Genomic DNA, 42,685 nt, shown 5'->3' with positions numbered 1-42,685 from the left:
TGGAACCGCTCTTGCGTGAAGTCGGCTTTCAGGTAGCCGTTGTCGTAGGCCGGAGTCTGCTGTGCGGCTTTCCAGCGTGCGAAAACCTCGTCGGTCAGGTCGTTTCGCCCGGGCCCCGTTCCGCCCGTCCCCGGTTCGTTCTGCAACACCCAGGTGTCGAGGGCGGGATGCCCCCTGAAGTGGCTCACGACGGCTTCGATGTAATCGGCGATTTCCAGCAGGTGGGCTTTCGAGCGGGGGAATTTGAATCCGCCCACGTCGCCCAGCTCGTCGGTCGGCGGGAAGAGCGTGGCGAAGAGTTTTACGCCGTGTTTCCCGGCGGCATCGAATGCTTTGTCGTAAAGCGTGAAATCCCACGATCCGTCCGGGCGCAGCATGTGCGCCCCGAACATCCGGATGCGTGCCGTTTCGAATCCGTGCTGCGCGAGTATCCTGAAGAACCCGTCGATCTGCTTGTCGGTCTGCCCCGGTTCGATGAACACCTGCGCCCCGATCTGCGGGTATTCGGTGCGTTGCGGGTAAAGGGGTTGGCACAGGAATCCCAACGCCAGTAACAGGATTATCTTTTTCATGGTCTATCGTTTGTTGCAAAGCCTCCGGCCGTTGCGGATTGCTTCGGATTCGTTGTTGCAGGGAAGTAGCGTGAATTTATAGGCATAGCGTTTTGCCAGCAGGCGGTACTGCTCTGAGGGGCGCGCATTCAGGCTCCAGGTATCGGTTCCCCCGACCCCGGCCTGTACGCAGTCTATGTTGACCGTCAGGGCATCCGGAAGCCGCTCCACTTCGGTGACGTGGCGTGCCCTGTCGAGCGCCTCCTGCGTGCAGTCCCATACCGACATGCTCAGGGGGCTGTCTCCCGCGATCTGGATGCCGTGCCCGTTGCCCTCCGTCAGCGTGAGCCAACGCACTGCGCAGCGGTTGCCGTTCTCCTGCGGGGTGATGTAGTCGTGCATGAAGTCCCCGGGCGTACCCCGGTAGAGGCCGAGCAAAGCACCGCACGAGCGGTCGGAGTAATTTTCCTGGGGCCCTTTGCCGAAGTAGGCCATCCTCCCCAGTGTATTGGGAACCCGGGTTCGGAGCCCCGCGCGCAGCGGTTCCGGCAACTGCCCGGCGATCTGCAGGTCGTACGACACGGCCAGCGCCCCCGTGCCGTCGAGCGTATAAACCAGCGTCAGCCGCACGCTGTCGGGAACCCCCTTTTCGACGTGCACCGTCCCTGCGGCTTCGTCGATGCGGATGCCTTCCGTCCGGATCCTTCCGGGCATCTCTTTCCAGCATCCGGCGATCTGCCCGACGCGCCATCCGCGCCAGTCGTTGTCGGTCGACGCCCGCCAGAAGTTCGGCCGCAGGGTGTCGCATACCAATGCCTTCCCGCGTACCGTATAGGAGACCAGGTAACCGCTTCTGCGGTCGATTTCCGCCCGGACACCCGCGGCGCTCAGCACGATGCGCTCCCCGTCCTGCGAGACGGCCGCCCTGCCTGCGGCGGGTTTATGCGCGGGAGCCTTGTAGAAAGGCAGTCCGAACTGCTCTTGCGCAGCGATGTGCCCGGCCCCGGCGTAAGGGGTCGCCCGTTTTTCCCGGGCCTGTACGCGGAGCAGATATTCGGCGCCGGGTTCGGGCTCGAAGGGGCGGAACCCGACGGTGGCCGGGGCGCTCTTGCCCGCGGGTGTCGTCGGCACGTCGAAACTGCCGCGCTGCAATACGCCCTTGTCGGTCGATATTTCCCAAGTGAAGTCGTAGCGGTCGGTCGGGGAGAAGAAATTACGGTTGTGTACGACAACCCTTCCGGCAGCAAGGTCGTCCGCCGTGAACCCGATGGGCTGGAATACATATTTGCACTCCAGTGCCGCGGGCTTCAGCGTACGGTCGGGGTTGACGATGCCGTTGCAGCAGAACGCCGCGTCGTGATGCTCCCCTGCCGGTTCGAAATCCCCGCCGTAGGCCCAATAAGTGCGTTGGCAGGTGTCTTTTTTGACCAGCCCCTGCTCTGCCCAGTCCCAGATATGGCCGCCCAGCAGTCCCTCATGGCTGCGGATGACCGTCCAGTAGTCGTTCAGCCCGCCGGTCGAATTTCCCATCGAGTGGGCGTATTCGCACATCAGCACGGGGCGGTCGATCCGCGGGTTGAGGGCCATGCGCTCCAGCTCCCCGACCGTGGGATACATGCGGCTCACGATATCCACGTAGGCGGGATCGGTCGGATTGCCGCCGTCCTGCGGCTGTTGCGGGGTGCCAGGCTTCCCGTCTGCGGGGGCGGCACTGGTGAATACGGCCGCCGAAGTGCGCCTGAGGGGTACGTAAAGCGGGCTCGCAGGTTGTCCCTGCGCCCCTTCGTAGTGGATCAGGCGCGTGGGGTCGTAATCCTTGGCCCAGCCGGCTGCCGCCGCGTGCGCCGGGCCGCATCCCGATTCGTTGCCCTGCGACCACATGACGATGGAGGGGTGGTTGCGGTCGCGGACGACCATCCGGCTCACACGCTCCAGGAACGGAACGGCCCACTCCGGGTCGTTCGAGAGCTTCCCGCCCGAACCGTGGCTCTCGATGTTGGCTTCGTCGATGACGTAAAGGCCGTAGCGGTCGCACAGCTCGTAGAAATAGGGGTCGTTGGGGTAGTGGGACGTACGCACGGAGTTGAAATTCAGCAGTTTCATTAGCCTTACGTCCTGTTCCACCCCTTCGCGCGTGACGGTCTTTCCCGTATATTGGTCGTGGTCGTGGCGGTTTACGCCGTAGAGTTTCACGGGGACGCCGTTGACCAGCATCTCGCGTCCGCGGAGCCGGACGTCGCGGAACCCGACCTTGCAGCTGCGCGATTCGGCGACCTGCCCGTCATCGTTGCGCAGGGTCAGCACGAGGGTGTAGAGCGCAGGGTTCTCGGCGCTCCATTTTTCGGGTGCCGCGATGCGCTGCTCCATCAGTGCGAAGTAGACGTTGTCGCGTTGCGGGTAAGCCTCCGACAGGATTTCTTCGACCGGTAGTCCCATTTCACGGCCTTCGGGCGTCCCGTCGGGGGCATAGAGTTGCGCCCGCAGATGCCATCCTGCCGCCGGGGTGCCCTCGCGCAGGTCGATCGTGGGGCGTATCTGCAACAGCGCGTCGCGCATGTCGCCGTCGAGCAGCGTCCGCACCCCGAAGTCGCCGATGGCCACGTCGGGTTTTGCGGCAAGGTATACTTCGCGGTGTATGCCCGCCATGCGCCAGTGGTCGGCATCTTCGAGGTAACTGCCGTCCGTCCATTTGAAAACCTTCACGGCGAGCGTGTTCTCGCCCGGTCGCAGCAGGCCGGTGACGTCGAATTCCGAGGGCAGGCAGCTGTCCTCGGCATATCCTGCCAGGGTGCCGTTGACCCAGACGTAATAACCCGAGTATACACCCCCGAAGTGCAGCACTACCCGGTCGCCTTCCCAGCTTCGGGGTACGGTGAACTTTCGGACGTAGCATCCCGTCGGGTTGTCGCGTGTGATCGACGGCGGCCTGAACTCGAACGGATAGGGGATGTTGGTGTATATCGGATACCCGTAGCCCTGCATCTCCCAGCACGAGGGAACCTCTATCTCGTCCCAGTTTCCGAGGTCGGCGTCCGGTTGCCAGAACCCTTCGGGGCTTTGGGCGGCGTCTTCCGCAAAACGGAATTTCCAGACGCCGTCGAGCGGCATCATCCGTGATTGGGCGCGGTCTCCCGCCAGTGCATCCTGCGGGGTCTTGTAGGAGTAGGAGGTGGCCCGGGCGGGCAGGCGGCGCAGAGCGTTGACGTGCTGGTCGGCGTCCCATCCGTCGGCGGCTGTTGCGGCGCCGTATGCAAGCGTGCACAGGAAGATTGCCGTAAGTCGTTTCATAGTTCGGATAAGGTAGAGTTTTCGATGGAACAAATATAGGAATACTCCACCCGCCGGATTTGCACGGATTTATCAAAAATTAACAGAAAACCGGCCTTTCGCCCCTCCTGCGCTGTCCCGACGAAAATGTGTTAGCATCTGCTGAACCGGTTACATTCCGTGCGCGGGGAATTCCCTACTTTTATCCTGTCGCTCAAACCTAAGACTACGACCTATGAAACGACTCATCCTTTTGACCTGCCTCCTTGCCTTCGTGTCGGTAGCGGAGGCGTGGGCCAAGCGCCCCGGGCGCTCCTTCAGGCGCTCTTTCGTCCAGGTAAGCGCCCGGGATTCCCGTTATTTCTGCCTTTCGGACGGGCAGCCGTATATCCCCGTGGGATGCAACATCGCCGCGATGGGGTCGGTTGCCGACATGGAACATTACCTCGGGGAGATGCACCGCCACGGCGCCAATTTCGGCCGCGTGTGGCTCAACACGGGCCTCTTCGAGATCGAAACCCGCTACGGCGAGGTGGACAGCGCCAAGCTCGTGCGTATCGACCGCCTGCTGGAGCTCGCCGACCGGTACGGCATCAAGATCAAATTCTGTATCGAGAGTTTCCGCCATATCCGACCGGGCGTGAACAAGTGGGACACCAAAGCCTCGTACCATACTTCCAACGGCGGCCCGTTTGCCGATGCCGACGATTATATCACTTCGCAGCGTGGTGAGGAGGAGTTCCTGCGCCGCGTGCGCATCTTCCGCGAGCGTTACGGCGACCATCCCGCCGTTTTCGGCTGGGAGCTGTGGAACGAAATGAACGCCGTGGAGACGCCCGAGGAGCACCTGCGCGCGTGGAATGTCCGTATGCTGCCGCGTGTGAAGGAGATCTTCCCGAAAAACCTGGTGATGCAGAGCCTCGGCTCGCTCGACCGGGAGTCGAGCTTCCCGATTTATGAATTCATCAACCGCCTGCCTTCGAACGAGGTGGCGCAGGTGCACCGCTATATCGACGAGGGTGCCGAACTGGCCGTGTGCGGCGCTCCGGTCGACAGCATGGCCTCCGATGCCATCGCCGTGCTGCGCGGATACGGCCTCCGCAAACCGATGCTGCTGGCCGAGTCGGGCGCCGTGAAACCCGTGCATACCGGCCCCCATCCTATATATAAGGTAGATACGATGGGTTCCGTGCTCCACGACGTGCTCTTCGCCCCCTTTTTCAGCGGAGCCGCCGGGCCGGGGCACCTCTGGCATTGGGATCACCATATCGACAAGCAGCATACCTGGTTCCAGATGGGGCGCTTCGCGCGTGCCGTCGAAGGTGTCGACCCCCTCCGCGAAGGGTTCGAACCCGTGCGCCGCGATACGGCAGGGCTGCGGGTCTATGTGCTGCGGGGCGAACACACGCTGCTTGCCTGGTGCCGCGATACGGTGAGCACGTGGCGGCACGAGCTCTCCGAACGCATTCCGGCACAGCGACTGTCCGGCCTGCAGGTCGACTTCACACCGCTGCTCGGCGGGCGCAGGGTGAAGAAAGTGCGGATCTACGACCCCTGGCGGGACGAGTGGGTGCGCGCGTCCCGCCGTGCCGACGTATCGCTTCCGGACTTCACGCGCTCGGTGGTCGTCCGGATCGAATATTGAAGCGCAGGAGGGTGGATGATGAAAACGGACAAATAAATGATAAATCCGTTCTTTATATCCCTGTTCCGTCTTCCTAAATTTGTTGTAACGAAAATCCTGAAGCATAACCAAACCTATCAGCCTATGAAAGAAAAAGACGCTCCGACCTTTTCGATTTTGTGATCCGGCCCTCTCGGTGAACCTCAGTGCGGGCCTGTCCCGCGGCGGCGATTCTCCCCGCGGGACGCAATCAACCAACTACAACCTAAATACCTATGAAAATGAACCATTATTTGAATGTGCCGGGGCTCCTGCGCAGATTCGCGAAGATCGGGCTGGCTCTGCTGCTCGTCCTGCCGGTCGCTTTCGGCGCCGGTGCGCAGGACGTCTCCCCTGCCAGGGTCTCCGGGACGGTCGTCGACCAGCAGGGCATGCCGGTCGTCGGGGCCGGAGTGGTCGTCAGGGGAACCCAGACTGGCTCCGTGACCGACCTCGACGGGCGTTTCACGGTCATGGCGGCCAAGGATGCGACGTTGACAGTTTCATTTATCGGCTATACCACCCGGGAGGTGCCCGTAGGAACCCAGACCGATATCCGCATCGTGCTCGAGGAGAATGTCCAGAGCATCGACGATGTGGTGGTGGTCGGCTTCGGCACCCAGAAGAAGGAGACCGTCACCGGCGCCATCGGGCAGCTGTCGGGCAAGGAGCTGATGCGCTCCCCCGTGACCAATATTTCCAATGCCCTCGTAGGGCGTATCGCCGGTATGGCCGCCGTCCAGAAGACCGGAGAGGCCGGCTTCGAGGAGTCCACGATCCGCGTGCGCGGCGTGGGGACGTATGCCGGCGACCAGAATCCGCTGATCGTCATCGACGGCATCGTGCGCGACATGACGGCCTTCAACATGCTCGACCCGAACGATGTGGAGAACGTCAACGTGCTCAAGGACGCTTCGGCGACCGCCGTGTACGGCGTGCGCGGTGCCAACGGCGTCATCATTGTGACGACCAAGCGCGGCCGCGAAGGCAACCTGAAAATCTCGTTCACGGCCAATGTCGGCTTCACCTCCCCGACGACCCTGCCCAGCCTGGTCAATTCCTACGACTATGCCGTGCTGCGCAACGAGGCGTTCGCCAACGACGGCAAGCCCGACGACATCAAGGTCTTTTCGCAGGACGAACTGTGGAAATTCCGGCATAACCGCGACTATACGCCCTCCGAGGTCGAGGCGATGGGACACCTTTCGCCCGAACAGAAACAGGCGCTGCTCGACAGCCCCGCCATCTACTACGGCAGTACGGACTACATGAAGCGGATTTTCGACGCCGGGGTGTCGCCCCAGCAGCAGTACAGCGTCAATATCTCCGGCGGTACCGAAAAGGTGGCCTTCTTCACCTCGGTGGGGTATTCCAACCAGAAGAGCCTCACCAACGACTTCGGGTTCAGCGATGCGGCCTCTAACTCGGGCAGCCACAAATATAATTTCCGCACCAACTTCGATTTCAACATCATCCCGCTCACCGAGATCAATGTTTCGCTCTCGGGGCAGGTGCGCGAGACGAAGATCATCACCGACCGCAACAGCAGCGTGGACATGTGGGGCCGTTACCGCGACCTGATGCTCAATATCTACGAAGCCCCGCCCTTCTCGGCGCCGGGCGTCTCCGACGGCCGCATCATCACCGATTATGCCGGCGGTACGATCATGGACAGCAACAAGGGCGCATGGGGCAAATCCCCGATCGCCTACATGCTCGAAAAGGCACAGGCGCGCATCAACCAGAGCAGCCTGAATACCTCGATCCGCATCCGCCACCGGATGGATTACCTCGTCGAAGGGCTTTCCGTACGCGGGGCGTTGTCGTATGACCATTATTTTACCAAGACGCTGCGCGTCACCCCCAACCTGCCCGTCTATTCGATCACGCGCAACCCCGCCGATCCGGCCGAGCTGCTCTATTACGGCGGCGAACACAATGCCAAATCCTACGAGGAGAGCGGCTGGGGCAAAAACCGCAAGGTCTATGTCGAGGCCGGCATCGACTTCAGCCGCGATTTCGGCAAGCACGCCGTCACGGCCATGGCGCTCGTCACCGGCGAACGCTACACCTCGCCTGGGCTGAAGTACAACGTCCCCCGCGGCTATTACGGTGTGGTGGGGCGTGTCACCTACGGTTACGACCAGCGTTACCTGGCCGAATTCAACATGGGATACAACGGTTCCGAGAACTTCGCGCCCGGCAAGCGGTTCGGGTTTTTCCCGGCCGTTTCGGTAGGCTGGGTCGTGTCGAACGAACCCTACTTCCCGAAGAACGACATCCTCACGTGGCTCAAGTTTCGCGCCTCGTACGGGCAGACCGGCAACAGCGAGATCGGCGGCGACCGCTTCCTTTTCCTGCCCGGCACCTGGGGCAGCCACAGCTACGGCCCCTGGAACGGCACTCCGCTCGACGGGTATTTCTTCGGCTCGTCGAACGGTTCGGTCAATAACCCGGCCTTCCCCGGCAAATACGAACAGTCGACAGGCAACCCCGACGTCACGTGGGAGAAGAAGGAGTCGTACAACATCGCCGCCGAGGTGCGCATGTTCCGCGATCGGCTCTCCGTCACGGTCGACCTGTTCGAGGAGAAGCGCAACAACATCCTCACCAAGCTGGGGGTCACGCCGGGCATCATCGGCCTGAGCGGCGACGCCCTGCCGCCCGTGAATGTGGGGCGCATGAGCAACCGGGGTTACGAGATACAGGTCTCGTGGCGCGACAACGTCGGCACGGATTTCTGGTATGAAGTGGGCGGACAGGTCTCCTATGCCGTCAACAAGATCGACTACAAGGCCGAACCCTCCTACATGTACGCCTGGATGAACGAAACGGGCTTCGCCTACGGACAGTACAAGGCCTATTACAACGAAGGCTTTTACAATACGCCCGAGGAGGTCGCCAACCATCCCTACAATGCCATCGACGGCAACCGTGTCCAGGGCGGCGACCTGCGTATCGTCGACGTCAACGGCGACGGCATCATCGACGACAAGGATATCACCCCGACGGGCTTCTCGAACGTCCCGCGCTTCGCGTTCAGCAGCAACCTGAGCTTCGGCTACAAGGGGTTCGAAATATCCGCGCTCCTTACCGGTTCGGCGCAGGGGACGTTCAACATGAACGGCTACCTCATCACGCCCTTCGCCCAGGGAAACGGTACGCCGCTGAGCTATATGAACGGCCGCTGGACGCCCGAACGCCATGCCGCCGGCAAGCATATCACCTTCCCGCGCATGTCCGTGAATATGGCCAACAGCCAGAACAACCAGAACAATGCCTTCTGGTTCCGTTCGACCGACCATATCAAGCTCAAGAACGTCGAGGTGGCCTATACGTTCCGGAACGCCCGCTGGATGCGCAAAGCGCATATCGGCTCGATCCGCGTATTCGTCAATGCCAACAACCTCTGTACCTGGGGCGGCAAAGACCTGATCGACGGCATCGACCCCGAGCTGGTGCAGGACGGCAGTACGTCCGAAGGCATCATCTACCCGCTCACGCGCGTGTATAACTTCGGTTTCAACATCCAATTTTAAGTCGCAGCCTTATGAAAAAGACCATTTATACGCTTCTCGGCCTGTTGCTGGCGGCCGGCCTTACGTCCTGCCAGGACTGGTTCATCGAGAAGCCCGAAGTGACGGGCATGGATCAGGACGAGGTCTTCAGCACGGCCAAGAACGCCGAGGGGGCGATCGCCGAGGCCTACGCCACGATCCTCTCCTCGGGATTGCCCGTACTGGTGTGGAACAACTCCCCGATCATGCCCTACGAGACGACCGAAGCCATCATGGGCGGCGAAGACCTTTGCCGCCTGACATGGGGATACATGGACAAGCAGGTCGTGGCGGGTATGCTGGCCAACAACGAGAATAACGGCGCCGGTTATACCGACGACTATTTCCCCAACAACTACGCCTACATCCGCAAGGCGTGGCTCGTGTACGAGAACATCGACAAGGTCGCCGACATGTCCGACCGCGACAAAGCCATCGTCAAGGCCGAAATGCAGGTGCTGGTGGCTTTCCGCTACGTAGAGATGCTCAAGCGCTACGGTGGCGTGCCGCTGGTCGAATCGACGCTCACCACGGTCGACGTGCGCCCCCGCTCTACCGTGCAGCAAACCCTCGACTTCATCGTCGGGCTGTGCGACGCGGCCGCCGCGACACTCGAAGGCGTGCGCTGGCCGGCCGACTGGCTGGGGCGCGTGAACAAGGGCGTGGCGCTGGCCGTCAAGGCCGAAGCGCTGATGTACGCCGCCCGTCCCCTCTTCAATGCCGACGCCCCCTACATGCAGATGGCCGACCCCGCGAACAATGAGATGATCTGGCTCGGGGGCTACGATGCCAAGCGCTGGGAAACGGCGCGCCTGGCCAATCAGGAGGTGATCGACTGGGGCAAGGCCAACGGCTTCGAGCTGATCGACACGGGCGACCCCATCAAGGATTACGGCACGGCCGTCGGCACGCCGTCGAACCGCGAGGTGCTGCTGGCCTACAAGCAGCAGCGCGAGGCCGACGATAACGGCATCTACAAGAACTACACCTTCATGCCGACCCACACCGGCCACGACCTGGGGCAGTACCGCGGCACCGGCTACGGTCAGCTCTGCCAGTACCGCAAGGCCGACGGTACGGATCAGACGTGGGCGGGCGTGGACGACTGGCGCCCGGCCGGCGAATACCGCGACAAGGCCGAAGAGTTGGAACCCCGCGCGCAGGCGTCGCTCTATTTCTACGGCGTCAACCCCAAGAACAATACCGGCAACAGCCGTTGGGATCTGTACCAGAACTGGCAGCTCGAATACAAGTGGCAGGACGGCTGTGCCAAGAACATCAAATTCTGGTATGAAGCCGGTTCGCGCGAATGGTTCGAATTCCCGATCTACCGCATGGCGGAGTTTTACCTCAATATCGCCGAGGCCTACAACGAGGAGGGCAACCCGACCATGGCGCTGCGCTACCTGAACGACATCCGCAGGCGCGGGGGCATTCCCGATGAAACGCAGACCGACCGGGTGCGGCTGCGGCAGAGCATCCACCGCGAATGGGCCGTGGAATTCTACGAGGAGAACCAGTGGTATCCCCACGCCCGCCACTGGAAGCAGGGGGCGTCGATGGTCGGCGGGGCCAAGTACAAGTTCGAGTTCTCGCAGGCCGCCGGCGTGTCGTGGAACCCCCGCAAACCCGAGGAGTTCGCCAATTACACGCGCAAGCCCTCCTATGTCCCCGAATACACGTGGCACGAGCGCATGTCCCTTTCGCCCTTTACGCTCAGCGAGGTGAATAAGGGCTATCTGGTGCAGAACCCCGGATATTGATCCGCCCATACACAATCGTTTACCGAAAAAATCAGAATTACATGAATCCCAACCATATGAAAAGTGTGTTTCTCGGAGGCGCGGCACTCGCGGTTCTGGCCGTCGGTGGTGCCGGCCCGGTTTCCGCCCGGGATACCGCGGCTGCGGAACAGCCCGACAGTGCGGCCCTGGTATATGTGATCCCCGGGACATCGGCTCGCACGAAGGCAATGCTGGTCACTTCGTCCGTCTCTTCCATGACGGGAGACGAGGTATCCATCCCCTCGGCCAATATCAACAACATGCTTTACGGACGTATCCCGGGGCTCGTCGTGTCGCAGACCAACGGGGAACCCGGCTACGATGCCGCTACGCTCAGTATCCGCGGCGTGGCGACCTACAACAACTCGTCGCTGCCGGTCTATGTTGACGGCTTCCAGACCAATATGGCTTATTTCCAGTTTCTCTCGCCTGCCGAGATCGACCGGATCGAGGTGCTGAAGGATGCCGCGGCGCTGGCTCCCTTCGGCATGAGGGGCGCCAACGGCGTGATTTGGGTCACGACCAAGCGCGGTCGTATCGGCCGCCCGCGCGTCACGGTCAATGTCCGGGGCGGCGTGCAGCAGCCCATGAACCTCCAGAAACCGTTGCGTACGGGCGACTATACCCGGCTTTACAACGAGGCGCTGAGCAACGACAACGGCAACGTCTGGACACCCTATTACACGGCCGACCAGGTCGCCCGACTGCCCGACGTGGACTGGTACCGCGAGGTCACCAAGAAGGCCACGCCCTATACCGATGCCGACGTGTCGGTCTCGGGCGGCGACAAGACCGTCCGCTATTTCGTGCTGTTCGGCTACATGGGGCAGCGGGGAATCTACGACACGCCTACCAACGACACGCTGGCCAACGCAGGCATCGACCGCTACAATATCCGCACGAACCTCGATATGAACCTCTTCGGTTTCCTGGAGGCCAAGGTCGATGTCGGGGGCCGGATCGAAGACCGCCGTTACCCCAACCGCGCCGCGGGCGACCTGTGGAACGACCTTGCCAAATACCCCAGCTCGGTTTATCCCGTGCGCAACCCCGACGGGACGTGGACGGGTACCCCGATCTACAATTTCAACCCCCTGGCCTCGATCAAGGCACTGGGGCGCAACTCCACGCACGACCGTACCCTGCAGGCCAATTTCCAGCTCAGGGAGCGGCTCGATTTCCTCGTGGAGGGGCTCTACCTTTCGGAGGCGATGTCGCTGAGCAGCTGGACGCGCGACGGTGCGAGCAACACGCGCAACTATTCGCGCTGGCTCGACGGGGTGCAGCAGACCACCGATAACGACACCCCCTATACCCGTGGCGAGGACAGCGGCCAGAACCAGTGGACGTGGCAGCACTACAATGCCACGGTCGGCTACGACGGCACGTTCGGGCGGCATGTGGTCTCCGCCTCGGCCGGGATACTCTACAATATCTACAAGACCGACTTTTCGCAGAACGGCGCTGCCGGCAAGATGGTCGAATACCGTCACATGACCGTCAACGGGGCGGTCAACTATGCCTATGACGACCGCTATGTGGCGACCTTCTCCTTCGCCGCCGACGGTTCGGACAATTACAGGCCCGGCAACCGCTGGGGGTTCTATCCCTCGCTCGGCCTTGGCTGGATCGTCTCCCGCGAGCGTTTCCTGCGGGACAGCCGCACGGTCGATCTGCTCAAGCTCAGGGCTTCGGTCGGTAAGAACGGCTGGGATCCGATGGGCGAGATGCGTTACCTCTGGGAGGGCTACTATACCGGCCGCGGCGGCCTCAATACGGGAAACTCCGAGCACACGTGGCACGGGGGAACGGCGCTGTCCTACCTCCCGAACCCCGGTATTTTTGCCGAAAAGAGCCTGAAGTACGACGCCGGCATCGACCTGCGCCTGTGGAACAGGTTGTCCCTGAACGTCGACCTGTTCCTCGAAAAACGATCGGGCATCGTGACCCAGGACTGGATGATCCCCGGTGCCTCGGGCGTGGACAATCCGCCTTACCGCAACATCGGCAGGATGACCAACAAGGGCTTCGAAGTCCAGCTTTCCTGGGCCGACCGCATAGGCGATTTCAATTACGCGCTCACGGGCATGGCCTCCTACAACAGCAACAAGGTCGACTATATGGCCGAGGTCGTGACCGTGCCGACCGCGGCACGCACGGGACGGCGGCTCGACGCCCTGTTCGGATATGTGGCCGACGGGTTCTACGACTGGGACGATTTCGACGTCGGCGGCGAACTCAGGGAGGGGCTTCCCAAGCCTACGTTCGGTGCCGTGCAGCCCGGCGACATCAAGTATAAGAACCTGAACGGCGATACGGTCATCGACGAGAACGACCAGACGGCCATCGGCGACTCGTACCTGCCCAAGTTGCAGTACTCGTTCTCGCTGGCGGCGTCCTACAAGGGGTTCGACCTCTTCGCCCTCTTCCAGGGGGCGGCCGGCCGTGACGTGAACCTGCTCGATGCGCCCTTGCAGAACGTGGCGTTCCGCGACAACGGCAACGTATACGGGATTGCCGAAGGCCGCTGGGCCTACTATCCCGAACAGGGCATCGACACGCGGGCTACGGCCACCTATCCGCGCCTTTCGTTGCAGGACAACAGCAACAACTACCGCAATTCGACACTCTGGAAGCGCAGCGGCGACTTTCTGAAGCTGCGCAACGTGGAACTGGGATACACCTTCGCGCAGCCGTCGCTGAGCAAGGCCGGCATCTCGAAGATCCGCATCTACCTGAGCGGTGTCAACCTGCTGACCGTCAGCAAGCTGATGCGCGACTACGACATTGACCCCGAAATCCTTTCCGGCCACCCGGCGCTGAAATCCTACAATCTGGGACTGACCGTAACCTTCTAAACATGACTGCCATGATACGAAAAAATATGAAAATCCTTTTCGCGGGCGTCCTCCTCTGTTCGCTGTCCCTGGCGGGGTGCGATGCGCTCGACACCAAGGAAGACCTGAACCTGACGGACGAGATGATGGCCACGCGCCGTTACCAGATGTTCGACTGGGGCTACCGCGTTTACGAACACATCCCCTACGGGTTCACGGCGATCGACGGCAACCTCTTCGCAGCCGTTTCCGACGAGGCGCAATACGTGACCACGTTCAGTTCCACGCAGCGGTTCAACGAAGGCAGCTGGAGCGCCTATTACAACCCCGACGATTGCTATACGAGCTATTACAACGGCATCTATGCGGCGCACGACTACCTCGATAAGTCGGTGGATTACAGGTATATCCTCGGTATGCACCGCGACACGCTCACTTCGAACGGCCTGGACAGCTACCGCCGCGACATCGTCGACGTGCAGCGGCTGCGCGCCGAGGCGCATGTGCTGAAAGCCTATTATTATTTCGAGCTTGCCAAGCGTTACGGCGGGGTGCCCCTCATCGACCGCGTATATGCCGACCAGAAGGAGGCTAACCTTCCGCGCGGCACGTTCGACGAGGTGGTCGGACTCATCCTGCGCGAGATCGAGGGGGTGCGCAACGAACTGGTCGTCGACTGGCGGGCCGAGAACCTCGAGGAGAAGTCGGGCCGGATCACCCGCGGCGCGGCGCTGGCCCTCAAGTCGAGGGTGTTGCTCTATGCCGCCAGCCCGCAGTTCAATCCCTCGGGCGAAAAGTCCAAGTGGGCTGCCGCTGCCGCTGCGGCCTTCGAAGTGATCAACATGGGCATTTATTCCCTGCATCCCGATTACGGCGGGCTGTTCGTCGCCGAAACCTCCACGACCAGCCCCGAGACCATCTGGGCGGTGCGTATAGGGGCGACCAACGAGTTCGAACGCAAGAATTACCCCATCGGCACGCAGGGCGGCGGTACGGGTATCTGCCCTTCGCAGAACCTCGTGGAAGCCTATGAATCCACGGGGGAGGATACGGACGATGCCTATGCCGGCCTCGACCCGCGCTTCTACGCCACCGTCCTGCGCAACGGCGATACGTGGAACGGGCGCACGCTCGAAATCTATGCGGGCGGCGCCGACGACCCCGCCCGGCAGAACGCTTCGCCCACGGGGTATTACCTGCGCAAGTTCCTGAACGAGAACCTGAACCTCACCAATGACGACAAACGGCTTCGCAGCTGGATCGTTTTCCGCTATGCCGAAATATTGCTTAATTTTGCCGAGGCGATGAACGAAGCCTACGGCCCCGACGACGCCCACGGCTACGGGATGAGTGCGCGCGACGCCGTGGATGCCGTGCGTGCCCGTTCCGGGGTGGGGATGCCCCCGGTCGATGTCGACCCGGGCGATGCGGCCGCCATGCGCACGGCCATCAAACACGAACGCCGCATCGAGTTGGCCTTCGAAGACCATCGCTACTGGGATCTCCGGCGCTGGGACGATGCCGGGACGGTGCTCAACCGGCCCCTGCGCGGCGTGAAGGTGACCCGCAGCGGCGACGGCTTTGCCTACACGCCGTTCGAAGTGGCCAAACGCACCTTCGAGGCCCCGAAAATGAACCTTTATCCGATCCCGCAGGCCGAAATCGTAAAATCGGGCGGGGTACTCGACCAGAATCCGGGTTGGTAGACCGAAAAATATCGAACTATGAGAACGATCGTTACATTCTTTTCTGTGCTGCTCCTCGCATGCGGGGCAGCCTCATGCCAGAAGGCCGACAGCGAGAGGCCTTGGGGCAGTGCGGTGATCTATATGCCGCAGGCCGGTTACACTCCTTATGCCGTGCCCAACGGCGGGACGGCGCAGCAGTCCAACAAGAATTACCGCATCGACACGCAGGCGGGGAAGGTACACATTTTCCTGGGCATCTACCGCGCCGGGCTGGCCGAGTTGCAGGCCTACACGGTCAGCGTCTCCGTGGGCAGCACTCCCTTGGACGGGACTGTGTTGCTGCCGGGCCGGGCATACACGCTGCCTTCCTCGGTGAGCTGCCCCGACGGGAAACGCGATGCGACTTTTTTCCTCACGGTCGACATCGCCTATCTGAAGGCGAATGCCGACAAGGATTTTTCCCTGCCGGTCACCATATCCGACCCGACGCGTTATGCGCTCAACGACAAGCTCACAACGACGCAGGTGCGTATCGACACGTCGGAGCTGCTCTCGAAGGAGGGGCTGTAACCCGGCTTTGCCGCCACACCGGCACGGGGTCGCCTCCGGCGGCCCCGACTGCCGTTTTGTTCCCGGCTGTCGCCTGAAATCGTTTTTTATGAGGAAATTATTTGCGTTCCTGTTTTTTGCGCTCTTTCTTGCGCCTGCGCCCCTTGGCGCCCGGCCTTTCTCCCGAGGGCGCATCGTCGTGCATCCCGGCGGGCGTTACCTGCAATATGCCGACGGCAGGCCGTTCTTCTATCTGGGCGACACGGCGTGGGAGTTGTTCCACCGTACGACGCGCGAAGAGGCGCGCCTCTATCTCGAAGACCGCGCCCGGAAAGGGTTCACGGTCATACAGGCCGTCTGCCTCGCGGAACGTGACGGGCTGCGTGTCCCCAATGCCTACGGCGACCTGCCGTTTGCCGATGCGGGGTTCACCCGGCCCAACGAGCGTTATTTCGCGTATGTGGACGAAGTGGTCGCCATGGCCGACTCGCTGGGGCTGGTCATCGGCCTGCTGCCCGCATGGGGCGACAAGTTCTGCCTCAAATGGGGCCCCGGGCCCGAGATCTTCACGACGGAGGGGCGTGCCGAGGCTTTCGGGCGCTATCTGGGGGAGCGTTACCGCATCCGGCGGAATATCATCTGGATACTGGGCGGCGACCGTCCTCCCGAAGGGCGTGAACCCATACTGCGGGCCTTCGCCCGCGGCATTGCCTGCGGTGTCGCCGGCCGCGAGGATTATTCGGCCTGCCTGATTACCTACCATCCGTGGGGGAAATCCTCTTCGGGCGACTGGCTGCACGACGAGCCGTGGCTCGCGTTCAACATGCAGCAGAACGGCCATGCCTACGATTTCGACCTTTGGGAGCGCATCGCCCGCGATTATGCCCGGCAGCCCGTCAAACCCGTGCTGGACGGGGAGCCGATCTACGAGGAACATCCGATCGACTTCGACCGGGAAAAATACGGCACTTCCGAAGCCCTGCATGTGCGGCGGGCGTTCTACCACGAGGTCTTTTCCGGGGCCTGCGGACATACCTACGGCTGTCATGCCGTATGGCAGATGTGGGAACCCGGCCGGTATGCGCCTGTCACGGGGCCCGTGCGGAGCTGGCGGGAATCTCTCTCGCTGCCCGGGGCTTACCAGGTGTGCTATGGGCGGGAACTTATCGAGAGCCGTCCGTTTTTCCGCCGTATTCCCGATCAGGGCGTTATCGCCGGGGATGCTGGCTGGGGGCACGGGCGTTGTACGGCTACCCGCGACAGCCTCGGCACCTATGCCATGGTCTATTCCGAGAGCGGACGGCCGTTTGCCGTCGACCTGGGACGGGTTTCCGGGAAGCGGATCGTGGCCTGGTGGTACGATGTCCGCAGCGGGCGCCCGCTGCGGATCGGGGAATTCCGCCGCCGGGATGCCGGTGCGACGGTGACCTTCACGCCCCCGACCTGCGGCAAGGGGAACGACTGGGTGTTGGTGCTCGACGATGCGCGCATGAAATATCCGCCGCCCGGGAGATGCCCGGAAGCCCGCTCCGGGGCTGCCGGGTAAGTTCGCCTCCCGGGCGTTTTTATCCGGCGGTGTACAAGGTTTCCTGCCGGTGCGGATCGTGTCCCCGCTCCGGGCGCTCTTTGCCTATTATGACGACACACCCCGCACGAAGCCGTGCGGGGTGTGTCGGTGCGGGGTACCCCCCCCCTACCTGGTCAGGTATTTACCCTGCTTCTTGAGGGCGTTGTATACCGAGCCGGCCCAATAGTTGCGCAGGCCGAACCCGCCGGGCTTGCCGGCCATGTCCATCTGGAGGATGACCTCCTGCGTGGCGGGATCGAACAGCACGGCCGTGTAGTACCCGATGCCGTTGCCCTTGTCGAGCGTCGTGGCTATCAACACCAGTCCCTTGTTCCCCGAGCCGTTGTCGTAGCGGGCGAGGATTCCGGGGAGCTGCGCTGCGATGTCGGCCTTCGTGCTGCGGGGCGTGAACTGCTCGGCGGCCAGGCCGCCCAACGCCTCGTTGGCCTGTTCGACACTGGTCGAGAGGATGTCGATGCCGGTGAACCCGGCCACGTCGTATTTCTTGGGTTCGCTGAGGAAGAGGCGGTTGATGGCCTCGAACGCCTTGATGAACTCGGCCGGCTGCTCGTTGGCCCCGATGACGCTCACGCAGCTGTAATCCACGCCGTAGAAGTCGGCCGCCATCTTCGTCTTTCCCTTCTGTGCGAAACCGCCGACGGCGATCAGGCACAGGGCTATGCTCAGTAATTTTTTCATGGTTGGGTTTTATTTGGTTTGTTCGCGTAAATCTACGAATTTTATTTGTTTCCGGCTCATTTGGGGCATCTGTTTTTTCGCAATGTACTCCACCGGTTCGAAGACCACCTCGGGTGCTACGCGCACTTTCGAGCGGAACGTGTCCTTGATCTCCTTCTCGAACGCCTCGTCGCGGCGCGTGCTGCCGATTCGCAGCACGATCTGGTCGGTGCCGAGGCTTCCGGTGAATACCTCGATGATGTAGTTGTTCACGCCGGGGATGTTCTCCAGCACGTCGTACAGCGCGGGCGGGTAGAGCGTCGTGCCCTTGAATTTGATCATCTGCCCCCGGCGTCCGATCACCGACGAGAGGCGCATCGTCGTGCGGCCGCAGGCGCAGCGTCCCGTGCGGGCGATGCAGATGTCGCCCGTCTTGAAGCGCAGCAGCGGCATGCCCCGCACGCCGAGCGTCGTGATTACTACCTCGCCCTCCTGTCCCTCGGGCACGGGGTTGTTCTGCTCGTCGAGCAGCTCCACCAGGAGCATGTCGGCCGGGACATGCCCGCCGCAGTGGTGCCCGCATTCGGTGACCGAGGTCTGCATCTCGGTCGAGGCGTATGTCGAGAAGAGCTCCAGTTCGGGCCACAGTTCGGTGATTTTCGCCCCCAGCGTGTTGTTGCTGAAGTCGGTGTCGCGCAGCGCCTCGCCGATGCAGATCGCACGGCGCAGCGACGAGCGGCGGTAGTCGATGCCGTGCTCCTGCGCATAGCCGACGAGTTTTATCAGGAACGACGGCACGACGATGCAGCCCGTGGGGCCGATGCGCCGGATGGTGTCCCATTGCAGTTCGGGGATGCCGTTCCCCACGCGGATCACGCCGCATCCCAGCTCTCGGGCTCCCATGAAGTAAGCCAGCCCGGCCATGAAGCGGCGGTCGATGGTTGTCATCAGCTGCAGGATGTCCTCCCCGGTGCATCCCGCCGTGGTGAACGACACGGCCTCGTTGTAGGCCAGCCGGCCCAGGTCTTCTTCCGTCAGGGCGAACGTCACCGGGTCGCCGAGGGTTCCCGACGTGGTCACGTAGTCGATGATGCGGTGGCGGGGCACGCAGACGAACTCCCCGGGGTGGAGTTGCAGATCCGTTTTGGTGGTTACGGGCAGGTGCCGCAGGTCGTCCGCCGTGCGGATGTCGCCGGGCTGCATGCCGCAGCCGTCGAACATGCGCCGGTAGTAAGGCGAATTTTCATAGAGGTAGGCGACCTCATCGCGCAGGCGTTCCTCCTGGAACGCCGCGATCGCATCGGCCGATGCGAATTGTATTTCCGGGTTTCGTATCATGGCTTGCATTCCGATTTGAGTCTTTCTATCGCCAGGAGTTCGTCCCTGCGGGGAACCCCTGCCTCCAGCGCCTTGCCGAAGCTCTGTGCCGCGCGCCCGTCGTCGCCCTGCGAGAGGTAGTATTCCCCCAACAGTTTCCAGGTGTGGAAATTCTGCGGATTGGTTTGGGCGAAGGTTTCTATCAATTCCCCGTCGGCCTTCCTCCCTGCTTTCATCGCCCGGCGGATCCGGGCGCCGAGTTGGCGGGATGCGACCACGCGCGGGTAGTCTCGGGCCAGGTAGGCCGTGTCGGAAGGTATCTCCTGCGCCGAGTCGTAGAGCTCAGCGGCGGGGTCGGGGTTGCGCAGGATCGCCCCGAGGTCGTAGCAGACAAAGGCGCCGCCCTGCCACGGCGAGGTCGAGACCCACATTTGCAGGGTTGCCGGCTTGAATATGACCGAGTGGTGGGCGATCGACTGGTTCACCGAACAGTCGTTCCCCACGCCGATGTCCTTGCCGCCCGTGCCGCGCTGGTCGCGCAGCATGGCGGCCGCTGCCGGGACGCCGAGGGGTGCATTCGCCGCCATGAGCTCTTCGAGCCGGGCGAAGCGATGGGGGCTGTCGGTCATGGCGATATTCTCGCGGTTGTCCCCGTCGTCGGCGAACGCCTCCGACTGGTAGTGGTTCGTGCATATGAGGTACTCCCCGTCGCCCTCGTAGAGCACGGTTCGGCGGGGCGTTTTCTCGATGATCGCCGCCCTCCCGTCGCGTGCCGAGGCCACGAGCAGCGATTCGCTGACGAAGGTGTCGCGGCGGCGGGCGATCTCCAGCGCCTCTGCGATGGTCGCCGCATGTTGCAGGATCTCGCGTGCGAGGATCGAGATGGGTGTCGCCGATGCGAGCGGCACGGGCCCTTTCGCGGCATTGATCGTCACGGTTAGCCCTTCGGAGTTCATGCCCGACAGCACGCCGATCATCCCCGCCCAGCCGATGCTGGCGAAGGGATAGCCCGCCTGCGGCCGGCAGAAGGTCACGATCTTGTTGCGGGCGAAGTCGTCGCCCATATAGAAATCGAAGTTGCGCCCGACGACCGGTTTCCCGTCGTCGCTCGCACCGCCCCATGCCGCGAACGAACTGCATCCCACGAGCATGTACTGGCTCATAGCGTGCCCGATGTCGTGCGCCGCGTGGTAGTTGAGCTGGCGTTCGTAGGGGGTGCCGATGGCGTCGAAGTCGTGCGAGCAGTAAAGCGACCGGGCGTATATCTCGCGCCGGTACTCCTCGGGGACGTGCCGCCCCAGGTTGCGGTTGAATATCCGGATCATGCCGCCCAGGAATTTCAGGTAGCCCTCCGAGGGGACGAATTCGCGGATTTGGTCTACGAAAACCTGTTCCTGGTAGTGCATCAGCCCTGCGGTGAGGGCGCCTGCCGCCGCCCCCGACTCTTCGGGCGGCCCGGCGGTATAGAGCTCCCAGAGTCCGTGGGGGTTGCAGCGCAGGAAACTGCCGTGGCAGGTGGTGTAGCCACCGTGGTTTGTGACGCGGTAGGCCGCGGTGTCGATCGTCACCGCTGGTTGCTCCATGTCGGCCGTCAAATAGAGGCCGCAGAGGAATGCCGCCGGCAGGACGAGGATCGCCGCCAGTGCGATGAGTGTGTATTTGAAGAGGCGTTTCATGCGTTTGCGATTTTTTTTGCGAGGTATTCCGTGCCCACTATTTCCGAGCAGGTCGCCGCGGCCGACAGCGTGACGCCGATGGCGCCGTGAACCGTGAGGTTCTGCCCCGTGAGCAGCAGGTTTTCGAATTTGGTGCGGGCCGGGATGTGCGACGCCATGATGCTGCGGCAGTCTTTCAGCAGCCCGTATGCCGCGCCGTGCGGTGCGCCGGTGTAGTGGCGGTAGGTGAGCGGCGTGGCGGCATACGTATGGGCGATGGCATCCCTCAGTTCCGGAAGGCGGGCGCAGGCGAAATCGACCGTCGCCTGCGTCATGGCGGCCTTCAGCGCCGTGTAGGCTTCGGGGCGGCGTCCCGGGGCGGAGCCTTCCCACGCCTCCCAGGGGCGGGTGGCGACGGGCGTCATCAGCGTTACGACGTCGCACCATGCCGGGTCGCCGTCCGGAGCCTGTGCGCTGAGCAGCACCATCCCCGGCCGCATGGCCTCCGGGTCGAAAAGCGTCTTCCAGACATCTTTCCCGGCGAAGTAATAGAGGTTCCGGTTGATGTAGGGGAACTGCCCCGGCTTCAGCAGCAGGTATATCGAGAAGAGTCCGTACGAGTCGGGCAGGCTGCCGATCCGTTCCCTGAATGCCTTGCGGACGACGGGCGTCGGGCCTATCAGCCGGAGGGTTTCCGCGGGATGGATGGCCGAGATGACGGTTTTTGCCCGCAGCATTCGCCCGTCGGCCAGCTCCACGCCCGTGACGCGCCGCCCTTCGGTGTGCAGGGCGACGACGCGGCTCCGCACCAGCGTCGTCCCTCCGTGCTCGCGGATCTTGGCCGCCAGTGCGTCGGCGATCTGCTGCGTCCCGCCCGTAAAGCGGCAGGCGCCTTCGATGTTCGAGTGGTTTATCATCGCGTGGTGGTAGAGCGTCGAGCTTTCGCGCACGCCTCCGTAGAGGGGGTTCGTCCCCGCGAGGACATTGCGCAGCAGCGGGTCTGCGACGCATTCGCCGATGAATCCGGCCGCCGGTGCCCCGAGGTATTTCGTTCCCCCGGCCGACAGCCGCCCCGTGCGGTGCACCCTGATGCCGATGCTGCCGCCGATTTCGCGCAGCTTCGCGCAGTAGCGGCCGAGCCCCGCCTTTTCGTGCGGGAACAATTCCCCGATGTGCTTTTCGAAGGCTTCGTAACCGTGCATGTAGGCGTAGTCGCCCGCTCCGGGCAGCGACACGACGTCGAATGCCTCGTCGAGCGGCCGCAGGCGCAGCGAGCCGAGGATGCCGAAATATTCGAAGTAACGGCGCATGATGCCGCCGGCCTGCATGCTGCCGATGTAGTGCATGCCCGTGTCGATCGCATGTCCCCGCCGGGAGAACGATTGCAGGCAGCCCCCGGGGACGTCGGCCTGTTCCGTGACGCAGACCCCCATCCCTTCGCGGGCGAGCATGGCGCCGCACTCCAGGCCTCCGAGGCCGCTGCCGATGACGATTATGTCGAACTGCCCCTCCATGTCACTCCTCCTTTCGGCCCTCCGCTTCCCGCCGGGTCAGTATGTATACCGTATTCGACGTGCGCGTGTCCTTGTGCGCGGCGTGTATCTCCATGCCCAGTTCGCGGGCGATCCGGGCCAGCTCGGGCGTCGAGGTGAAATGCAGCCCGCCGTCGGTCTTGTTGAACCCCACGATCTTCGTCGACCACACCTCGGTCATCGCCGTGGCCTTGTGCCGCTCGGCCTTGCCGCTGTCGCCGTCGCGGATGATGATCCGTCCGCCTGCGTTGAGCCGTGCCGCGCAGCGCCCGATGAGCGCCCGTTGTTCTTCGGGGCGCATGTAGTGCAGCACGTCGACCAGCAGGAAGGCGTCTGCCCCGGGCAGCTCCGCCGTGCGCAGGTCGGCGTGGATGAACTCGATGCCCGGCCGCCGCAGGAAGCTCTGTCCGGCCGTCTCGACCTTTTCCGCATCGTAGTCCATGCCGATGACCCGCCGCCGCTCGCAGAGCATGGCGAGCATGTAGCTCAGGGGGCCGTATCCGCACCCGAGGTCTACGACCGCCGCATCGCGCGGCACGATGCGGTCGAACAGCTCGTAGCTCCGCTCCAGCCGCACCTTGACGCGCATGTACCACTCCAGCACGGGGCCCTTGTAGGTGTAACTCTTGATGAGCATGTCGCGGAAATAGGGGTTGCACGGCCTGTTGTAGGTTTCGTACAGCCCGAGGTACTCCCGGCGCATCAGGCGGCAGGCGGCCTTGGCCTGCGCCGAGCAGTTCGCGGGGTCGGCGGCAGCCATGCGCGGCAGCACGCGGCTTACCACCAGCCCGTGTTTGATATAGATGGGCTGCCTTTTCGACGAGATCATGCCGTTGCCGTAGAGGCAGATCGGCAAGATGTCCAGCCCCAGTTCCCCGGCCAGGTAGAAAGCCCCCTTGTGGAAGCGTCCGATCTTCCCGTCCGCCGAGCGCGTCCCCTCGGGGAAGACGATCACGCTGTACCCTTCGGCCACTTTCTGCGCCAGTGCCGGGGCGAGGCGTTCGTATCCGTCCGCCGCGTGGTAGAACCCCAGGTAGCGGACGATACGCCCGAATACCGGCGAACGCCATACCCAGCCGTTGGTCACCATCACGGCCTTGGGGCAGATGCTCAGCAGCACCAGGATGTCGATGAACGACTGGTGGTTGGCGATCACGACCGCCGGTTTTTCGAACTTTTCGCCCGGCTCGTTCAGGCGTATGGTCTTCGTCGTGACCATCGCCCGCAGGAATCCCCGCGTCATGTGGTGGATCGACCACTGCACGATGCGCTGTTTGCGGCGGCGTGCCATCGGCAACGGCCAGAGCGTGAAGATCAGCGCCTGCAACAACTGGCAGCCCGTCACGAACAACCCGAATGCGTAGGCCGTGTTCACGAGGCTCCCCAGCGTGTAGGGCGCCCCGCCCTTTTCGGTCTGCGAGGTGATCAGCATCCGGAACAGCACGGGTTGTATCGTGTAGGAGACCAGCACCACGGCGACGATGCCGAATAGGGAGATCGTCGCCAGCGAGTGCAGTGCCGGGTGGCGTGCGAAGATCAGCGCCCCGAGCCCCACCACGACGGTGAAGGCCGAAAAGAAGATCGCCGTCTTGTGCGTGTCGAGCATCCTGCGCCCGGTCTTGTATTCGCTCAGCAGCCCGTCCATGATGAAGATGCTGAAGTCGTCGCCGATGCCGAAGATGAAGGTCGAGAGGATGATCGTCACGATGTTGAATTCCACGCCGAACATCGCCATCAGTCCCAGGATGATGACCCAGCTGATGCCCATCGGCAGCAGCGACATCAGCGTCAGCTCGATACGCCCGTAGCAGAGAAATAGCGCCACGGTGACCAGTATCGACGAGATCGAGAGTATCAGGTAGAAGTTGTGGTTCACGCTCCGCGCCATTTTCCCGGCGTAGAACGCCCGGTCGGCGACCACGATGTCGTCCGCCGCCGAGAACACGGCGTAAACTTCGTGCTTGCAGCTGTCGGGCAATGTCACATGGCTCAGGAATATGGGTGTCGCCCCTTGTCCGTCGATCCATTCGCGGAATACCTCCCGTGCCGCCGGGGACGAGTAGTCGAGCCTGGTGTACTCCCTTCCGGCCAGTTCCAGTGCGCCGTCGAAGGCCCCTTCGGCGAATCCGTAGCGCCTTTCGCCCTCCCGGATCCCTGCGCGCAGCACTTCGCGGCGCTGCGGCGTCCAGAACTTTCGCCAGCGCTCCAGCCTCAGCATCTGCTCGGCGCTGTCCACCACGAACGAGGTCACCCCGGCATGGGAGTCGATCTTCCCGGCCTGTTTCAGCGAGTCGAGCTGCCGTCCCAGGCGCAGGTAGCTGTCCACGGCTTCGGCCGGGGTGTCGGCCGCCGTGAGGAAGAGCACCTTCGAACGTTCCCGGTCGTCGTCCATCAGACGGCTCAGACGCTCCTCGGCCTGCGCCAGATGGGGTGCGTTGTAGTTCAGGTGCATCATGTCGCTGTCGAAGCCGATGCGGTTGAAGAAGAAGAGGCATACCGCCGTGAGCCCGAGTATCGCCGCCACCAGCATGCGGTTGCGGTCGGGGCGCATACTGGTGAGCCGCTCCACGCCCTTGAGCACGGCCGACCCCCCCCCGCGATCCTCCTTACGGATCAGGTGTGGCAGCAGGACGAGGCTGAACAGCGTCGTTCCGACCAGTGTCAGCGAAGCGAAGAGCCCGAAGTCGCGCAGCAGCTGCGAGTCGGTGAAAAGCAGCCCGGCGAAGGCGCCGATGGTCGTGATGCTGCCGATCGTCAGCGGGTAGGCCAGGTCGCGGATGATCTGCCGCGGGTCGTGGCAGTGGTTGGCATGGCAGAGGATGTGTATCGAGTAGCTCAGTGCGATGCCCATGACGACGGTTCCGGCCCCGACGGCTATGGCCGAGATCGTGTGGCACACGAGCGACATGACCGCCAGCGCCAGCAATCCTCCCAGTGCCACGGGGATCAGGGCCAGCAGCACCGACAGCTTGTTGCGGAACGAGAGGGTGATGAACACCACGATGACGAGGATGGCGATGTTCAGCGTCAGCATCATGTCGTGCTTGATCTGCCGCGCGTTGTATGCGGCCACTGCCGGGGCGCCGAAGTAGTCGGCCGAGATGCCCTGGGCGGCGTACTCGGCGTTCAGGCCGGCCAGCACCGCTTCGATCCGCTCCACCAGCCGGTCGCCGATGCCCGTGTCGCTGCTCTCGTACCGGGGCGAGATGAAGACCATCAGCGTCGTCATGTCCTTCGAGAAGAGGTAGTCGTCGAAGAGCGTGTAATTGCCCCCGATATTCAGCTCCTGTAATTTTCCCAGTGCCCCGAACGACAGCCCCAGCGGGTCGTCGTAGATGTATTCGTCGATGAACCCGCCGACGGGCGACAGCAGCCTGCGGTAGTTGCTTTCCATCGCGCGCGCGATGCCCTGCCGCGTGAGGAGCGTGTCCATGCGGGCATAGTCCGCCTCGGTGAGCAGCAGCGGCAGGTGCCCTTGCAGGAACGCCCGCATGTCGTCCGCCAGCTCGCAGCCGAACGAAGCCTCGGCCTGTGCCCAGCGGTGGAAAAGCGTATCGGCTTCGAGCAGTTCCACCAGCCGGTCGGCGCAGGCCATCATCCCCTCCGCCGTGGCTCCCGTGCCTTCTGCACCTTCCCGGGCATTTATCATCACGGCGATCTTGTCCTTGATCTTCAGGTTCGAGAATGCCGCCGCGGCCTTCCGCTCCCCGTCGGGGAAGAAGCCGGTGATGTTCTCGCTGAAACGCAGTTGCAGGGCCGCCGCACCCATCGCCGCGACCAGCACTGCCAGCACCGTGCAGAGCAGTGCGCGGCGCCGTTCGAAGAAGTCGTAGAGGGTGATGAAAAGTTTATTCATGGCCGGGCGTGCGTTTACAGAGTACGAGCAGGGCATAGCCGACCAGAGCACGGACAGGCCATAGCCGCCCGCCGTCGCGGCCGCACCGCATACGGCGGCCATCGTGAAGCTGCCCACGATGTATTGTACGAGGTCTGCGGCCACCCGTTCCAGGGTGATGTCCGAGAGCGAGAGCGGCATGTCGCGCTGCAAGACCTGCGCCCCCGTCCAGTAACTTCCGTAAAGGATGAACGGGATCATCGGCGGGATGCTGATGTTCGAGCTGATAACCGCCACGGCTTTGTTCAGGCGTGTGAAATGCGCCGTAACGGCGGCCGCGATCATCTGGTAGCCCCACAGCGGGGCGATGCCGAAGAAGACGCCCAGCCCGATCGAGGCGGCCAGCCGCGGGTTCGAGTCCTTCGACCGGGTGATGTTGTCGGCCACGAAGCGCCGGATGTTTTCCCGGGTGAGCGACCGCAGGAACCGCCAGGGATAATAGAACAGCAGCGCTCCGAGCACGAGCAACGTGTTGAGGATGCTAATGCGCGTGAAATCCTTGCCCGGGCGGAAATGCGACACGCGCTCGGCCTTTTCGGGGTAGAAAACCCCCACCGGGATGTTGCGCACCTCGATCCCGCGCCATGCGGCGCGTACCAGCACTTCGACCTCGAACTCGTAGCGGCGCGTCGCGAAACGCATCCCCTTCATCCGCCGCACGGGGTAGAGCCGGAACCCCGACTGCGTGTCGTCGAGGCGGATACCCGTCTCCACGCGGAACCAGAAGTTCGAGAACTTGTTGGCGAAGGTGTTTTTGCCCGGCATGTTGTCCGACCTCAGGTTGCGGGCCCCCACGAGCAGTGCGTCGGGGGTCTTTGCGATCTCTTCGACGAATTTCGGGATGTCCGAGGCGTAGTGCTGTCCGTCCGAGTCGATCGTCAGCATGTAACGGTAGCCGTGCTCCGCGGCGTAGCGCAGCGCCCGGCGCAGGGCGTAGCCCTTGCCCCGGTTCGGAGCGTAGGAGACCGCCTCGACGCCCGCCGTGCCGAGTATGTCCGCCGTCGAGTCGGTCGACCCGTCGTTCACCACCAGCACGTCCGTGCAGTAGCGGCGCACGTCTCCGATGACTCGGGCGAGGGTCTTTTCGTTGTTGTAGGTCGGGATCACCGCCAGTATGTCGTTTTTTTCGCTGGTCATAGCTCTTCGCTGACGGTTCCTTTGAGTTTGAGTGCCGTTTTGCCGTTGTTGGCGACGGTGCAAACGAGCTTCTTCGCCGCGGGGCCGTCGTCCGCGAGCCTGATGTCGATCTCCAGCAGTTCGTCCGCCTGCGGCACGACCATCTCGAGGAACTTGCATTCGCGGATGGCCGCATAGCGGAACCTGCGTCCCGTGCCGCGGTTCAGGCATTCCCGTACGAGTTGCAGCGTGCAGACTCCCGGCAGCATCGGGTGCCCGGGGAAATGCCCCCGGAAGACCGGGTGCGACGCATCGAGCCGCACGCGGAAAGCGTAATGCCCCTCCTGGGCCAAGTAGTTGTCTATGCTGGTGAACAGGTCTTGCATCGGGCGTGGTCTCTGGGTTACGGGTTGAACCTTGCGGGGTCGACCGGGAGGTTGAAACGCTTGTTGCGGAATTCGTAGACCGAACGCCCGCCTTGGGTCTCGCAGAGTTCCATGCGGTCTAAGGTCATGTCCTTCAGGTCGAAGCAGAGCGTGATCGAGTCGATGTACTTGCGGGCGCGCTTCGACTCGGGAACCATTTTCACCTCCCCGACACCCTCCTTTTCGGTGTAGCCGATCTGCCACCCCTGGCCGAACTGCGAGAGGTCGCCGGTCATGCTGGCGCGGATCATCAGCGCCACCTGTTGCAGCATGGGGTTGGCCGACGTCGCGGTCTGGGTCACCTGCCCGGCCGTTTTGAGGATGATGCGGTCGTTGCGGATAATCACCTTGTCGCCTTCGGGCACGGTGTAGTCGAGCGCCATGGCGAGGCTGTTGTCGTAATAGAAGCGGCCTTTGAGCTCGATCTCGTTCTTCATGCGGCGCACCTGTTTGTGCTGCGTGAAGTCGCACTGGATAGTCCTGTTCTCGCGGCTGGCTTCGGCGAGCCGCTCTTTGAACGACGCGGGCAGCCCGGCCCGGGCCGTCAGCCCCGACAGGAGCAGGGCGGGGATGAAAAGAAGTGACGCTATCTTCATGGTTTCTCGGTTTTAAACAGTTCGCATACGGTCGCCGTGCGGTAGCCCCCGCGTTGCAGGTCGTTCAGCACCATCGCCAGTAGCCGTTCGGCACCGGGGCGGTCGTCGTGCAGCAGGATCACCTTGCCGTCGCCCAGCCGTCGGCGGATGCGGCGTGCCACGGCCTCACGGCTGCGCTGCCGGAGCGTGTCGAGCGAGCGGATGCTCCAGCCCACGCAGCGGCTTCCCGTCCGTTTCACGGCGCGTGCCACCATCGGGTTCGTGACCCCGTAGGGGGGCCGGAAAAGGTCGGTTTCCACGCCGGTTATCTCGCGCAGCGACTCCCGGCACCGCAGGATGTCGGCCGCCATCGCCCCGCTTCGCAGCATCGGGAAGCCGGGCGTGTGGCTCCACGTGTGAATGCCGATTGCATGCCCCTCGGCGGCCATACGGCGTACGATCTCCGGGTGCAGTTCGGCCTTGCTGCCGATCAGGAAGAAGGTCGCCCGTACGCCGTGCGCCCGCAGCGTGTCCAATACGCGCGGCGTCTGCTCGGGGTCGGGCCCGTCGTCGAACGTCAGCGCCACGACGCGCCCCGCCGCCCGGTTGCGGCACAGGCTGCGGACATACGCCCCCAGCCTGATCTGGTAGGAGCAGTAGAAAAGGGCGAACCCCGCGGCGATTATGGCGATAATTACATACATGTCAATTCGATGGCGGATACGGTGCTGCCCGGGAAATCGTTGTAAAGCACGATCCTCTGCCCGGCGTTCCCGGTGTCCTCTATGCTCCCGGCGTTCCCGATATTTCCGGCCTTACCCGTATTCCCGGCCTCCCCGGCGACCACACGGCGGAACACCTCGGCGATGGCCGTGAAATGGGGCGTCACGCCGCTCATCGACGCACGTACCGTCCGGCACTCGCCGCTATGCATCGCATTCCCTGGTTCCTCCCCGTTCCCGGCGGCCGTCCCCGTGCCGGGACTTCCCCCGGCCGGGATTTCACGGCCGGCGTTTCCCCCGGCCGATGTCCTTGTGCCGGCATCTTCCCGGGACTGGATTCTTCCCGTGCCGGCGCTTTCCCCGTCCGGGAATTCACTGCCGGCGCTTTCCCCGATGGCTGTGCCGTCCGTGAACCGGATCCCCGTGATCGCCGCGACCGAGGTGTCGAACGCTTCGGCGGTCAGCACGAAGAATACCGACGATTCGCCCCAGCCGCCCTGCTGTGCCATCCCGAGGCGTTGCAGTACCTTTTCGACCGACGGCGTCGTCTCGTCGAACGCCCCGACCAGTACCGCCCGCGACAACCCCGCGCCGATGCGCAGTGCGGCATCCGTCAGGGCGTTCTCGAAGCTCGTCCAGCGGTTGGCGTAGGTCGTGTTGTAGCAGTGCAGCCCGCGCAGCAGGGCGATCTGAGCCCCGACCGTGTTGAACGTCGACTGGATGAACGGCGTCGGGTTGAGCATCCGCTCTTCGTTGGCGATCAGCGAGTCGAGGAATTTCTCGCTGTCGGCGATGCACCCCAGCCCCGTGGCCGTGACGACGGCCTCGACCGCCGCCCGGTCGCCGAATTCCAGCAGCGATTCGATGCCCGCCGCGACGCCCGACTTCACCACGCGGCTCATCCTCCGTCGGAGGTTCATTTCGGGGATCAGCTCCTTGATGTCGCGGCGCAGCCCGGCGTCCGATGTGATGCAGTTGACGTAGAGTTTCATTTGGCAAAGATTAATGAACAGCAGTTGCCGCCGAACCCGAACGAATTGGAGAGCACCGAACGTACGTCGGCCTCTTGCGTCCGTGCTACGGGGTGCAGCCCGAGCTCCGGGATCGGCTCCGCGAATCCGGGGTTGCCGTAGCGCAGCCCGTGTGTGATAGCCAGCACCGCCAATACGGCCTCGATGCCTCCCGCCGCGGCGAGCGCATGCCCCGTATAGCCTTTCGTCGAACTGAACGGCGGCACCTGTCCGCCGAACAGCCGCCGCAGGGCGGTGCCTTCCGTGAGGTCGTTGTTCGGGGTCGCCGTGCCGTGAACGTTGATGTAGTCCACGCAGCGCAGCCCGCTTTGTGCCAGCGCCCCGGCCATGGCGCGGTATGCCCCCTCGCCCGTTTGCGACGAGGCCGTTTGGTGATAGGCGTCGTTGGCATTGGCATATCCCGTCAGGCGGCAGTAGGTGCGCATGCCGGGCCTTTCGTGCGTGAGGACGAGGTAACCCGCCCCTTCGCCCAGGTTCAGCCCGGCGCGCGTGGCGTCGAACGGGCGGCAGGGTTCCCGGTCGAGCACCGAGAGCGAGTTGAAGCCGTTGAGCGTGAAACGGCAGAGGGCATCCGTGCCCCCGGCCACCACATAGTCGGCCATGCCGCTCCCGAGCAGCAGGGCGCCGGTGACGATGGCGTTTGCGGCCGACGAGCAGGCCGTGCTGACCGTCGCCGTGTAACCTCCAATGCCGCAGTAGCGGGCGATCCGTTGCGTGCTGTCGGCACAGTCGTGCCCCGCCACGTCGCGCAGCCGCCCTTTCGCCTTGTCCGTGCGGAAGTCGCGGTAGAAATTCTCCGTCAAATCCATGCCGCCTACCGAGGTGCCCGAGACGAGTGCTACGCGCGCCCCGGCGGGGATCGCCGCATCCGCTACGGCCTGTGCGGCCGCCGCCATGCCCAGCAGGGCGGTGCGGGAGGGATGTTCGCGCTCCGGGATGCCGAGCAGCTCCCCGAGTGCCGCGTTGTCCCGTTTCACTTCGCCCACGGGCACGCCGACAGCCGAACCGGGAAGCGTCGGCTTCCCGATTCCGCTGCGTCCGGTGCGCAGGCTCCCGAGCGTCTCCCCGGCTCCGATGCCGATGGCCGAGACGATCCCTATGCCGCAGACGGCTATGCTCATTGCGGGCGGTTCTTGCGGATATAGTCGGCCAGCGTGGCTACCGAATAGAATATCGGTTTGGCCTGGGCCGGGTTTGCCAGCCGTATGCCGTAGTGTTTTTCGAGCAGGAGGGTGATTTCCAGTGCGTCGATCGAGTCGAGTCCCAGCCCGTCGCCGAACAGCGGCGCGTCGGTCGCTATCTCGTCGGCGGTGATCTCCTCGAGGTTCAGCGCTTCGATAATTTGTTGTTTGAGTTGCAGTTCCAGATCTTCCATCGTATTTTGTCCCGTTTTTTCGGTTAATGTCAGTTCGCAGTCGTAGCTGCCGCCGTCGAATTCGCACCAGCCCCACAGGACGGCGTCCATGCGCCCTTCGGCGATCAGCGAAGCGGCGTATTCCCGGATAAAGTTACTGCTTTTGTCCGGGAACGCAAAAAAAGTGCTCTCTCCCTTCAGCCCGTGCTTGATCGCCACCTGCCCCAGCATGATGTTGGGCAGCGTGTAGACGAACACCGCCGGTGAAGCCCCGCACCCGTCCCCGGCGTCGATAATCGCCTGGTGGCGCCGGTCGCTGTCGAGCGAGGCGCTGCGGTTGGCCATCACCACGCCGATGCGCTCCGCCGGGCAATCGGGCCTGTGTCCGGAGAGCAGTTCGCACGAGGCGACGTAGGCCAGCTTGCACAGGTCGTCCATCTTCGAGAATTTCATGTTCGGGTCTGCGAGCGCCCGGTATCTTTCGCGGATGAAGGCGTCGAACGGCAGCGAAGGGTGTTGCGCAATGACGACGTGTGCCGTATCGTGACAGCGGATTCCGCTGCCGTGTCGTCCTGTGCCGGTTTCCGCATGGCCGCCGGCCTTTTCTCCGGTGTCCGGGTTCCCGTGCCCGACCGCATTTTTGCCACGCGCCCGGTCATTCGCGCTCATAGCCGTTCCGCTTCGGGCACGGGCAGCCTCCAGGCAGTCGTTCCCGCCTTGCACACCTGTGTTTGGCCCACACCCTTGTCCCGTTGCCGTTTCATTTCCGGGCGCGGCGTCGGGGCCCGCTGCGCGGCGGAATACGACCGCGGCGTTGCAGCCCCCGAATCCCGAGGCGGTTTTCAGCGCCGCGTCCGTTCGTATCTTGCGGTGCGCGGCGCTCACGTCGGGCGGGTAGGGTACCCCGCACTCCGCGTAGCCCTTCACCCCGAAGCAGGTGCCCTCGCACAGCTCCCGTACCGTAACGATGCTTTCGATCACGCCCGAAGCCCCCAGCGTATGTCCGAAATAGGGCTTCAGCGAGTTGCAGGGCACGCCGCACAATCCTGCGAGGTGCAGCGCCCTGCTCTCCATCTCGTCGTTGTAGACGGTCGCCGTGCCGTGGGTGTTTACCAGCCCGATCTCCCCGGCCCCGATTCCCGCCTCGGCGAGTGCCGCGCGGATAGCGTACCAGAGCCCGTCGCCTGTGCGCGAAGGCGCCGATATATGGTTGGCGTCGTTCGAGATTCCGCCTCCCGCCACGCTCACGCCCGTGGCCGAGAGTCGTCGGTCGCGTGTCAGCAGGACGGCGCCGCACGCTTCGCCCAGTGTCAGCCCGTCGCGTGCCGCATCGTAGGGACGGCAAAGCGTCGGGCTCACCGACTTGAAGGCGTTGAATCCGCTGACGATGAAGTCGCTCAGCAGGTCGAATCCCGCCACGAAGACATGGTCGTACCGGCCGCTGCGGATCAGCCGTGCCGCGATGACGATGGCCGAAACCCCCGAGATGCAGGCGTTCGAGATCAGCAGCGGCCGGTGCGCGGCGCCGAAATGACGCCCCACGACTTCCGCCGTCCTGTTCAGGTCGCATCGCTCCGGGGCGCTCCCCAGCGACCCGATCTCCCCTTTGGTCGTCGCCAGGACGATCAGCACCCGCTTGTCGGCGGGCGTGACCCCCGAGCGGGCGACCACCCCGCCCAGCGTCGCCAGCACGAGCCGTTCCAGGGGCGTATATCCCGCGAGTCCCTGCTCCGCCGCCAGCGCTCCGAGCCGCTTCCGGTCGATCAGGCATACGGGTGTGGCGTCGTGCCACGACGCCAGCGAGCTTTTCATGGCACGTACGGCGGCCATGTTCTCCTCCGTGCCGAAGCCCAGCGCCGATACCATGTCGTCGGGGCCCCACCAGACCGTTATTTCACCTCCCATCGCTCTTTCCATTTGCGGTAGAATTCCGGCGCGAGCAGTTGCAGTTCGCCCCGGCTGTCGAGAAACACCTGTGTCGAGCTGCCTTCGGCCACCACTTCGCCGTCGGTGGCGCTGCGAATCGTGTACTCGAAACAGACCTTCGCCGCCTCGGTGGCGATATAGCGGGTTTCCACTACGGCCGTGTCATTCACTTTCAGCGGTTTCCTGTATTGCAGGTGCAACTCGACGATCGGCGCCGTGTAGCCGCTGGCATAGATGTCCATGTAACCCAGCCCTGCGAATTCGCGGCCGAACGCCTCGCGCCCGTCCTCGAAATAACGCACGTATTCGCCGTGCCACACGATCTGCATCGAATCCACTTCGCTGAACCTCACGCGCAGCGATGTCTTGTTCACGAGGCTCGCCTCGCTCTTTTTCCTGCGTACCATCACTCTTCCAGGTATATTTTCATCCGGCACTCGGCGACGGGTTTCCCGTCGCATTCCGTCCGTGCCGAAAGAAGCGTTACGTTCATCACCGTCTGCTCGACCATGTTCTGGGTGACGAGCCTGCTGCCCACCGGCGGCAGGAAGTGCACCTTCAGGTCGTTCACGGCGCCGATGTACCCCAGCTGCACTCTTCGGCCCATCGTGCGGTTCATGTAACCCGCCCTCAGGGCGGCCGACTGTGCGATGTGCTCCACGATGCCGCACTCGTCCAGCACCCCGTCCGCGACGAACAGGTTGTCCGCCGTAACGGTCAGCCCGCTGCGTGCGCACCCCCGCTCGTCGATGCCGTAAAAGGTGTCGACCATCACGACCGGCGGGCGCTGCGGGATGTATTCCAGTATCTCCTCCCCCGTAATCAGGGTTTTCTCAGGTACTCCCATAAAGGCCCTTTTTTATTTCGTTTCAACCGCAGCGTATCCGCCAGCGCGCTCTGCGGGTCGTCGGGGAAAACCCACGCCTTGCCCGTGGCCAGCGCGGCAGGCCGCACCTGTTCCAGGTCGAAGTCCGGCGAGAGGTAGTAGGTCGGCCCCAGCAGGTCGTCGTCCCGGCCGACGACACCCTCTTTCGCGGCCAGCTCCGCCAGCCGCGTATGCGGGTAGATGCGCATGCCCGCATAGGGGAACATGACGGTGTACTCCATCCGCCGCGAGTTTTCGATTGTTTCGCGCATGTTTTCGCGCGTGTCGCCGTAGCCGCCCAGGATCAGGAAGTGGGCGTAGTAGACACCCTCGTCCAGCGCGAGCCGGCTTGCCCGCTCGACGTCGCCGAACGTGAAACGCTTGCCGTAAGCCTCCAGCGTCCGGTCGCAGAATGACTCGGTGCCGAATTCGATGTGCGTAAGCCCCGAAGCCCGGAACAGCCGCATCTGCTCTGCGTCGATGCCCCGCGGCGAGAAGTAGGCGCCCCAGCGGATATCCGTGCGGCGGCGGATCAGCGTCTCGGCCAGCCGGACGTTGTATTCCGGGCCGATGTTGAACACCGAGTCGGTGAAAAACAGGTAGCTGATCCCGTAGTCGCGCTTGGCGCGCAGGATATTTTCGGCGATGGCCTCGGGATCCATCGTCCGCACGCACCGCCCGTCGATCGAGGGGTACGAACAATAGATGCAGTCGTAGGGGCACCCCCGCTTGGTCTGTATGTTGAGCATCCCGCTCCGCTTCCAGTAATAGCCCGTCAATTCGGGCTCGAACTGCACCTCGATCGAAGGCAGGTAGCTCCTGCGGCCGCTTCCGCGGCGTCCGTCGCGGGTATAGACCGACGGGATGTCGATCTCCGTCCGGCCGCGCTCCAGCGTCCCGATCAGCTCCGCGAGCGGCTCTTCGCCCTCACCGTGGATGCCGTAATCGGCGCCCAGCTCCCGCATGAAGGCCTCGGGGAAGATCGAGAACCCGGCACCGCCGATGATCAGAGGGGCGTCGCTTGCCGTGCGTATGACGTCCGCCAGCGCCTTGTACTGGGGCAGGAAGCCCCGCCGGTCGAGCGAGTTGGCCCCGTCGACATTGCGCAGCGACAGCCCGATGTAACGGGGTGCCAGCATGCGGATACGCTCCGCCAGCTGCCCGTCCGTGAGCAGGTTGCAGTCCGCCATATCGACGCGTATCCCGCTTATCGTGCGCTCCAGATAGGTTTTCAGATACGAAAGTCCGAGCGGATAAACGGGGTAGGGCGAGGTGTGCCGGTTGGCCGATACGAGTAATATGCTGCATGCGCTCACGACCAGAACCGATAGAAGTTGAACCACTGCTGCGGGTAGCGTCTCACCACGGCTTCGAGCGAGCGTACGTAGCTGCCCAGTATGGCCTCCTTCGTGCCGCACCCGTCCCCGTCCGGGATGTCGAAGATGAAGCGGTAACGCCTGCCGCGTTCGCGCATGGCATAGTAGAAGACCACCGGGACGCGGAATTTCCCGGCGACGGCGAACGGCCCCGCCGGGAACGGCGCTTCGCGCCCCATGAAAGGTAGCGTCACCGTCGGGCTGCCCTCGACGAAGCGGTCGCCCTGGAAGCAGACGTACTCCTTGCGGTCGAGCACCTCCTTGATGCGGAGGATCGACTCGATGCCGCCCTCGTTCACCGCGATCACCTTGTAGCCCTCCTGCCCGCAATGTTTCTCCATGACGCTTTTGATCTGCCGGTATTCGGCGTCGTACATCACCAGGTGCATCTTGCGGGCGTAGTCCCCGAAGAACCCGGCCCCCGTGCCCCAGCATCCGACGTGTGCGCCGATGATCACCGCCCCGCGCCCGCCGTCGAGCACGCGCAGGAAAGCGTCGTAGTTTTCGAATTCGAATTTGTATTTTCGCTCCATGCCGCTGCCGATGGCCACCCGGTCGATGATCGTCTGCCCGAGCGCATAGTAGTGGGCGTAGAGCTTCACCGCCGAGTGCAGCCTGCCGTATCCCAGGATGCGGCGGTTATAGAACCATACGGCCCGCGTGGCGCGGGGTGCGAAGGGGATGAAATAGACGACTACCAGCGAGAGGAAGGCATACGCGCTGCGTATTCCGGCCACCTTCATCAGCAGGATGAAGAAATTGTACCCGAAACCGCCGCCGCGCGAGCGTCCGCTCCACTGTTTGCCGTTATTTCCCATTCGTCCGGCTGATAATCAGGTCGTAGAAGTCCCGGAAGGTCTTCAGCTCCTTGAAATCGGGGCCCGTGAGCGTTACGCCGAAGTTCTTGTCGACGATCACCACGACGTCCACCAGGTCGAGGCTGTCCAGGTCGAGCGTCTCCAGCAGCGGGGCTTCGGGCGTGATGGTCGTCCGGTCGACTTCGAATTCATCGGCCAGTACGGTATCGATCTTTTCTATGAGTTCCTGTTCTGTCATTTTTAGGAAAGGGTTTATTTGTATTTCTTAACGATCAGGGTCGAGTTGGTGCCGCCGAAGCCGAACGAGTTCGAGAGGAAGCAGTCGAACTCCGTGTCCACCCTGCGGACGGGGATGTTGAGCTTCGAGGTGGCCTCGTCGCCCTCGGTGAAGTTGATGTTCGGGGCGATGAACCCGTGCCGCATCATCAGCATCGAGTAGACCACTTCGCTCGCCCCGGCCATCCACATTTCGTGGCCGGTCATCGACTTGGTCGACGCCACGTAGGGGTTGCATCCGGCGAATACCCCGGCTATCGCCTCCGCCTCGTTGTAGTCGCCCAGCGGCGTCGAGGTGGCGTGCGCATTGACGTAGGGGATCTCTTCGGGCCGCATTCGGGCGTCCTCCAGACACCGCAGCAGCGAACGGCGCGGGCCGTCGACGTTCGGCACGGAGATATGCTCGCCGTTCGACGAGAACCCGTACCCGACCACTTCGCCCAGGATTTCGGCGCCCCGTGCGACGGCCGATTCATGGCTTTCGAGGATCACCGTCGCCGCGCCTCCGCTCGGCACCAGCCCGTCGCGGTCTTTGTCGAAGGGGCGCGATGCCGCCGCGGGATCCGATTCGCGGGCCGAGAATGCCCCCAGCCCGTCGAAGCTGCCCACCGAGTAGAGGTTTACCTCCTGTGCGCCGCCGCAGACCACGCGCTCCTGCAACCCCTGCCTGATCATCAGGTAACCCATGCCGATGGCGTGCGACCCGCTGGCGCAGGCCGCCGAGAGCGTGAGGTTGATGCCCCGCAGGTTGAAGATCACCGAGAGGTTCATCGTCACGGTCGAGTTCATCGACTGGAAAATATTGCCCGAGCCGACCATCGCCGTGTTCCGCCTGGCGCGGATGATGTCGATCCCCTCGATCACCGGCGCCGCACTGCTGTCGTTGCCGTAGATGATTCCCACCTCGTTCGCCGCCAGGTAGGCCTCGTCCATTCCGGCGTTGCGCATCGCCTCGGCGGTGGCCATGTAGGCATATTCGCCCTGCTGGGGCCGAGGCATATTCGCGCTGCTGGGACAGACCCAGCCGCTTGCGGCGGTCGAGCACCCCTTTCAGGTTCGGTTGTTCCACGATCCCCGTCAGCGACGAGATGTATCCCAGCTCCCTGCGCGCCGGGTCGAGCCCGATGCCCGAGCGTCCTTCGCGGAGCGACTGCGTGACTTCTTCCGTATTTTTTCCGATGCAGGCCCAGATGCCCATTCCGGTGATAACTACTCTCTTCTCCATGGTCTCAGGTATATAATCCCCCGTTGATCGAAATGACCTCCCCCGTGATGTAGGAGGCTTGTTCCGAGATGAGGAACATCGCCAGGTCGGCGACTTCGGCCGGTTCGCAGAAGCGCCCGGCGGGTATCTGTTTGCGGAGCTCCGCCTCGTCGATGTCGGCGGTCATGTCCGTGCGCACGAATCCCGGGGCGATGGCATTCACCGTCACCCCCTTTTTGGCCACCTCCTGCGCCAGCGCCTTCGTCGCGGCGATCACGCCGCCCTTGGCCGCGGCGTAATTGGCCTGCCCGGGCAGCCCCTTGATGCCCGAGAGCGAGACGATGTTGACGATGCGCCCGAACCGGTTCACGAGCATCCCCTTGAGCAGCGGCCGCGTGACGTTGTAGAACCCGTCGAGGCTGGTGCCGATCACCGAGTGCCACTGCTGCGGTTCCATCCACATCATCAGCACGTCGTCGCGGATGCCCGCGTTGTTCACCACCACCTCGATGCAGGCGCCTTCGTGCGCTTTCTGCCATGCGGCGATGGCCGCCGTGCTCTCTTCGCCCGAGGCCACGTCGAATTGCAGTGCCTCGCCGTCGCCGCCTGCGGCGCGGATGCCCGACAGGGTCTTTTCGGCCTCGGCGGCGTTCGACTTGTAGTTGACGAGCACGTGGTAGCCGCACCCGCCCAGTTTGAGGCAGATTTCGCGGCCTATGCCCCGGCTGCCGCCGGTCACGAGTGCGTATTTATTCGTTTTTGCCATTTTCTGCGGTTATAGCTTGCTGCAACTCCTCGCCCAGCGAGCGGCGAAAGCGCCGGAAAGACAGCACAATGTCGCGGTCAGGGTGGTCAGGAGCTTTTTCATAGGGAAGCGGAATTGTTTTTCAGGAAATTTTCGATGGCGGCGATCTCCCTGTGCTTGGGCGTGTCGTCGGCAAAGCGCGGCACGATGCCCCGGATGTCGGCATACAACTGCCGCGTGGCGTCGGAGAGCTCCCCGGCGCATTGCAGGTAGTCGGCGGCCTGCACCAGCGCCAGCATCTCGATCGCGGCGACCTGGTAGCCGTTCTCCACGACCTGCCGCGTGAGCATCGCCGCGTTGGTTCCCATGCTCACGATGTCCTGGTTGTCGTTGTTGTTGGGGATCGAGTGGACGTACATCGGGTTGGAGAGCGTTTGCGACTCGGCCGTGGTCGAGGTCGCCGTGAACTGCGCTGCCTGCAACCCGTAGTTGAGCCCCAATTTGCCGAGGTTTACGAACGGCGGCAGCGTCTCGTTGATCCGGTCGTGGAAAAGGTAGTTCAGCTGCCGTTCGGCGAGCATCGTCATCTTCGTCACGGCGATCTTGAGCTTGTCCATCTCCAGCGACACGTAGTCGCCGTGGAAATTCCCGCCGTGGTAGATCGTCCCCGCCGCGGGGTCTACCACCGGGTTGTCGTCCACCGCGTTGAACTCCTCGACGAGGATTTTCTCGGCCTGGGAGATCGTTTCGAGCACCGGCCCCAGGATCTGGGGGATGCACCGCAGCGAGTAGTAGGGCTGCACCTTGTGCCTGAAGGTGGGTGCCGCGCCCGTGTCGCCGCTGTAAAGTTCCGCTTCGCGCTTGCGCAGCCGGCGGCTCGTGGCGCATATGGCGCGCATCTGCCGGGCGATCTCGATCTGCCCCGCGTGGAGTTTGTATTCGTTGAGCGCCCCGGCCATGAAGTCGTCGTACGACTCCACGATTTCGTTGAGCATCACCGATGCCTTCACCGCCCACCCCAGCAGGCGGCGCGCCTGGGCCAGGTTCACCAGTCCGATGCCCGTCATCACGGCCGTGCCGTTCGTGAGCGCCAGCCCGTCGCGGATGCGAAGCCTGAGGGGCGTTATGTCGCATGCCGCCATCGCCTCTGCTGCCGGGACGGTTTCGCCCCGGAACGAGACCTCCGCTTCGCCGATCAGCGCCAGTGCGATATGCGCCAGCTGCACCAGGTCGCCGCTTGCGCCCACGCTGCCGTGGCGCGGCACGAGCGGGTAAATTTCGTTGTTGAGGAAATCGGCCAGTATCCGCACCACGTCGGGGTGTACGCCCGACTTGGCGTTGAGGAACGTTTGCAGCCGCGCCAGCATCGCCGCCCGCACGCAGATGTCGGGCAGTGCCTCGCCCGCGCCGCAGCTGTGCGAACGGATGATGTTGTACTGGAGGCTGTTCAGGTCGGCCTCTCCGATCCGGTACTGCGCCATGGGGCCGAACCCCGTGTTGATGCCGTAGATGACCTTTCCCTGCTCGAATTTCTCCAGGAAACGGTAACACGCCTCCACTTCGCGCAGGGCTTCGTCGTCGATCTGTATTGCGGCCTTGTTGAAAATCCGGTCGTTTATGGTATTTAGGTTCGAACGTAGCATTTTTTGAGCCGGTTTATGGCTCCAAAATTACAAAAACTATCTCAATAAATATTTATAAGTTTGTTTTTTTGTTTATATCGTCGGGCGATGCGGTCTGGCGCCTAAGGCTGCGGGCGGCATCCGTGCCCCGGAAAAACAGCGGAGGGCACCCGATGGTGCCCTCCGCCGCCAAGGCATATCCTGCGTGTTATTTCACGCCGAACTTGTAGATGCAGACCTGCGTATAGGTCTCCCCGGGGCGCAGTACCGTCGAGGGGAAATTGTCGTGGTTGGGGCTGTCGGGGAACTTCTGTGTTTCGAGCGCCAGCGACTCGCGGTAGCGCTGCGGCTTGCCGTATTTGCCGATGCTCGTGCCGTCGAAGAAGTTGCCGCTGTAAACCTGCAGTCCGGGCTGGTCGCTCAGCACCTCGATGGTACGTCCCGAGGCGGGTTCCCAGACCGTGGCGGCCTGCTCGATGCCGCTTTCGGTCTTGCGGTCGATCACCCAGTTGTGGTCGTAGCCGCCGCCGTTGCGCAGCTGCTGGTTGTCGGCTCCGATGCGCTCGCCGATGGCGTGCGGCTCACGGAAGTCGAACGGCGTACCCTCTACCGGGGCAATCTGGCCCGTGGGGATCAGCACCGAGTCCACCGGGGTGGTGTGGCTGGCGTTGATCGTCATCACGTTGTCGAGCACCGTGCCGTTGCCTTCGCCCTTGAGGTTGAAGAACGGGTGGTTCGACATGTTCACCACGGTCGGTTTGTCGGTAGTGGCCTTGTAGTCGATGCGGAACTCGTTGTCGGGCGTGAGCGAGTAGGTCATCTCGATATCCAGGTTGCCCGGGAACCCGTCCTGTCCGTCGGGATGGAGGTAATGCAGCACGAGTTTGTCGTCCGAGGCCGATACCACGTCCCATACCACGCGGTCTACGCCCAGGAGCCCGCCGTGCAGCGTCTGCCCGTTATTGTTCACCGGCAGGGTGTATTCCGCGCCGTCGAGCGTGAAGTGCCCCTTTGCGATGCGGTTGGCGTAGGGGCCTACCACGGCGCCGAGGAACCGTTCGCCCGTGTTGTCTATGTAGCGGCCGATGTTTTCGTAGCCCAGTACGATGTCCTCGTAGCGGCCTTCGCGGTCGGGTGTCCAGAGCGATACGACGCGGGCGCCGTAATTGGTGACCTGCATGGTGATGTCGCCTGCATGGAGCGTGTAGAGTGCGACGGGTTTGCCGTCGACGGTGGTCTGGAATGCCTCTTCGGGCAGCAGCGGGAGTTCCGTTTTCTGCACGCCGCACGCAGCCAGCAGCGACATGCCGAGTAGGATAAGCGATTTTTTCATCGGTTTCGTTTTTTTTAAGTTTTTTCAGCACGTAAAGATAAACGATTCCGGCGAAAAACGTGCGCTGCGGCCCGGTTTTTTGCCGGAGCCCGTACGGTTTCGGCACGCTTTCGGACATTTACGGCGTATATTGGAGGGATTTTGCTATTTTTGTCCGGGACATCAGCCCGCTCCATGAAACAGAAGCAGATATTTACGTTCCGCGACGCGGAGAAACAGGTCGCCCCCGCGGCCTTTTCGATCATGCTCAAACCGGCGGGCTCGGCCTGCTTTTGGAACAGGCCCCAACCGGGGGGGCGGGCCCTGCAACCTCGACTGCCACTACTGCTACTATCTCGACAAGGCGGTGCAGTACGGCGGCCGCCAGGCCGTGATGGACGACCAGCTGCTGGAGCTCTGCATAAAACAGTACATCCGGGCCAATGAGGTCGACACCGTGCAGTTCTGCTGGCACGGCGGCGAGCCGTTGCTGCTGGGGCTGGATTTCTACCGCCGGGCGATGGAGCTGCAGCGCAGGTACGCCGACGGCAAACGGATCGAGAACACGTTGCAGACCAACGGTACGCTGGTCGACGAGGCGTGGTGCGACCTCTTCGCCGCCAACAATTTCCTGGTCGGCCTCTCGCTCGACGGGCCCGGGGATATCCATGACGCCTTCCGCCTGACCAGGGGCGGCAAACCGACCTTCGAGCGCGTGATGCGGACGGTCGGGATGTTCGGGCGCAGCGGCGTGGAAGGCAATACGCTGTGCGTCGTG

28 protein-coding genes and 2 pseudogenes are annotated in these 42,685 nt (G+C 63.3%); 8 read left to right on the top strand and 22 right to left on the bottom strand.

The annotated features are described in order from the left end of the window. Positions 1-572, bottom strand: a pseudogene (locus tag QVP03_RS09610) (beta-galactosidase); the annotation flags it as partial. 3 nt (positions 573-575) lie between these two features. After that, on the bottom strand, positions 576-3,839 hold the full coding sequence (locus QVP03_RS09605; protein ID WP_022333257.1) for a glycoside hydrolase family 2 TIM barrel-domain containing protein: 3,264 nt from the start codon (positions 3,837-3,839) through the stop codon (positions 576-578). 214 nt (positions 3,840-4,053) lie between these two features. Here QVP03_RS09605 and QVP03_RS09600 point away from each other — a divergent pair, with 214 nt between their 5' ends. From QVP03_RS09600 to QVP03_RS09570, 7 genes are all read left to right on the top strand, one after another. Beyond that, positions 4,054-5,463 (top strand): cellulase family glycosylhydrolase, encoded by a 1,410-nt coding sequence (locus QVP03_RS09600; protein WP_022333256.1) that lies wholly within the window; start codon positions 4,054-4,056, stop codon positions 5,461-5,463. A gap of 254 nt (positions 5,464-5,717) precedes the next feature. Continuing rightward, positions 5,718-9,020, top strand: a complete 3,303-nt coding sequence (locus QVP03_RS09595; RefSeq protein WP_276637539.1) for a SusC/RagA family TonB-linked outer membrane protein — start codon at positions 5,718-5,720, stop codon at positions 9,018-9,020. 11 nt (positions 9,021-9,031) lie between these two features. Further along, positions 9,032-10,801, top strand: a complete 1,770-nt coding sequence (locus QVP03_RS09590) for a RagB/SusD family nutrient uptake outer membrane protein (protein ID WP_022333254.1) — start codon at positions 9,032-9,034, stop codon at positions 10,799-10,801. A 56-nt stretch (positions 10,802-10,857) separates the two neighbouring features. Next, on the top strand, positions 10,858-13,680 hold the full coding sequence (locus QVP03_RS09585; protein ID WP_288210743.1) for a SusC/RagA family TonB-linked outer membrane protein: 2,823 nt from the start codon (positions 10,858-10,860) through the stop codon (positions 13,678-13,680). Positions 13,681-13,706: 26 nt separating this feature from the next. Next, on the top strand, positions 13,707-15,365 hold the full coding sequence (locus tag QVP03_RS09580) for a RagB/SusD family nutrient uptake outer membrane protein (protein ID WP_022333252.1): 1,659 nt from the start codon (positions 13,707-13,709) through the stop codon (positions 15,363-15,365). An 18-nt stretch (positions 15,366-15,383) separates the two neighbouring features. Further along, positions 15,384-15,917 carry a DUF1735 domain-containing protein gene (locus QVP03_RS09575; RefSeq protein WP_022333251.1) on the top strand — a complete coding sequence of 178 codons (534 nt, stop codon included), beginning with the start codon at positions 15,384-15,386 and terminating at the stop codon, positions 15,915-15,917. An 88-nt stretch (positions 15,918-16,005) separates the two neighbouring features. Then, positions 16,006-17,442: a glycoside hydrolase family 140 protein gene (locus tag QVP03_RS09570; RefSeq protein WP_022333250.1), complete on the top strand. Its 1,437-nt coding sequence runs from the start codon at positions 16,006-16,008 to the stop codon at positions 17,440-17,442. 147 nt (positions 17,443-17,589) lie between these two features. Here the strand turns inward: QVP03_RS09570 and QVP03_RS09565 are convergent, their stop codons facing one another. The 20 genes and pseudogenes from QVP03_RS09565 to QVP03_RS09470 form a co-directional block, all read right to left on the bottom strand. Next, positions 17,590-18,162, bottom strand: coding sequence for a hypothetical protein (locus tag QVP03_RS09565; RefSeq protein ID WP_022333249.1), 573 nt, complete (start codon positions 18,160-18,162; stop codon positions 17,590-17,592). A 9-nt stretch (positions 18,163-18,171) separates the two neighbouring features. Then, positions 18,172-19,479 carry a phenylacetate--CoA ligase family protein gene (locus tag QVP03_RS09560; protein WP_256166145.1) on the bottom strand — a complete coding sequence of 436 codons (1,308 nt, stop codon included), beginning with the start codon at positions 19,477-19,479 and terminating at the stop codon, positions 18,172-18,174. After that, positions 19,476-21,134: a C45 family peptidase gene (locus QVP03_RS09555; RefSeq protein ID WP_022333247.1), complete on the bottom strand. Its 1,659-nt coding sequence runs from the start codon at positions 21,132-21,134 to the stop codon at positions 19,476-19,478. Before QVP03_RS09555 ends, QVP03_RS09560 begins: the two co-directional genes overlap by 4 nt. Further along, positions 21,131-22,627, bottom strand: coding sequence for a phytoene desaturase family protein (locus QVP03_RS09550; protein WP_022333246.1), 1,497 nt, complete (start codon positions 22,625-22,627; stop codon positions 21,131-21,133). Before QVP03_RS09550 ends, QVP03_RS09555 begins: the two co-directional genes overlap by 4 nt. Position 22,628: 1 nt before the next feature. Further along, positions 22,629-27,677, bottom strand: coding sequence for a DUF2062 domain-containing protein (locus tag QVP03_RS09545; RefSeq protein ID WP_022333245.1), 5,049 nt, complete (start codon positions 27,675-27,677; stop codon positions 22,629-22,631). Next, positions 27,674-28,042, bottom strand: coding sequence for a fabA-like domain protein (locus QVP03_RS09540; protein ID WP_022333244.1), 369 nt, complete (start codon positions 28,040-28,042; stop codon positions 27,674-27,676). Before QVP03_RS09540 ends, QVP03_RS09545 begins: the two co-directional genes overlap by 4 nt. A 17-nt stretch (positions 28,043-28,059) precedes the next feature. Next, positions 28,060-28,677 carry a LolA family protein gene (locus QVP03_RS09535; RefSeq protein WP_022333243.1) on the bottom strand — a complete coding sequence of 206 codons (618 nt, stop codon included), beginning with the start codon at positions 28,675-28,677 and terminating at the stop codon, positions 28,060-28,062. Next, complete coding sequence (locus tag QVP03_RS09530) at positions 28,674-29,360, bottom strand: polysaccharide deacetylase family protein (protein WP_022333242.1); 687 nt, start codon at positions 29,358-29,360, stop codon at positions 28,674-28,676. Before QVP03_RS09530 ends, QVP03_RS09535 begins: the two co-directional genes overlap by 4 nt. Further along, a complete protein-coding gene (locus QVP03_RS09525) occupies positions 29,351-30,370 on the bottom strand; it encodes a beta-ketoacyl synthase chain length factor (protein WP_022333241.1) in 1,020 nt (339 codons plus the stop codon). The genes QVP03_RS09530 and QVP03_RS09525 overlap by 10 nt, the downstream gene beginning before the upstream one ends. After that, positions 30,367-31,530 carry a beta-ketoacyl-[acyl-carrier-protein] synthase family protein gene (locus tag QVP03_RS09520; protein WP_022333240.1) on the bottom strand — a complete coding sequence of 388 codons (1,164 nt, stop codon included), beginning with the start codon at positions 31,528-31,530 and terminating at the stop codon, positions 30,367-30,369. The genes QVP03_RS09525 and QVP03_RS09520 overlap by 4 nt, the downstream gene beginning before the upstream one ends. Continuing rightward, the gene (locus QVP03_RS09515; RefSeq protein WP_288210742.1) at positions 31,527-33,680 is read right to left on the bottom strand and encodes a phosphopantetheine-binding protein; all 2,154 of its coding nucleotides are present in this window, start codon (positions 33,678-33,680) and stop codon (positions 31,527-31,529) included. The genes QVP03_RS09520 and QVP03_RS09515 overlap by 4 nt, the downstream gene beginning before the upstream one ends. Beyond that, positions 33,653-34,096, bottom strand: coding sequence for an acyl-CoA thioesterase (locus QVP03_RS09510; protein ID WP_022333238.1), 444 nt, complete (start codon positions 34,094-34,096; stop codon positions 33,653-33,655). The genes QVP03_RS09515 and QVP03_RS09510 overlap by 28 nt, the downstream gene beginning before the upstream one ends. Continuing rightward, positions 34,096-34,536, bottom strand: coding sequence for a hypothetical protein (locus tag QVP03_RS09505; RefSeq protein WP_022333237.1), 441 nt, complete (start codon positions 34,534-34,536; stop codon positions 34,096-34,098). The genes QVP03_RS09510 and QVP03_RS09505 overlap by 1 nt, the downstream gene beginning before the upstream one ends. Further along, entirely contained in the window at positions 34,512-35,897 is a 1,386-nt protein-coding gene (locus QVP03_RS09500; RefSeq protein ID WP_288210741.1) for a lipid biosynthesis B12-binding/radical SAM protein, read from the bottom strand. The genes QVP03_RS09505 and QVP03_RS09500 overlap by 25 nt, the downstream gene beginning before the upstream one ends. Continuing rightward, positions 35,867-36,748: an LpxL/LpxP family acyltransferase gene (locus tag QVP03_RS09495; RefSeq protein ID WP_022333235.1), complete on the bottom strand. Its 882-nt coding sequence runs from the start codon at positions 36,746-36,748 to the stop codon at positions 35,867-35,869. Before QVP03_RS09495 ends, QVP03_RS09500 begins: the two co-directional genes overlap by 31 nt. Beyond that, positions 36,738-36,986, bottom strand: a complete 249-nt coding sequence (locus QVP03_RS09490; protein ID WP_022333234.1) for a phosphopantetheine-binding protein — start codon at positions 36,984-36,986, stop codon at positions 36,738-36,740. Before QVP03_RS09490 ends, QVP03_RS09495 begins: the two co-directional genes overlap by 11 nt. Before the next feature lie 14 nt (positions 36,987-37,000). Beyond that, positions 37,001-38,249 (bottom strand): annotated as a pseudogene (locus QVP03_RS09485) (beta-ketoacyl-[acyl-carrier-protein] synthase family protein). A 4-nt stretch (positions 38,250-38,253) separates the two neighbouring features. Beyond that, entirely contained in the window at positions 38,254-38,994 is a 741-nt protein-coding gene (gene fabG, locus QVP03_RS09480) for a 3-oxoacyl-ACP reductase FabG (protein ID WP_256166139.1), read from the bottom strand. 98 nt (positions 38,995-39,092) lie between these two features. Continuing rightward, on the bottom strand, positions 39,093-40,616 hold the full coding sequence (gene hutH, locus QVP03_RS09475) for an HAL/PAL/TAL family ammonia-lyase (protein ID WP_022333231.1): 1,524 nt from the start codon (positions 40,614-40,616) through the stop codon (positions 39,093-39,095). Positions 40,617-40,803: 187 nt separating this feature from the next. After that, entirely contained in the window at positions 40,804-41,928 is a 1,125-nt protein-coding gene (locus QVP03_RS09470) for an aldose epimerase family protein (RefSeq protein WP_022333230.1), read from the bottom strand. Between the two features lie 346 nt (positions 41,929-42,274). On the opposite strand from QVP03_RS09470, the gene QVP03_RS09465 reads away from it, so the two are divergent. Continuing rightward, the coding region (locus tag QVP03_RS09465; RefSeq protein ID WP_288210740.1) for a radical SAM protein at positions 42,275-42,685 on the top strand (411 nt) is incomplete at its 3' end.

The sequence above is a fragment of the Alistipes sp. CAG:29 genome (assembly GCF_000435435.1).
In the GTDB taxonomy this organism is placed as follows: Bacteria; Bacteroidota; Bacteroidia; order Bacteroidales; family Rikenellaceae; genus Alistipes; species Alistipes onderdonkii.
The sequence above is the reverse complement of the archived record's forward strand: the minus strand, read 5'-3'. Positions and strand labels throughout refer to the sequence as shown.

Excerpts from the sequence above, each read along its gene's own strand:
- QVP03_RS09605 (WP_022333257.1), bottom strand. The coding sequence starts at position 3,839 with ATGAAACGACTTACGGCAATCTTCCTGTGCACGCTTGCATACGGCGCC.
- QVP03_RS09600 (WP_022333256.1), top strand. The coding sequence starts at position 4,054 with ATGAAACGACTCATCCTTTTGACCTGCCTCCTTGCCTTCGTGTCGGTA.
- QVP03_RS09595 (WP_276637539.1), top strand. The coding sequence starts at position 5,718 with ATGAAAATGAACCATTATTTGAATGTGCCGGGGCTCCTGCGCAGATTC.
- QVP03_RS09590 (WP_022333254.1), top strand. The coding sequence starts at position 9,032 with ATGAAAAAGACCATTTATACGCTTCTCGGCCTGTTGCTGGCGGCCGGC.
- QVP03_RS09585 (WP_288210743.1), top strand. The coding sequence starts at position 10,858 with ATGAAAAGTGTGTTTCTCGGAGGCGCGGCACTCGCGGTTCTGGCCGTC.
- QVP03_RS09580 (WP_022333252.1), top strand. The coding sequence starts at position 13,707 with ATGAAAATCCTTTTCGCGGGCGTCCTCCTCTGTTCGCTGTCCCTGGCG.
- QVP03_RS09575 (WP_022333251.1), top strand. The coding sequence starts at position 15,384 with ATGAGAACGATCGTTACATTCTTTTCTGTGCTGCTCCTCGCATGCGGG.
- QVP03_RS09570 (WP_022333250.1), top strand. The coding sequence starts at position 16,006 with ATGAGGAAATTATTTGCGTTCCTGTTTTTTGCGCTCTTTCTTGCGCCT.
- QVP03_RS09565 (WP_022333249.1), bottom strand. The coding sequence starts at position 18,162 with ATGAAAAAATTACTGAGCATAGCCCTGTGCCTGATCGCCGTCGGCGGT.
- QVP03_RS09560 (WP_256166145.1), bottom strand. The coding sequence starts at position 19,479 with ATGATACGAAACCCGGAAATACAATTCGCATCGGCCGATGCGATCGCG.
- QVP03_RS09555 (WP_022333247.1), bottom strand. The coding sequence starts at position 21,134 with ATGAAACGCCTCTTCAAATACACACTCATCGCACTGGCGGCGATCCTC.
- QVP03_RS09550 (WP_022333246.1), bottom strand. The coding sequence starts at position 22,627 with ATGGAGGGGCAGTTCGACATAATCGTCATCGGCAGCGGCCTCGGAGGC.
- QVP03_RS09545 (WP_022333245.1), bottom strand. The coding sequence starts at position 27,677 with ATGACCAGCGAAAAAAACGACATACTGGCGGTGATCCCGACCTACAAC.
- QVP03_RS09540 (WP_022333244.1), bottom strand. The coding sequence starts at position 28,042 with ATGCAAGACCTGTTCACCAGCATAGACAACTACTTGGCCCAGGAGGGG.
- QVP03_RS09535 (WP_022333243.1), bottom strand. The coding sequence starts at position 28,677 with ATGAAGATAGCGTCACTTCTTTTCATCCCCGCCCTGCTCCTGTCGGGG.
- QVP03_RS09530 (WP_022333242.1), bottom strand. The coding sequence starts at position 29,360 with ATGTATGTAATTATCGCCATAATCGCCGCGGGGTTCGCCCTTTTCTAC.
- QVP03_RS09525 (WP_022333241.1), bottom strand. The coding sequence starts at position 30,370 with ATGAAACTCTACGTCAACTGCATCACATCGGACGCCGGGCTGCGCCGC.
- QVP03_RS09520 (WP_022333240.1), bottom strand. The coding sequence starts at position 31,530 with ATGAGCATAGCCGTCTGCGGCATAGGGATCGTCTCGGCCATCGGCATC.
- QVP03_RS09515 (WP_288210742.1), bottom strand. The coding sequence starts at position 33,680 with ATGGAAAGAGCGATGGGAGGTGAAATAACGGTCTGGTGGGGCCCCGAC.
- QVP03_RS09510 (WP_022333238.1), bottom strand. The coding sequence starts at position 34,096 with ATGGTACGCAGGAAAAAGAGCGAGGCGAGCCTCGTGAACAAGACATCG.
- QVP03_RS09505 (WP_022333237.1), bottom strand. The coding sequence starts at position 34,536 with ATGGGAGTACCTGAGAAAACCCTGATTACGGGGGAGGAGATACTGGAA.
- QVP03_RS09495 (WP_022333235.1), bottom strand. The coding sequence starts at position 36,748 with ATGGGAAATAACGGCAAACAGTGGAGCGGACGCTCGCGCGGCGGCGGT.
- QVP03_RS09490 (WP_022333234.1), bottom strand. The coding sequence starts at position 36,986 with ATGACAGAACAGGAACTCATAGAAAAGATCGATACCGTACTGGCCGAT.
- fabG (WP_256166139.1), bottom strand. The coding sequence starts at position 38,994 with ATGGCAAAAACGAATAAATACGCACTCGTGACCGGCGGCAGCCGGGGC.
- hutH (WP_022333231.1), bottom strand. The coding sequence starts at position 40,616 with ATGCTACGTTCGAACCTAAATACCATAAACGACCGGATTTTCAACAAG.
- QVP03_RS09470 (WP_022333230.1), bottom strand. The coding sequence starts at position 41,928 with ATGAAAAAATCGCTTATCCTACTCGGCATGTCGCTGCTGGCTGCGTGC.